Annotated in this window: 47 protein-coding genes (1 of these 47 only partly in view); 23 read left to right on the plus strand and 24 right to left on the minus strand. The window is 43.2% G+C overall.

Features of this window, described 5'->3' with window-relative positions:
- Positions 1–131: 131 nt before the first annotated feature.
- On the plus strand, positions 132–1,760 hold the full coding sequence (locus ACVBDY_RS02555) for an acyl-CoA carboxylase subunit beta (RefSeq protein ID WP_447173899.1): 1,629 nt from the start codon (positions 132–134) through the stop codon (positions 1,758–1,760).
- Between the two features lie 82 nt (positions 1,761–1,842).
- Complete coding sequence (locus tag ACVBDY_RS02560) at positions 1,843–3,471, plus strand: M1 family metallopeptidase (protein WP_447173900.1); 1,629 nt, start codon at positions 1,843–1,845, stop codon at positions 3,469–3,471.
- Between the two features lie 1,244 nt (positions 3,472–4,715).
- Here the strand turns inward: ACVBDY_RS02560 and ACVBDY_RS02565 are convergent.
- The 5 genes from ACVBDY_RS02565 to ACVBDY_RS02585 all read right to left on the minus strand — a co-directional run bounded on the left by ACVBDY_RS02565 (position 4,716) and on the right by ACVBDY_RS02585 (position 12,135).
- Positions 4,716–4,964: a class I lanthipeptide gene (locus ACVBDY_RS02565; protein WP_447173901.1), complete on the minus strand. Its 249-nt coding sequence runs from the start codon at positions 4,962–4,964 to the stop codon at positions 4,716–4,718.
- 139 nt (positions 4,965–5,103) lie between these two features.
- Complete coding sequence (locus ACVBDY_RS02570) at positions 5,104–6,600, minus strand: RagB/SusD family nutrient uptake outer membrane protein (RefSeq protein WP_447173902.1); 1,497 nt, start codon at positions 6,598–6,600, stop codon at positions 5,104–5,106.
- Positions 6,601–6,610: 10 nt separating this feature from the next.
- On the minus strand, positions 6,611–10,237 hold the full coding sequence (locus tag ACVBDY_RS02575) for a SusC/RagA family TonB-linked outer membrane protein (RefSeq protein WP_447173903.1): 3,627 nt from the start codon (positions 10,235–10,237) through the stop codon (positions 6,611–6,613).
- A 100-nt stretch (positions 10,238–10,337) separates the two neighbouring features.
- On the minus strand, positions 10,338–11,306 hold the full coding sequence (locus ACVBDY_RS02580) for a FecR family protein (protein WP_447173904.1): 969 nt from the start codon (positions 11,304–11,306) through the stop codon (positions 10,338–10,340).
- 247 nt (positions 11,307–11,553) lie between these two features.
- Positions 11,554–12,135: an RNA polymerase sigma factor gene (locus tag ACVBDY_RS02585; RefSeq protein WP_447173905.1), complete on the minus strand. Its 582-nt coding sequence runs from the start codon at positions 12,133–12,135 to the stop codon at positions 11,554–11,556.
- A gap of 482 nt (positions 12,136–12,617) precedes the next feature.
- On the opposite strand from ACVBDY_RS02585, the gene ACVBDY_RS02590 reads away from it, so the two are divergent.
- The 8 genes from ACVBDY_RS02590 to ACVBDY_RS02625 all read left to right on the plus strand — a co-directional run bounded on the left by ACVBDY_RS02590 (position 12,618) and on the right by ACVBDY_RS02625 (position 24,865).
- Entirely contained in the window at positions 12,618–13,301 is a 684-nt protein-coding gene (locus tag ACVBDY_RS02590; RefSeq protein WP_447173906.1) for a response regulator transcription factor, read from the plus strand.
- Positions 13,298–14,617 (plus strand): sensor histidine kinase, encoded by a 1,320-nt coding sequence (locus tag ACVBDY_RS02595; RefSeq protein ID WP_447173907.1) that lies wholly within the window; start codon positions 13,298–13,300, stop codon positions 14,615–14,617. Before ACVBDY_RS02590 ends, ACVBDY_RS02595 begins: the two co-directional genes overlap by 4 nt.
- 108 nt (positions 14,618–14,725) lie before the next feature.
- A complete protein-coding gene (locus ACVBDY_RS02600; protein WP_447173908.1) occupies positions 14,726–16,135 on the plus strand; it encodes a TolC family protein in 1,410 nt (469 codons plus the stop codon).
- A gap of 21 nt (positions 16,136–16,156) precedes the next feature.
- Complete coding sequence (locus tag ACVBDY_RS02605) at positions 16,157–19,429, plus strand: efflux RND transporter permease subunit (protein WP_447173909.1); 3,273 nt, start codon at positions 16,157–16,159, stop codon at positions 19,427–19,429.
- Positions 19,430–19,439: 10 nt separating this feature from the next.
- Positions 19,440–20,603, plus strand: a complete 1,164-nt coding sequence (locus ACVBDY_RS02610) for an efflux RND transporter periplasmic adaptor subunit (RefSeq protein WP_447173910.1) — start codon at positions 19,440–19,442, stop codon at positions 20,601–20,603.
- A gap of 120 nt (positions 20,604–20,723) precedes the next feature.
- Complete coding sequence (gene rplS / locus ACVBDY_RS02615; RefSeq protein WP_447173911.1) at positions 20,724–21,074, plus strand: 50S ribosomal protein L19; 351 nt, start codon at positions 20,724–20,726, stop codon at positions 21,072–21,074.
- Positions 21,075–22,001: 927 nt separating this feature from the next.
- Entirely contained in the window at positions 22,002–24,236 is a 2,235-nt protein-coding gene (locus tag ACVBDY_RS02620; RefSeq protein WP_447173912.1) for an NADP-dependent isocitrate dehydrogenase, read from the plus strand.
- A gap of 224 nt (positions 24,237–24,460) precedes the next feature.
- Entirely contained in the window at positions 24,461–24,865 is a 405-nt protein-coding gene (locus tag ACVBDY_RS02625; protein ID WP_447173913.1) for a DoxX family protein, read from the plus strand.
- Positions 24,866–25,141: 276 nt separating this feature from the next.
- Here the strand turns inward: ACVBDY_RS02625 and holA are convergent, their stop codons facing one another.
- Positions 25,142–26,146 (minus strand): DNA polymerase III subunit delta, encoded by a 1,005-nt coding sequence (gene holA / locus ACVBDY_RS02630; RefSeq protein WP_447173914.1) that lies wholly within the window; start codon positions 26,144–26,146, stop codon positions 25,142–25,144.
- Between the two features lie 82 nt (positions 26,147–26,228).
- Here holA and ACVBDY_RS02635 point away from each other — a divergent pair, with 82 nt between their 5' ends.
- From ACVBDY_RS02635 to ACVBDY_RS02655, 5 genes are all read left to right on the plus strand, one after another.
- A complete protein-coding gene (locus ACVBDY_RS02635; protein ID WP_447174368.1) occupies positions 26,229–26,675 on the plus strand; it encodes a type I restriction enzyme HsdR N-terminal domain-containing protein in 447 nt (148 codons plus the stop codon).
- A gap of 79 nt (positions 26,676–26,754) precedes the next feature.
- Positions 26,755–27,756, plus strand: a complete 1,002-nt coding sequence (locus tag ACVBDY_RS02640; RefSeq protein WP_447173915.1) for a glycosyltransferase family 2 protein — start codon at positions 26,755–26,757, stop codon at positions 27,754–27,756.
- A gap of 121 nt (positions 27,757–27,877) precedes the next feature.
- Entirely contained in the window at positions 27,878–28,717 is an 840-nt protein-coding gene (locus ACVBDY_RS02645; protein ID WP_447173916.1) for an OmpA family protein, read from the plus strand.
- Between the two features lie 104 nt (positions 28,718–28,821).
- A complete protein-coding gene (locus ACVBDY_RS02650) occupies positions 28,822–29,271 on the plus strand; it encodes a DUF6146 family protein (protein ID WP_447173917.1) in 450 nt (149 codons plus the stop codon).
- A 50-nt stretch (positions 29,272–29,321) separates the two neighbouring features.
- A complete protein-coding gene (locus ACVBDY_RS02655; protein ID WP_447173918.1) occupies positions 29,322–29,630 on the plus strand; it encodes a DUF6787 family protein in 309 nt (102 codons plus the stop codon).
- Here the strand turns inward: ACVBDY_RS02655 and ACVBDY_RS02660 are convergent.
- From ACVBDY_RS02660 to ACVBDY_RS02675, 4 genes are read right to left on the minus strand one after another with little or no spacing between them, the layout of a single operon-like run.
- A complete protein-coding gene (locus ACVBDY_RS02660) occupies positions 29,627–30,049 on the minus strand; it encodes a Fur family transcriptional regulator (protein ID WP_447173919.1) in 423 nt (140 codons plus the stop codon). The genes ACVBDY_RS02655 and ACVBDY_RS02660 overlap by 4 nt on opposite strands.
- A 43-nt stretch (positions 30,050–30,092) precedes the next feature.
- Positions 30,093–30,533, minus strand: a complete 441-nt coding sequence (locus ACVBDY_RS02665; protein ID WP_447173920.1) for a hypothetical protein — start codon at positions 30,531–30,533, stop codon at positions 30,093–30,095.
- Entirely contained in the window at positions 30,526–31,782 is a 1,257-nt protein-coding gene (locus ACVBDY_RS02670) for an ABC transporter permease (RefSeq protein WP_447173921.1), read from the minus strand. Before ACVBDY_RS02670 ends, ACVBDY_RS02665 begins: the two co-directional genes overlap by 8 nt.
- Positions 31,779–32,405, minus strand: coding sequence for an ABC transporter ATP-binding protein (locus ACVBDY_RS02675; RefSeq protein WP_447173922.1), 627 nt, complete (start codon positions 32,403–32,405; stop codon positions 31,779–31,781). The genes ACVBDY_RS02670 and ACVBDY_RS02675 overlap by 4 nt, the downstream gene beginning before the upstream one ends.
- Positions 32,406–32,505: 100 nt before the next feature.
- Between ACVBDY_RS02675 and ACVBDY_RS02680 the strand changes: the two genes are divergently transcribed.
- Entirely contained in the window at positions 32,506–32,901 is a 396-nt protein-coding gene (locus ACVBDY_RS02680) for a MerC domain-containing protein (protein ID WP_447173923.1), read from the plus strand.
- A 99-nt stretch (positions 32,902–33,000) separates the two neighbouring features.
- Here ACVBDY_RS02680 and ACVBDY_RS02685 read toward each other — a convergent pair whose 3' ends face one another.
- From ACVBDY_RS02685 to msrA, 5 genes are all read right to left on the minus strand, one after another.
- The gene (locus tag ACVBDY_RS02685; protein WP_447173924.1) at positions 33,001–33,336 is read right to left on the minus strand and encodes a hypothetical protein; all 336 of its coding nucleotides are present in this window, start codon (positions 33,334–33,336) and stop codon (positions 33,001–33,003) included.
- 74 nt (positions 33,337–33,410) lie between these two features.
- The gene (gene folE / locus ACVBDY_RS02690) at positions 33,411–34,007 is read right to left on the minus strand and encodes a GTP cyclohydrolase I FolE (RefSeq protein WP_447173925.1); all 597 of its coding nucleotides are present in this window, start codon (positions 34,005–34,007) and stop codon (positions 33,411–33,413) included.
- 11 nt (positions 34,008–34,018) lie between these two features.
- Positions 34,019–34,288 carry a DUF4269 domain-containing protein gene (locus tag ACVBDY_RS02695; protein WP_447173926.1) on the minus strand — a complete coding sequence of 90 codons (270 nt, stop codon included), beginning with the start codon at positions 34,286–34,288 and terminating at the stop codon, positions 34,019–34,021.
- Positions 34,285–34,569: a DUF4269 domain-containing protein gene (locus tag ACVBDY_RS02700; protein WP_447173927.1), complete on the minus strand. Its 285-nt coding sequence runs from the start codon at positions 34,567–34,569 to the stop codon at positions 34,285–34,287. The genes ACVBDY_RS02695 and ACVBDY_RS02700 overlap by 4 nt, the downstream gene beginning before the upstream one ends.
- A 6-nt stretch (positions 34,570–34,575) precedes the next feature.
- The gene (gene msrA, locus ACVBDY_RS02705; protein WP_447173928.1) at positions 34,576–35,124 is read right to left on the minus strand and encodes a peptide-methionine (S)-S-oxide reductase MsrA; all 549 of its coding nucleotides are present in this window, start codon (positions 35,122–35,124) and stop codon (positions 34,576–34,578) included.
- A 156-nt stretch (positions 35,125–35,280) separates the two neighbouring features.
- On the opposite strand from msrA, the gene ACVBDY_RS02710 reads away from it, so the two are divergent.
- Together ACVBDY_RS02710 and ACVBDY_RS02715 are read left to right on the plus strand one after the other, a co-directional pair.
- A complete protein-coding gene (locus ACVBDY_RS02710) occupies positions 35,281–35,940 on the plus strand; it encodes an ABC transporter ATP-binding protein (protein WP_447173929.1) in 660 nt (219 codons plus the stop codon).
- A gap of 181 nt (positions 35,941–36,121) precedes the next feature.
- Positions 36,122–37,321, plus strand: a complete 1,200-nt coding sequence (locus tag ACVBDY_RS02715; protein WP_447173930.1) for a hypothetical protein — start codon at positions 36,122–36,124, stop codon at positions 37,319–37,321.
- 65 nt (positions 37,322–37,386) lie between these two features.
- Here the strand turns inward: ACVBDY_RS02715 and ACVBDY_RS02720 are convergent, their stop codons facing one another.
- From ACVBDY_RS02720 to ACVBDY_RS02735, 4 genes are all read right to left on the minus strand, one after another.
- On the minus strand, positions 37,387–38,838 hold the full coding sequence (locus ACVBDY_RS02720) for an oligosaccharide flippase family protein (protein ID WP_447173931.1): 1,452 nt from the start codon (positions 38,836–38,838) through the stop codon (positions 37,387–37,389).
- A 103-nt stretch (positions 38,839–38,941) separates the two neighbouring features.
- On the minus strand, positions 38,942–40,258 hold the full coding sequence (locus ACVBDY_RS02725) for a glycosyltransferase family 4 protein (protein ID WP_447174369.1): 1,317 nt from the start codon (positions 40,256–40,258) through the stop codon (positions 38,942–38,944).
- A 99-nt stretch (positions 40,259–40,357) separates the two neighbouring features.
- Positions 40,358–42,778 (minus strand): YfhO family protein, encoded by a 2,421-nt coding sequence (locus ACVBDY_RS02730; protein WP_447173932.1) that lies wholly within the window; start codon positions 42,776–42,778, stop codon positions 40,358–40,360.
- 37 nt (positions 42,779–42,815) lie between these two features.
- A complete protein-coding gene (locus ACVBDY_RS02735) occupies positions 42,816–43,097 on the minus strand; it encodes a DUF4834 family protein (protein WP_447173933.1) in 282 nt (93 codons plus the stop codon).
- Positions 43,098–43,504: 407 nt separating this feature from the next.
- Between ACVBDY_RS02735 and ACVBDY_RS02740 the strand changes: the two genes are divergently transcribed.
- The 5 genes from ACVBDY_RS02740 (at position 43,505) to ACVBDY_RS02760 (ending at position 50,190) form a co-directional block, all read left to right on the plus strand.
- Entirely contained in the window at positions 43,505–44,551 is a 1,047-nt protein-coding gene (locus ACVBDY_RS02740) for a transporter (protein ID WP_447173934.1), read from the plus strand.
- Positions 44,548–45,678: a GNAT family N-acetyltransferase gene (locus ACVBDY_RS02745; RefSeq protein ID WP_447173935.1), complete on the plus strand. Its 1,131-nt coding sequence runs from the start codon at positions 44,548–44,550 to the stop codon at positions 45,676–45,678. The genes ACVBDY_RS02740 and ACVBDY_RS02745 overlap by 4 nt, the downstream gene beginning before the upstream one ends.
- Positions 45,679–45,819: 141 nt before the next feature.
- Positions 45,820–46,407, plus strand: a complete 588-nt coding sequence (locus ACVBDY_RS02750) for a DUF4833 domain-containing protein (RefSeq protein WP_447173936.1) — start codon at positions 45,820–45,822, stop codon at positions 46,405–46,407.
- A gap of 199 nt (positions 46,408–46,606) precedes the next feature.
- Entirely contained in the window at positions 46,607–48,472 is a 1,866-nt protein-coding gene (locus tag ACVBDY_RS02755) for a BamA/TamA family outer membrane protein (RefSeq protein ID WP_447173937.1), read from the plus strand.
- 92 nt (positions 48,473–48,564) lie between these two features.
- The gene (locus ACVBDY_RS02760) at positions 48,565–50,190 is read left to right on the plus strand and encodes a dihydroxyacetone kinase subunit DhaK (RefSeq protein ID WP_447173938.1); all 1,626 of its coding nucleotides are present in this window, start codon (positions 48,565–48,567) and stop codon (positions 50,188–50,190) included.
- Between the two features lie 412 nt (positions 50,191–50,602).
- Here ACVBDY_RS02760 and ACVBDY_RS02765 read toward each other — a convergent pair whose 3' ends face one another.
- From ACVBDY_RS02765 to ACVBDY_RS02785, 5 genes are all read right to left on the minus strand, one after another.
- Positions 50,603–51,637 (minus strand): LLM class flavin-dependent oxidoreductase, encoded by a 1,035-nt coding sequence (locus ACVBDY_RS02765; RefSeq protein WP_447173939.1) that lies wholly within the window; start codon positions 51,635–51,637, stop codon positions 50,603–50,605.
- 49 nt (positions 51,638–51,686) lie between these two features.
- A complete protein-coding gene (locus ACVBDY_RS02770) occupies positions 51,687–52,781 on the minus strand; it encodes an L-dopachrome tautomerase-related protein (protein ID WP_447173940.1) in 1,095 nt (364 codons plus the stop codon).
- A gap of 28 nt (positions 52,782–52,809) precedes the next feature.
- The gene (locus tag ACVBDY_RS02775; RefSeq protein ID WP_447173941.1) at positions 52,810–53,931 is read right to left on the minus strand and encodes an aldo/keto reductase; all 1,122 of its coding nucleotides are present in this window, start codon (positions 53,929–53,931) and stop codon (positions 52,810–52,812) included.
- Between the two features lie 1,182 nt (positions 53,932–55,113).
- Positions 55,114–56,535, minus strand: coding sequence for a TolC family protein (locus ACVBDY_RS02780; RefSeq protein ID WP_447173942.1), 1,422 nt, complete (start codon positions 56,533–56,535; stop codon positions 55,114–55,116).
- A 6-nt stretch (positions 56,536–56,541) separates the two neighbouring features.
- On the minus strand, positions 56,542–57,671 hold the 3' portion of the coding sequence (locus ACVBDY_RS02785) for an HlyD family secretion protein (RefSeq protein ID WP_447173943.1). It continues 229 nt past the right edge of the window; the window shows 1,130 of its 1,359 coding nt (coding positions 230–1,359); its start codon lies beyond the right edge, outside the window — the gene reads right to left on this strand; it ends in the stop codon at positions 56,542–56,544.

A 57,671-nucleotide genomic window follows, 5' to 3' on the forward strand; every position in this document is an offset into this window, starting at 1 on the left:
AAAATCCACTATAAAAAATTCCAAAAACAAATTTTAAACAGTTTCGAAGATATGTTGGTCATGTTCCGGATGGACTTCTCTTCGGACTTCGGTCTTCTTTTCGTATTTTAGCAGCATTCTAAGTAAAAAATATGGATATCAACTTCAACAAAAACGAAGATCACAATAAACTGCTCCTGTCCGATATGAGGAACAGGCTGGCAATCATAAAAAAAGGCGGCGGGGAAAAAAGGGTGGAAAAGCTGCATGAAGAAGGAAAAATGACTGCCCGGGAACGTATTGATCATTTACTGGACAAGGGAAGCAACAGCATTGAAATAGGCGCTTTTGCGGGGGACGGAATGTATGAAGAACACGGCGGCTGTCCGTCCGGAGGCGTGGTCGTAAAAATAGGTTATGTAAAAGGAAGGCCATGTATTGTCGTTGCTAATGACGCCACCGTAAAAGCAGGTGCATGGTTTCCCATTACCGGAAAAAAGAATCTTCGCGCACAGGAAATTGCCATGGAAAACAGGCTCCCTATTATATATCTCGTAGACAGTGCCGGAGTTTACCTCCCCATGCAGGATGAGATATTTCCGGACAAAGAACATTTCGGCCGTATTTTCCGGAACAACGCCATAATGAGCAGTATGGGTATTACACAGATAGCCGCGGTTATGGGAAGTTGTGTGGCTGGCGGTGCTTACCTGCCCATAATGAGCGATGAAGCCCTTATTGTAGATAAAACCGGGAGCATCTTTCTGGCCGGAAGTTATCTCGTAAAAGCCGCCATTGGGGAATCTATCGATAACGAAACACTGGGAGGGGCAACAACGCATTGTGAAATCAGCGGGGTTACCGATTATAAGGCCAAAGATGATAAAGATGCCCTGGATACTATAAAGAATATCATGGATAAGATCGGTGATTTCGATAAGGCCGGGTTCAACCGTATAAAACCGGCCAAACCTGTCGAGAACCCGGAGGACATATATGGTATCCTTCCCAGATCACGGGGAGATCAGTACAATATGATGGAGATCATAAAACGCCTGGTTGACAACTCGGAGTTCGAAGAATACAAAGCAGGGTATGGAAAAACGCTCATTACGGGTTATGCCCGTATAGATGGCTGGGCTGTGGGTATCATAGCCAACCAGCGTAAAGTAGTCAAGACCAAAAAAGGGGAAATGCAGTTCGGAGGGGTCATTTATTCCGATAGTGCGGATAAAGCCGCACGGTTCATCGCGAACTGTAATCAAAAGAAAATACCTCTTGTTTTTTTGCAGGATGTCACCGGCTTTATGGTTGGCAGCAAAAGCGAACACGGCGGGATTATCAAGGATGGTGCTAAAATGGTAAATGCAGTAAGTAATAGTGTTGTTCCCAAATTTACCGTTATCATAGGCAATTCCTACGGGGCAGGAAACTATGCCATGTGCGGAAAAGCATATGATCCCAGACTCATCTTTGCCTGGCCGAGTGCGGAACTCGCGGTTATGGGAGGGGCTCAGGCCGCTAAAGTACTGTTACAGATAGAAACCGCTTCCCTCAAGAAAAAAGGAGAAAACATAACCAAGGCAAAAGAAGAGGAACTGTTCAATAAGATCAAATCGAGATATGATACACAGACTTCTCCGTATTATGCAGCAGCAAGATTGTGGACAGATGCTGTTATCGATCCTGCGGATACCAGAAAATGGATCAGTATGGGGATCGAAGCAGCCAATCATGCTCCTATAGAAAAACCATATAATCCGGGTATAATACAAGTATAGAACTTCCTTTACCGGAAAATTTCTTTTGATAACAACCGGCAGGAAACGAAATTTGATATTTTTGCGCTAAAATCAGGAATCCATGAAAAAAATAATACTCTTAAGCCTGGTCCTTGTGTGTATTCAAAGTATGCAGGCCCAATTGATGCAGGACAAAGAAAATTATACAAAAGGAGACACGCTGAGGGGCTCTCTCCGTACCGAGAGAAATTTTGACGTAAGGGAATATCACCTGAACATAAAAGTAGATCCTGCAAAAAAACATATCAGTGGGTATAACCGTATCGTTTTTGTCCCACAACAAAAACTGACTTCGATGCAGATAGACCTCTTTGAAAATATGGATGTGGATTCCATAGTATATCACAGCAAACAACTGTCCTACCGGAGAGAATACAATGCGGTTTTTATAGCTAACAAAGAAGGGTTTCGAAAAAATAAAAAAGACAGTTTAACCTTTTATTACTCCGGCAATCCCATTGCAGCCGTCAGGGCTCCGTGGGATGGTGGTTTTGACTGGAAGAAGGACAAAAACGGAAAACCGTGGATCGCTACGGCAGTTCAGGGTACGGGCGCCAGCGCATGGTGGCCTAACAAAGACCATCAGAGTGACGAACCGGAAAACGGGATGACTATAAAAGTTGCCGTACCGAACGGCCTGACGGATGTATCCAACGGACGTTTAACAGGTACAAAAGATCTCGGGAACGGTTATACCCGGTGGGACTGGAAAGTGACCAATCCGATAAATAACTATGATGTAGCGCTTAACATAGGAGATTATGTTCACTTCGGAGAGACCTATAAGGGGCTTGATATGGATTTCTATGTACTGAGCTATAACCTCGATAAGGCAAAAGAGCACTTCCGGGAAGTAAAGCCGATGATGGACTGTTTCCAGGAGAAATTCGGAGAATATCCCTTTAAAGAGGACAGCTATAAACTGGTAGAAACCCCGCACCTCGGAATGGAGCACCAAAGTGCCGTGGCTTATGGTAACAAATATATGAAAGGCTACCTGGGACGTGACCTCTCCGGTACGGGTATAGGTACGAAATGGGATTTTATCATCATTCACGAAACGGGACATGAATGGTTTGGCAACAGCATTACCTCCTCCGATATTGCCGATATGTGGATACACGAAGGTTTTACTACCTATAGTGAAGTAGTCTATACAGAATGCCGCTGGGGTTACGAAGCCGGACAGACCTATATAAACGGACTGAAACAGAATGTGAGGAATGACAAACCGATCATAGGCGATTACGGGGTTAATAAAGAGGGTTCGGGGGATATGTACCCGAAAGGGGCCTTAATGATCAATACCATCCGCCATATGATAAATGATGACGACAAATGGTGGAAACTGATAAAGGAATACAGCGAAACCTTTAGGCATATGATCGTAGATACGGAAATGGTACTCAACTTTTTCGAACAGGAAACCGGGCTGGATCTCGAACCGGTATTCGATCAGTACCTGAGACATACAGATATCCCCGTACTGGAGCTAAAAAGAGAAGGCAACGGCACCGCTTACCGCTGGATTGCCGATGCAGAGAACTTTAACATGCCGGTAGACGTTAGTGTAAACGGAGAAGAAATACGCTTAAGTCCCAGCAGGGAATGGCAAAAACTGGATACTCCGCCAAAAGGGATTTCTGTAGCTACAGATCGTTTTTTTGTGAATGTGAAGGTGGAGAAATAACTTCTTTTAATGTGAATAATGTTTAAGCGGCCAATAAAAGCCGGCCATTATGAATTTCATAAGGTTATTCAGTTAATTAGGTAACAGGCATAAACCCATAACTCATTAGTCTAATAGCCGGACTATAGTCTTTTTTACACTACTAAAGTATTGCAATACTCCCGGTCCCGATATCGGGAGCAGGCTTTTCAGCCCCTCAGCTGAGACCAATAAAAATCAAGGCTTATTCTCAATCCATCCCACAAATACCCCAGATTACCAAAAAGAGAACAATCAGCGATATCAACGGAACCCACAATAAGCGTAGCCCCTCAGCATGTATATCCGTGACAGGACCAAAAACAGCATTTAACCCGTTGCTCCCGCTTTAACGTCCGGAAAACGGCCATTAACGCAATCCCTTTGACGCCTGAAGGGGTTCGGTTAGCGGCTAACCGGGTTACGTTGACGGCTAAAGGGAATGGGTTAGCCGCTAAAGGGATTCGTTTGACCGCATACACAGTTATGTTGACTGCTAACCGGGTTATGTTTGCGGCTAAAGGGATTCGTTTGACCGCATACACAGTTAAGTTGACCGCTAACCGGGTTGCTTAAGCGGCTAACCGGGTTATGTTTGCGGTTAAAGGGAATGGGTTAGCCGCTAAAGGGATTCGTTTGACCGCATACACAGTTAAGTTGACCGCTAACCGGGTTGCTTAAGCGGCTAACCGGGTTATGTTTGCAGCTAAAGGGAATGGGTTAGCTGCTAAAGGGGTTCGTTTGACCGCATACACAGTTAAGTTGACCGCTAACCAGGTTGCTTAAGCGGCTAACCGGGTTATGTTTGCGGCTAAAGGGAATGGGTTAGCTGCTAAAGGGGTTCGTTTGACCGCATACATAGTTAAGTTGACCGCTAAAGGGAATGGGTTAGCCGCTAACCCAAACCGGTTCGGCGTAAACATAATCCCTTAAATGGCACTATTTAGGCTTACCCGGGAATAAATAATCCCGTAGTTTCCTCTTCCGTCGCGATGAATATCGGGAGCGCTTCCGGATTACCCGGGCAAGTGTTAGCCCGGACGAAGGAATCCTTCGGGAAAAATCCGAATAAGATTAAAGTCTTAAAAATACCTTTGCTTTCAAGAGTTCTAAATATTATTCACGTTCTTTTTACCTTTAAGAAACTGTCCAAAAGTACAAACCCAGGCATGTCGTGAAAAGACATGCCTGGGTTGTACTATTCATTTTTCTTTCTAATGTATTTCTTAACAATTCCAACAAGAGGGCAAACGCGTACCTGTATTATCCCCGCACCCCAATGTTCCGCAAACCGTCATAAAAGAACCTTCGCATCCACCGCCCTGGTCTGTTTCAGCCAGATCGCAATCACAGATGGTATGGTTTTGAGTAGTATCTCCATCGCCTCCTATAATACGGGATGCTTCTTTTCCGGACAATTTACTGATTGTTTGTTTGTTTAAGGATAGCCTGGTTTTTAGTTGTTTTTTCTTCATGGTATAAAGTTTTAAGGAATCTCCATAAGTAGAACTCGTTTAAACCTTTTCCCATCCCATGATTATCGGGAGGCCGCAAAATGAGTTCATATACAAAAGACCGTCTAAAAAAGACGGCCTCCTGAAAAATTTCAGTTAATTAAATAGGGTTTTGCTCTAATAATGGATTAGCATTAATAGCATCCAATGGAATTAGCCACTGCCAGCGATTATCACCTGCCGGAACCGTATATATATTATTAATAACACTTCCTACATGATTTGCACCGGTTCTGTCTAAAGGTAAGTTTAACCTTTTCAGGTCATAAAATCTAAAACCTTCTCCCCAAAGTTCTACTCTTCTTTGCAGATAAATCTCCTCCTTCAAATCCTGTCCACTATTCGTGGACAGAACATATTCCGGATCCCTGTTTGAAGCAAGTTCATAAAGTATATCCCGAGAAGCATTCTCATCAATGTAGCTAAGGGCCTCTGCTTCGATAAGGTACATTTCTGCTGCTCTCATATAAGGTACATCCATACGACTGTCCCCGGTTCCTGCTGCTAAAAATTTTTGGTTAGTATAAGGAAATTTAGCAAAATTGGATGCAATACTGTAACCCGGAGGTAAACTATCATGTTCCCCTGTAGGATCAAATAATTTCGAACGGATATCTGTAGACGAAATTTCATCATACAATAAACTGTTTATTGCTTTTGGATTCGTACGAATATTGGTAGAACTAAAGTTTCTCGAAACATAAGCACCGAAATTCCCAAAAGTATCCGATTGATCTTCCTGTACATAACTTCCCCACATCCATTCACCGTTAGTATAAGTATTGAATTGGCCATAATACTCATCATTAGACATCAGGCTATAACCTTCCCGCGCCAAAGCAGCATATTCAGCCGCTATGCTATAATTTTGTTGAACAAGTGCTACTCTGGCCTTCAAACCCAATACTACAGATTTATCAAAATGAGATTTGTTTCCCCTTTCATAGCCATCCAAAAGAACTATGGCTTCATCCAAGTCCTTATTTACCTGGGTATATACCTGTTCTACACTAGCGCGAGGTAAAGGTTCATTTTCAGGAATTAAACGAATAGGAACTCCCGGCTGGGTATTTTCCCCCGAGGCATCATATCTTTTACCATACAACTGAACCAACTGGAAGTGCGCCCATGCTCTATAGGTTAGCGCTTGCCCCTTCACCATGTTTTTTTCTTCGTCGGGTCCTTCTGCTGTTTCTGCACCAATTATTACTTCATTTGCATTTCTGATAATCCTATAATAAATTTTGTAAGGATATCTGTTATCTGTACTACTTGCATTAGTATGCATGTTCCACGCTGCCGCAGATACAAACCAACCGTTTCCTCTGGAGGTCATCACAAAATCGTCTCCTAATACGTCATTTTGAATCATCATCGCTCCTACTCCAATACGCCCTTGCGATTCATCATAACGTATATAGAGTGATCTATGGATTCCGTTTATTATTGCAAATAGATTTTTTGTGGTAGAAACGGCATCATCATTCGATATACTTTCTGTAGGAGATTCTTCCAAAAAATCACTGTTACATGACCATAAAATGATACCCATTAGCACAATGGTCAAAATAGCTTTTATTTTTCTAATACTTTTCATTCCTATCTTTTTAAAAGGTTATGTTGAGTCCCATAGATATAACTCTTGCCGGCGTAAATCTGTTGGAAGTGGTCCCGTTAAAATTTTCCCCTGCATCCAATCCCTTTCTTGCTGTTACTCTAAACAAATTTTCACCGCTAGCATATATTCTTGCTGATGAAATACCAAAGGCTTCCGTCAAGGTACTGTTCAAATTATAGCCAATATTCACTTGTCTAAGGGATAAATTATCAGATTTCACCAGCCACTTATCCGATGACGCACCAAAAGGTGTGGTTTGCGATGCATCCAATCTTGGTACATCCGTTACATCTCCCGGATTCTGCCACCTCTTTAAAATATCCGTACTCCAGGCGGTACCATATTCTCCTGAGTGCATTAAGCTTAAGTAGTTCGTATCGTAAATTTTTCCTCCTATTTGGTATGTAAATGTAAAACCAAGTGAGAATCCTTTATAATTAATGTTACTCCCAAAACCTCCGAAAACATCCGGGGTTGCAGTACCGGCAAATCCGTATTCTGCATTGTTATGGTTTGTAGTAACCATAGTTCCGTCTATTTCCCTTAAATCTCCACTTCCGGCTTCAATTGCTTCCGGACTTGCATAATATAATGCGGCTCCATCTGCCGGGTCTACACCGTACCATTTTCGCATCCAATAATTATAAAAATCTCCACCTACAACCAGTTTTTTGGATCCATTAATAATTTCGTCCTGTGACAATTCGGTAATTTTGTTTTTCAGTGTAGAAGCATTTATATTAAAATCCCATGAAAAATTTTCATTTTGAATTATTTCGAAATTCAAACCTATTTCGAAACCACTGTTGGTCCAACTACCTATATTATCAGGAAAATCATCAAGACCTGCGGACAAAGGTAAGGGCACTCTGAAAAGTAAATCTTTTGATTCTCTATTGTAGTATTCAATTGTTCCGGATATCCTGTTATTTAAAAAGCCAAATTCTAATGCTACATCCGATTGCACATTGGTTTCCCATTTCAGATTTTCATTTCCAAGAGTTTCCAAAAGAACACCTCCTTCACCGGCATTATTATAATTCAGTGCAAACAGTGGATAACTTGCATAATATCCATGAGCGTTATCATCTCCTAAAACCAAATTATCGTTACCAACTTCCCCGTATGACCCTCTTAACTTCAAAAGGTCAATCCAGTCCACATCCCTAAGAAAATTCTCCTGGTCAATACGCCATGCAGCACCGACAGAGAAAAAATCTCCCCATCTTTCACTTTTATGAAAGCGGGATGAACCATCCCTGCGATAAGACCCTGTTATAAAATATTTATTATCAAAATCATAGTTTAATCTGGCAAAGTATCCTTCCGTAGTAAGCTTTCGAAGATATGAAGTTAAATTTTGTGTAGTTATAAAATTAACAAGCTCTATGTTACCATCTACTACCTGAGATTGTCTCGCTCCATAAAAATTATCATATTCCGTTTCATAGCTTTCATGTCCCAATAAAACAGAAAAATTATGTTTTTCAACCTGTTTGGTATAATTTAATAGTTGGTTGAAATTTATAGTTGTTCTATTCGTAGACCTTCTATAAGTCCTTCCCTCCGGGGCACCATCACCTACAATAGGGTTTTGAAGCTGTTTTCTATCGTAATACCTTTTATCTATAGCTCCATTTACGGTAAAGGTAAAATCATTAAGAAAATAAAATTCGGCGTACGCTCTTGTAGATACCGTAAACACTTTATCCTGATCTATATTGAGAAGCGTTTCCTGGATTACATTTCGTCCACTACCTCCGCCTCCTACACGATTATCTCCAAGATCATAGGCTTTTTGACCATTTCTATCCAATATATATTCACCCGTTACAGGATCATGTTGATGTACAGAATAAATGGGACCTATATATCTTGTAGTTCGGAAAGGATTCACATAAGAACTACTCCCCGCATCTGCGGCCTGATTTGATTCCGTATCTGTTGCCGATAAATTCAAACCAGTTTTAACCCAGCTTGCAAGTTCTGTGTTCACATTCACCCTTGCCGTAATTCTACGGAAATCTGAGTTTAAAATATATCCATCCTCCTTCAGGTATCCTATAGACGCATAATAATCTGATTTTTCTGTTCCTCCACCATAAGATAAATCAATATTACTACGGGAACCGGATCTTATCAAAGGCTTTTGCCAATTCAAATCTTCGGGATATAATAAGCTGGCATTGGGGTTCAATTGTCCATTTGGCAAAACTATCTGATCATTAGAGACATTAAAAGGATTTTGCCCCAACTCGTCAAATATCTCGGCCGAAGCTCTTTCATTAGCTTCTTGGACAGGCGTAGTCCCGGATATAGACAAACTATTTCGTAAGGCTTCCCACATTAAAGGATAGTATTGTGAAGCGTTTAATCTATTGTATTCCGGAATAGATCTCGATGTAATACCCTGGCTTATATTTAAGGTAACACTACCTTTTCCTTTTTTACCACTTTTTGTTTTAATCATAACCACTCCATTGGCAGCTCTACTACCATACAAGGAAGTGGACGCAGCATCTTTTAAAACAGTCATGCTTGCTATATCCGACGAGTTTATACTGGATAAATCTCCGTTAAACTGAACACCATCCACAATATAGATAGGAGAATTGGGATCACTAAAAGATCCTCTTCGACTATCGCCGGCAGAACTTACATAAGATCCTGCCCCCCTTATTCTAATATTGGGCGGAGCACCAGGCTGACCGTTTGCAGCGGAAACATTTACTCCCGCAGCAGCACCTTCCAATGCTGCCAATGGATTAGTTATTGTTCTTTTTTCAAGATTATCAGCATTTATCTGGGTTGCAGAACCTGTAAAACTTTCTTTTTTAACTGTACCATAAGCCACTACAATAACCTCTTCCAAAGCCTGAGCATCTTCCTCCATTTGTAAGTCTACGAGCCCTGAAACCCCGACTCTAATCTCAGTTGTTTTTTGTCCCACATAAGAAAATATTAGCACCTGGCCTTCATTCGCAGGAATGGTATATTTTCCGTCAAAATCCGTTTGAGTTCCCGTTGTGGTCCCTTTAACAACTATATTAACTCCTGGTAAAGGAATACCATCCTGGTCGGTTACTGTACCGCTTACCATATCCTGGATTACACTATTTAAGCCTTTTGCGGTTTCTTCGAGCAGTAGATCAACCCTTTCTATTTCCTTTCGTGAATTTTTCTCCTCTATTTCTTTAATAAGCTCCTCAATCATCTCCACCACATAGGTATCTCCCTTAGGAAAAAGTACAATCTGGTCCTTTACCAACTTATAATCGATATTAACATTGTGAAGTAACTGTGTCAAAGCTTCCTCCAGTTTCATATCGCTTACATTAATACTTACCTTTTTGGAAACATCTACCAAACGGGCATTATAGAAGAAATGATAATCTGTCTTCTGTTCAATTGCCGCAAGAGCTTCGGACAGGTTTTGTTGTTCCATTCGCAAAGAAATATTCTGTGCGCGAAGGTTTGCCGCGAATAATTCTCCGATAGTCAGACATACCAATACAACATAGATCTTCATAATCCTGATCATTTGTTTTACCGGTACCTTTCCCGAACCGGGATAGGAATGCCTGTAAAACGATTTAAAACGATAATTTTTTTTCATACTTTTAAACGTTTTTTTGATTAAAACAAGACTGGTTTTAGTTTAATTAAACACTCAACAGGAAGAAGGTGTTACCGCACCTTCTTCTTTATTTTTCATCTCAATACAATATTATTTTTTCATTTTCCCTTTTATACTCAATAGGAGATGAGATTTTAAGTACCTTAAGTACTTCATCTATCGTCAGGTTATCAAAAGTTCCGGTATACAGATAATCGTAAAGCACTTCAGACTGAATATCAAATTTCACATCATACCTGCGTTCCAGATCTTCCAATACATCCTCCATGAGGGTTTCCCTAAAAATGAGCTTCCCCTCTTTCCAGGAAACCGCTTCTTCCGCCGAAACACGTTTTATCTCAATACGCTTGTCCTCTTTGTCCAGTGAAGCAGTCTGTAATGGTTTCAGTTTCACCGGAACCCCGTAAGCGCTTTCTATCTCCACTACCCCATCTACCAAAGTCGTCCTGGTATCTTCATCTTCAGAATAGGAACGGACGCTAAAAGATGTTCCCAATACTTTGACATTCATATCCCCGGCATGTACGACAAATGGCCTGGAAACATCTTTTTTCACTTCAAAATAGGCCTCTCCGGTGAGGAACACCTCTCTTAAACTATCCTGAAAAGTTCCGGAATACCGTAATTTGCTGTCTACATTGAGAACAACTTTAGTCCCGTCCGGAAGCATTATTTCCCTGCTAATTCCTTTAGGAGTCGATTCTTCAACTATTCTCATCTCAATATCACTAATAATCTCATCTTTGGCTATCTTCTGCGAATTCAAAAAATCATAAGCGAGCCATCCGATAACCAGGACTCCCGCTACAGGTATCCATTTTAACACTCCATTTTTTAGCTTTTGCCTTCTTTTCCGCTCTCTTATTTTAGTATATGTCCTATCCACATCAAGCAACGGATCATTAAACCCGGAAGCGGTATACTTTGCTTTAAGCATGTTATACTGTTCCTGATTTTCATCCGAAGTATTTATCCATTCTGCCACCAACCGTTTTTCCCTATTTCCCAGTTGGTTTTTTATATATTTCAGTAAAGTTTCATCTTCCATACCACAATAAAATGTTAAGCCTGTATTAATAAGACGTTAAAAAATATAAACACCCTGAGTTTTTCCGTGAAATTTTTTAATAAATAAGTTCCATCCTTATATTTTGGTGTCATCCTCAATAAAAACCGGTCTTTTTTAACAAAATAAAAAAAACATACTCAAAAGTCCCTTCCGCACAATCGGAATGGCCGGTCATTTTTGATAAAATTATTGAGTTCAACAGGATAAATTCTCCGGAGAACCGGAATTACCCGAAAAAAGGAAAGCAGGACATAAATTCTCTCAGATGAAAACGCATATGTTTCAGGGCTTTTGTCATATGGCTCTCTACCGTCTTTATCGATATATGAAGTTCTTCGGCGGTTTCCCGGTAATTAAGTCCGTCCACTTTGGTCTTGAGAAATACTTTTCTGCAGGTTTTCGGTAATAATTCAACGGCTTCTTCAATGCGCTTTTCCAGTTCTTCTTCCAGTAAAAAAGAAGCTTCCCTGTCTTCCAGCGCTTTGAAATTTATGGTGTCTTCCAACAGCATAGCCTCATCTTCCATGGAAACTATTTTTCGGGGTTTACGGAGTATGTCCAGGCACCTGTTTTTAGTCATTTTAAATAAATACCCACCGACATTACCCTTAACCCGGATTTCATTTCTTTTATCCCAAACAGATATAAAAATGCCTTGCACGATCTCTTCTGCAGAAAAATCGTCACGGAGATAAGACCTGGCTATAATAAACAGGTTATTGGCATAAAGACGGTAAAGCGTTTCAAAAGCCTTTTCGTCTCCCTGTTTTATTAATGCTACTAAATTATTTGAGTTAGCTTTGTTCAATGGATAACCCTGGTTTTACACATGTGTTTCCCGGTTCTAAAACTACAAAAAACAATATTCTTTTTTAATGTTTAATTCATCATTTTTCACAAAAAAACATGTCCCTTGCTTTTATTTTTGTGAAAACAATCCGCTACTTTTTTCAAAAAACAGCAATCGGAGATACTAATTACTAAAACATTCCTATAAATACATACTTTTCTCCTTCAATAATTTTTTTTGACTTAACTTTATTCTACTGAAATTGCCGCGACAATCCTTCTGATTGTATATACAAACTTTGTTTTTCTGTAGCTATTTAGTGCCAATTTTTTTATTAATTAGATTGATGTTTCATGAAACCAACATGACTAAAAGAATCTTTAGACTCACAGGACTATGATTATTTTGGTCATCAAACCTGCCTGCCTGTCGGCAGGGGTTACATTCCTGTGCTGAGCCGGTCGAAGCATGACCGTTGAAAAACAATAAAAAATAAACAGATGAAAGTACTCATCGTAGAAGACAGCAAAGAACTTTCGGAAAGTGTTCATGATTTCCTGGTTGGTGAAAGATTTGTCTGCGAACATGCCGACAGCATTGACAGCGCCCGTGAAAAGCTGCTGTTTTACAGTTATGACTGTATACTACTGGATATTATGTTGCCGGACGGAAGTGGCCTGGAACTGCTCCGCTTTATGCAGCATGAAAAAATAATGAGCGGTGTTCTCATCGTTTCCGCCAAGGACGCGCTGGATGACAAAATAGCGGGACTGGAAAGCGGAGGGGACGATTATATTACCAAACCCTTTCACCTTCCGGAACTACACGCGCGTCTTCGCGCTGTGTACCGTAGAAAAAAAACAGAAGGGACCAGCCTTTTGACCTGTAATGAAATAAGTCTGAACACAAACACCATGGAGATCTTTATCCGGGATAACAAACTGGATATAACTCCCAAGGAATTTGACTTACTGCATTATTTTATTGTCAATAAGAACAGGGTACTATCCAGGCAATCCATCGCCACCCATCTATGGGGAGACCATACGGATAATTTACCCAATTTTGATTTTATCTATCAACACATCAAGAACCTCCGGAAAAAGATCCATGCCCTGGGTGGGTCGGATTACATAGAAACCATTTACGGTCTGGGATACAAGTTCAATACTACCAACTCATGAAGCTTCTCAACAAAATAACTTTATGGTTCATCGGCGTAGTATTCCTGGTGACGCCTATAAGTATGTACATAGCGCTCCGGAATATCAAAAAAGCCATGGACCAGGCCGAAATAAACAGGATGATCCAGGCCAATGATCGCGCTGCATCACAAATGCAAACCGGTGGTACGACAAGTCATTTTACCCAGGGAAGACCTATTCAGATAGCCCCTTTTGAAGGTCCCCTTCCGGAAGACAAAGTATGCATAGAGGAAACTTTTAAGCACAATGAAGAAAACGGTAATAAAGAATGTCTGATCCGGGTTACCTCCTATTACGAAATCGCAGGGCATAATTACCAGGTATCCTCCTTTGATTATGTGACCAAATCAGGAGAAATACTGGCCGGGATGCTCCATTCTATTTTCTGGAAAATGCTCCTCATTATCATATCTCTTCTCTTGTGCGCCCGGATACTCTCAAGATACATTTTTACACCGCTTCGCCATACCATGAAAGCGATTAAAAATTTCAATCTAAAAGGAAAAACGACTTTAGAACTCCCGGAAACAAATACCACAGAATTCAAAGAACTTAACCTGTTCCTGAAAAAAATGACCGATAAGGCTATTGAAGACTACGCTTCGGTAAAAGAATTCAGTGAAAATGCCTCGCACGAACTGCAAACACCATTGGCCATATTACGCAGTAAAATGGAACTGCTTACGGAAACACGGATTGATGAATCACAGGCCAGGCTTATAGAAGAAATGTATAAAGCCATTGATAAACTCTCGCGTATCAATCGTTCGCTCCTCTTCCTCACCAAACTCGAAAACCATGAATTCGAAACTTCTCAACTGCTCGATTTCCGTAATTCTGCCAGAGAAGTCCTGGGAATGTACGAAGAACGCACCTCGTTAAAGAGATTAAAGGTGAAAACCGATATCAATGAAAAGGTATTACTGAAGATACACCCCGTACTGGCCGAAATTTTACTATCCAATCTTTTCAGCAATGCCATAAGACATAATTATGAAGAAGGTAACATAGAAATGTTTCTCACTCCCGATCGCCTTATAATGCGGAATACGGGAAGGCCTCCGAAAATCCCTACGGAAGAATTGTTTATGCGGTTTAAGAAAGGTGATCAGTGTAACTCGGGAATTGGTCTTGGGTTGTCTATCGTAAAACAAATATGCCAGCTGCACAATTTCACGATAGCCTATCGTTATGATAAAGGTTGGCACGCGTTAGTCATTTATTTTAACAACGGAACGGACAACAGGACTACAGATATTAAAGTGCAAAAAATCAAAGACCCGGTCCTTGCCTGATTTCATAAATAATTCCTAAAAATTCCCTTTACCGTCCGATACTTCAAATTTGCTTCAAAATGATGCTTTTCATTTACTGTACCAAACTAATATTAATCATTTGCTGTGATGCAGAAGTTTCATCTCCCGGACAAAAGAAAGTCTGTCCTGCTATTAACATTTTGTATACTTACCGGAGCCTATGGACAGGAAGTCCTTCCTTTAAAAGAAGCCGTATCCCTGGCCATTGGTAACTACGGAAGCATTAAGGCTAAGAATGCCTACTATCGGGCATCCGGAGCTTTGGAAAAAGAAGCCCGGAGAACATATTTACCGGATATAACCGTAGGTGCACGTAATGATTATGGTACCATAAACGGGCTTTACGGTCCTTCTTTTGGTTTCGGCGGTTCCGGACTGGCTTCTTCCGGTCCGGTATTTGAAGAGGAAAATTGGGATGCCGCTTTCGGATCGCTGTACTTTGCCAGTTTTAACTGGGAAGTATTTGCCTTTGGAAAAGCCAAACAGCGAACGCGTACTGCCAAAGCTGCAACCGATCGCGATTCCAAAGACTGGCAACAAGAGATCTTTCAGCATAAAGTAAAAGTAGCCGCTACCTACCTCCAGGTCGTGGCCGCTCATCAACTGGTACTATCGTACCGGAAAAACCTGGAACGTGCGGAAACATTCCGCAATATCGTAGTTGCCAGGACCAGAAGCGGACTCATTGCAGGTGTAGACTCACTACAGGCCAATGCCGAATATTCCAATGCCAGGATAACCCTCACCAAAGCCATTGACAACGAGCAGGAACAAAGCAATAACCTGGCGCAATTAATGGGGATGCCACCGGGTGAATTTGTCCCGGATACCCTGTTTATCTCCAGAATTCCCATGACACCGGACCAGAAATCCCGGGTAACGCAAACAGATACACATCCTGTATTGCAATGGTATGAAAGCCGGGTGAACTATAGTGATACCCAGGCTAAATTCCTGAAAGCTTCCTTTTTACCTTCCGTAAATCTCGTTGGGGTGATCCAGACCCGTGGTTCCGGTTTTTTCCACGACTATGCAACAAACAATGAAGCGTTTACCACAAATTACTGGGACGGTATTGAACCCAAAAGGGCCAATTACCTGCTGGGGATCGGCATTAACTGGAATATAACCGAGCCATTCCGCGGATCGCAACGGGTAAAGGCACAGAAGTATATAAGCCAGGGATTACGTGACGAATACGAACTGGCAAAACAACAGATAGAGGCACAATTAAAATATTCCGAACAGAAGATCCAAAATGCCCTGGACAATTACGAGGAAGCCCCGGTACAGGTAAACGCAGCCCGCGAAGCCTATCACCGCCAAACCGTATTGTACGAAAACGGCCTTACGGATCTGAACACAGTAACCCAGGCCCTGTATGCACTTGTCCGTGCCGAAACAGACAGGGATATCGCCTACAACAACGTATGGCAGGCCTTCCTGCTAAAAGCGGCTGCAACCGGCGATTTCGGCCTGTTCGAAGATCAGTTATAAACCATCTATATCTAAAAATATATGAACTTAATACGCTTTGCCTTACGAAAACCGATAACCATCCTCGTACTGGTTGTCACCCTTTTCTTCTTCGGGATAAAAGCTGTCAACGATATTAAAATAGACATTTTCCCGCAACTGGATATGCCGGTGATCTATGTTTCCCATCCTTTCGGAGGATATACACCGGAACAAATGGAATCCTTTTTCGCGAAGAGTTACATCAACATTTTTCTCTTTGTCAACGGAGTAAAAAGTATTGAAACCAAAAACATCCAGGGCCTTACCCTGATGAAGATCAATTTTTACCCGGGCACGGATATGGCCCAGGCGGCAGCAGAAGTAAGTGCTTTCTCCAACCGTATACAGGCCGCGTTCCCGCCAGGGTCCAATCCGCCTTTTATCATAAGGTTCGATGCCTCCACCCTGCCTATAGGACAACTGGTGCTCAGCAGTGAACAACGCAGTAACAATGAACTGCTGGACCTGGCCAACATTTATGTAAGGTCTACCTTCACCTCCGTTCCCGGACTGGTGTCTTCGCCTCCGTTCGGCGGAAATGTGCGTACGGTAGTCATCAAAGCGGATCCTGAATTACTCCGGCAACATCAAATGACACCCGACCAGCTTGTGGAGGCTTTACGACTCAATAACCAGACGGCCCCCTCGGGAAATGTTCGTATAGGGGATAAAAACTATATCACCCCGGCCAACACTACCATACGCTCTATTAAAGATTTTGAAAACATCCCTCTTTTCAAAGGAGGAGTAGACAACATATACCTGAGAGATGTGGCTACGGTTGAAGACGGTGCAGATGTCACTTCAGGATATGCACTGGTAAACGGGCGTCGTTCCGTATACCTCAGTATAGCCAAAAGCGCAGATGCTTCCACCTGGGAAGTTACTCAGAACCTGAAAAACGCCATCCCGAGGATACAGGAACAACTCCCGGAAGACGTGCACCTCAGTTACGAGTTCGACCAGTCCGCCTATGTAATGAATTCCGTAGAAAGCCTGCTCCATGAAGGGATCATAGGGGCCGTGCTCACCGGTCTTATGGTATTGTTATTCCTCGGGGACATAAGAGGGGCCCTCATTGTTATCCTTACGATCCCGGCATCCATTATTTCGGCCATACTTTTCCTTAACCTCTTCGGTCAGACCATAAACATCATGACCCTGAGCGGACTGGCCCTGGCCATTGGTATACTTGTGGACGAAAGTACGGTTACCATAGAAAATATTCATCAACACCTGGATATGGGCAAACCCAAAGCCCTGGCTATATGGGATGCCTGTAAGGAAATTGCCTTCCCTAAACTTCTCATCCTGCTCTGTATCCTCGCGGTATTTGCCCCGGCATTCACCATGGGCGGTATTCCCGGTTCACTGTTCCTTCCCCTGGCCCTGTCCATAGGGTTCAGTATGGTGGTTTCGTACTTCCTGGCGCAGACCTTTGTGCCTATAATGGCCAACTGGCTGATGAAAACGAAGCACCATTATCACAAAAGCGGTGAACCCTTGTCAGACAGTGAAGAATATCAACGATCCGGACTGGATACCGAAAGTGAGTCCAATACCTGGAACCAGAAAGCGGAACTGGTGGAAAGGGAAGACAGTAACAGGGACGGCAAGATCAGCCGTTTCGAACGCCTTCGTATGCGATACCTGCGTTTTATTGACCGGATGCTTCCTTATCGCAAAATCATCGTTACCGGGTATATACTAATGATCGGATTTATCGCTGCTATCCTCGTAAACAGTATCGGACGGGATGTATTGCCCAAAGTAAACGGCGGGCAGTTCCAGGTAAGGCTCCGCATGCCGGACGGAACGCGTATAGAACGCAACGAACGGGAAACCATAAAACTGATACGCGGTGTAGAAGACCTTGTAGGCAAAGAAAATGTTTCCATCACTTCTGCTTACGTAGGTCTACACCCCCAACTGTTTTCCATCAGCCCCATATTTCTCTGGGTAGCAGGCCCGCATGAATCCGTATTACAGGTAGCCCTGAAAGAAGGGGGGCATCATGATCTTGATGTATTGAAAGACGAAATCCGGGAAATGGCCCAAAAAACCGTCCCGGAAATGAAATTGTCCTTTGAACCTATAGAGCTTACGGACAAAATTTTAAGCCAGGGTTCTCCTACCCCTATTGAAGTCCGTTTTTCCGGTAGAGATAAAAGGCTCAATGAGCGATACGCCAAAAAAATGGTTAGCATATTGAAGCAAATAGACTATCTCAGGGATGTACAGATCGGGCAATCTATAGATTATCCCGCCATCAATATCAACATAGACAGGGTACGTGCTGCACAACTCGGTGTAGATGTAAGCGACATTTCCCGTTCTCTCATAGCCTCCACCTCTTCCTCCCGCTTTACGGAAAAAAACGTGTGGATTGATGAAAAGGCAGGATACAGCTATAGCGTACAGGTCCAGGTTCCGGAAAATAAAATGACGGATCAGCAACAGATCCTTGAGATCCCGCTCCTGGAAAATTCCTCCAGGCCGGTACTCGGGGATATTGCTACTTTATCCGAAGGGCGCAGTTATGGAGAAACCGACAATCTCGGGGCTATGCCAACGCTTACGGTTACCGCAAATACTGATCACAAAGACCTGGCAAGTGCTGCCGGAGATGTAAAAAAGGCCATCGCTTCCCTAGGAGAACTCCCGAGAGGACTGAATGTTGACCTCATAGGAATGAGTGACACTATGGATGAGACCATGAGCAGTCTTGAAAACGGGCTCATCGTTGCCATTGTAGTTATATTCCTCATGCTGGCAGCCAATTTCCAGTCGTTCAAAGTATCTGCTATTGTATTGGCCACCGTACCGGCGGTACTCCTGGGATCACTGGTATTGCTGATGCTCTGTGGTTCTACCCTCAACCTGCAATCTTACATGGGGATCATCATGTCCGTAGGCGTATCCATCTCCAACGCTGTTCTGTTAATAACCAATGCGGAACAAATACGCATGGAGTCCGGAGATGCCCTTACTGCGGCAAAACAAGCTGCCGCATTGCGTTTGCGCCCCATTGTAATGACCGCACTCGCCATGGTAGTGGGTATGATACCTATGGCCATAGGTATAGGAGAAGCGGGAGACCAGTCCTCTCCTTTGGGAAGGGCGGTTATCGGGGGGCTTGTGGCCTCGACCTTCGCCGCGCTACTCATTCTTCCCCTGGCCTTCGCATGGGGACAAGGAAAGGCATCCACACAAAGTGTATCCCTGGACCCTGAGGACGAAGACAGCATTCACTATACAAAACTTCCGCAATAAAAACACAAACATGCAATATCCATATCAAAAAATATCACATTCTACTTTTATCCGTTATGTCATGAAACGTACCAACTACTCCTTATTCTCATTTCTCTGTATTGCCCTGGCACTACAGGCCTGCGGGCATGGAAATGCCGGTGAAAACCGCAGTCAAACCGTAACGGACGCGGGCGGACCGGAAGCCTTCACGGTCAAAAAAGACAGTTTATCCTCCAGTATCCGCATTCCCGGGGAGTTAACCGCATACCAGGAAGTAGACCTGTATGCCAAAGTCAACAGTTTTATAAAAACCCTTCAGGCAGATATAGGAAGCCAGGTAAAAAGCGGCCAGCTGTTAGCCGTACTGGAGGCTCCCGAGATCAATTCCCAACTGGCAGCAGCCGAATCACGCCTGAAATCACAGGAAGCCCTGTATATTTCCAGTAAAGCCACCTACAATCGTCTCCTGGAAACGAGCAAAACTCCCGGAACTGTTTCCCGGAACGATCTCGATATAGCATTTGCCAAACAGGAATCAGATCTCGCACAGCTCGAAGCGGCAAAGGCCAATTACCATGAAATCGTCGCTAACCGGAACTATCTTGAGATCAAAGCTCCATTTGACGGCGTTATCACAGCGAGGAACGTAAGCCCCGGTGCCTATGTGGGCCCTTCGGGCAGAGGGTCCGAGTTACCTATTTTTACATTGAGAGAACAGAAGAACCTTCGCCTGGTCGTCAACGTACCGGAAGGATACATCAGTTATCTTTCCCTTCAAAATACCATTGCATTTGCCGTAAAAGCACTTCCTAACCGTCATTTCGAAGCAAAAGTATCGCGTTTGGCCGGGGCGTTGGATAACAGGTTACGGTCCCAGCGCACGGAAATGGATGTCCGGAATACGGACGGAACCCTGCTTCCCGGGATGGTTGCAGAAGTTTCCATCCCCATAAAATCCAGGCCCGGTTCTTTCGTAATCCCTTCTTCTGCCGTGCTGAATTCCACGGAAGGCATGTATATTATTAAAATATCCGGAGGAAAAACCATATGGGTCCCGATTGCCGTAGGCGGAAACGGGGCCGGAAAAACGGAGATATTCGGCGATATCCGTGAAAAAGATACTTTGATACTCAAAGCCAGTGAAGAGTTTAGAAACCAGGGAAGTGTGGAAGGCTCTCCCGTACTGAAATAAACAACCGGGGCATTGCATCGATTAAAATAATTATTTATATTTGCACCCGATTTCAGATCAACCTCTGGCGAAAGACGTGCATGTTGCTTTGAAAAAACACTATTTATAAAAGATATAACCATGGAAAGTCTGGTAAAATTTGTCCAGGACGAATTCGTTACAAGAAAGGATTTCCCGGAATTCTCTGCCGGAGACACAATTACTGTGTATTACGAAATTAAGGAAGGTGAAAAAACACGTACACAGTTCTTCAAAGGAGTGGTAATTCAAAGAAGAGGCACCGGTGCTTCAGAAACTTTTACTATCCGGAAAATATCCGGTACCGTAGGTGTAGAACGTATTTTCCCTGTTAACATGCCTGCACTTCAAAAAGTTGAAATCAACAAAAAAGGTAAAGTACGAAGAGCACGTATATTCTACTTCAGAGGCCTTCGCGGTAAAAAAGCAAGGATCAAAGAAGTCCGGGGTTAATTTTAGCCTTTGCCAAAAAGTATTCAAAGCCATCCTGCCAGGATGGCTTTTTTATTAACCATTGTTAATAACTTCGGTTCATAAATTGTTGATCTTTAAACTACTGTTTTTTTTCTTTCTCATATTTTTTTCGTATTTTTATAATACAAGACACATAAAAAATGTTCTTGTAATATAATGCTTTTTCAAATAAAGTCTCGAAAATCACTATTGTAATACACAATACAAGAGTTTGACAGAAAGTTAAAAACCCAGTTTTTAAGCCGAAGAGATTTACGAAAGCTTCGTGAACCACAGTAGGAAGTTTGAAAAAGTATAGGGAAACACAAAGACAGTACGGCTGCAAAAGTGCTTCCCGCAGGAAATGATTGAACGGACTGGCAACCGGAGTTTGCAAACTCGGCAATAACACCGAGGGATAAAAGATTCGATCAATGATTTCCAAAAAGCCATATCAACGAATAATACGATGATATGGCTTTTGTTTTCCGACAATCCGAACAGCGGGAAAAATATGGGATCATTCCTAAAAGTTGCGGACGAGGCAAAAATTACGGATAGTCCGAATAAAAAACTCAGATCAAGAATAAGTTGCGGAGCCATTGAGAACAAACAACAGTTTCCGTCAGTCCCCTCCGTAAATCAGTAGCTAACCAACTCCCAAACTAAAGAACTATCAACTAAAGAATATTACAGGTTGTAAGTTTCGGAGAGATGAAACCGGTAATATGCAATGCACAACAAAAAAAACGGAACAACTTTCGGTCTTCCCTCCCAACCGTCAGTAATTATAACAATTTCCACTTATTTCCTGCCAATTTTTAGGAATCTCTAATTCCCTCATTCCCACATTTAATTGTATATTTGCTCTCGCTTAAAATACATCAAACCCATTAATTTTATTTCAAAAAATTACCTTTCATAATCATGTCACAAACACCCAAGATAATTTACACAAAAACAGACGAGGCTCCTGCTCTCGCTACGCGTTCTTTATTATCCATCATACAGTCATTTACCGCCTCTTCCGGGATCGGTATCGAAGTAAAGGATATTTCTCTTGCGGGACGAATCCTTGCCAGTTTCCCGGATTACCTGACCGAATCCCAGCGCGTGAATGATGCCCTTGCTGAACTCGGAGAACTCGCAAAGACTCCGGATGCCAATATTATAAAATTGCCTAACATTAGTGCTTCCGTGCCACAGCTCGAAGCCGCCATTAAAGAATTACAGCGCAAGGGATACGCCATTCCCGACTATCCGGATGCCCCGTCTACGGACAAAGACAAGGAAGTAAAGTCCCGTTATGACAAAATCAAGGGAAGTGCCGTTAATCCAGTATTACGGGAAGGAAACTCCGACAGAAGGGCTCCGAAAGCCGTAAAAAATTATGTCCGCAAACATCCGCACAGTATGGGGGCATGGAGTGCGGATTCCAAGTCTCACGTATCTACCATGGATGCCGGGGATTTTATGCATAACGAAAAATCTTATACCCTTACGCAGAAGGATATTTTAAAAATAAGCCTGAAACAGGCTGATGGTTCCATGACCGTACTTAAAGAAAGTCTTCCCGTGCTCGAAGGAGAGATTGTGGATGGTACCGCCCTGAGTAAAAAAGCGTTGATTGCATTTATACAGGAACAGGTGAAAGATGCCAAAGAACAAGGCGTCTTGTTTTCCCTGCACATGAAAGCCACCATGATGAAGGTTTCCGATCCTATCATCTTCGGTCATGCCGTAAAGGTATTCTTTGCCCCGGTATTCGAAAAATACGGTGACATACTCGAAAAAGCGGGCGCCGATGCCAACAATGGCCTGGGAGATATCCTTGCCGTGGTGCAATCGCTTCCGGAAGATCAGAAAAATGCTGTTGAAGCAGAAATCAAAACCTGTATAGCAAACGGACCGGACCTGGCCATGGTAAACTCCGACAGGGGCATTACCAATCTTCACGTGCCGAGTGACGTTATCATTGACGCATCCATGCCTGCTATGATCCGGAATTCCGGTCGTATGTGGAATGCAGAAGGTAAAGCACAGGATACTAAAGCCGTGATACCGGACAGCAGTTATTCCGCCGTATACGAAGCTACTATCGATTTCTGCAAAAAACACGGGGCATTCGATCCTACCATTATGGGTACCGTACCTAATGTAGGGCTTATGGCACAAAAAGCGGAAGAATACGGCTCACATGATAAAACTTTTGAAATCCCCGCCGACGGTACTGTTCAGGTAACGGACAGCGAAGGAAATATTCTTATGGAGCACGTTGTGGAAAAAGGTGACATCTGGAGAATGTGTCAGACCAAAGATGCTCCCGTACAGGATTGGGTGAAACTGGCTGTTAACCGTGCCAGAGCTACACAGACTCCCGCCATCTTCTGGCTGGATGAAAACCGTGCCCACGATGCGGAACTGATCAAAAAAGTAAACCAATACCTGCCGGAATATGATACGAAAGGACTGGATCTCCGTATCCTCGCTCCAGCAGAAGCAACACACTTTACCCTGGATCGTCTCAAGGCCGGGGAAGATACTATTTCAGTAACCGGGAATGTGCTTCGCGATTACCTGACCGACCTCTTCCCTATCCTCGAAGTCGGCACCAGTGCAAAAATGCTTTCTATTGTACCGCTTATGAACGGTGGCGGGTTGTTTGAAACAGGTGCCGGAGGTTCTGCTCCGAAACACGTAGAACAATTCCTTGAAGAAAATCACCTGAGATGGGATTCTCTCGGTGAATTTCTTGCATTGGCCGTTTCGCTGGAACATCTTGGCAATAAATACAATAATGAAAAAGCCCTGGTACTGGCTGATGCTCTCGATGCAGCTACGGAAAAATACCTGGAAAACGATCGCTCTCCTTCCCGTAAGGTAAATGAGCCGGATAACCGTACGAGCCACTTCTATCTTGCGCTCTACTGGGCCCAGGCTTTGGCAAAACAAACCAAAGACAAGGATTTACAGGCCGAATTTACTCCTCTGGCATCCGAACTGGAGACTAAGGAACAGGAGATTGTGGAAGAAATGAATAATATTCAGGGAAAACCGGTTGATATAGGAGGTTATTATATTCCTGATGAAACTCTTGCTACAGATGCCATGCGTCCTAATAAAGTATTCAACAATGCGTTGAGTAAATTACAGGAAGTATAGTCAAAAACTATAAAAATTTCCAAGACAGGCTACTCAAAAGGTAGCCTGTTTTTTTTATCCCTTATCCATCTTACCACTCCTCCTCCAAGTCCCGGAAACAAAGGTTCTCCATCATATGTCACCCATATTTAAGGTCCTTCAGTTATCTATTTCACCGGACATACCCGCAGCACATAGAATATAATTTCCTATTTTAGTACAATCAAACCATAATATATTTTAACATGAAAAAAGACAACTCCTCCGGCCTGGGACTGGCCCTGCTCAGAATCTGTGCTTCCGCACTGATAATGACACATGGTTTCGGAAAATTACAAATGTTACTGAACGGTGGTGAAATCGAATTTCCGGACCCTGTGGGCGTAGGTGCAAAAATATCTCTTATTCTGGCTGTGATCGGTGAATTTATAGCTCCTATATTCGTTATTATAGGTTTCAAAACCAGATGGGCAACCATACCCACAATCATAACCATGATCGTTGCCGCGTTCGTCGTTCACGGCAGTGACCCACTGGCAAAAAGAGAAATGGCATTGCTTTATCTTGTTATTTTTGTAGTTATCAGCCTTACCGGACCGGGAAAATTCAGTATAGACGGAACCCTTGGCAAGAAATCTCCGTACGCTTAAAATATAAGACTAAATCACTCCGGACTACAAGTCCGGAGGTTTAGAAAGGCAATGAAATCTCTCTTTAGTTATTGGTTATTAGGTTACTGAGTTATTTAAGCAACACACAATAAATCAGATACTTAATGACTTAATAACCATAGGGCAACACAAAAAATTTATTGAAACTAGCGTCACTGTAATAATCCCCGTCCCGATATTATCGGAAATAAGGTTTTAGAGCCTTAACAGAGGACAATCTCAATACTGTGATCTTAAAAAGACGCCGGAAGAAAGTTAACTCATAATTTTCACCAGCAGTTCTTTAAGCAGGTCAGCCTGTGGTATGTTGGTAGCTCCGACTCCTTTTCCTTTTACATCCATTTCCCGGAGCACAGCAACCACCGCACTCACTTTTTTCATCGGATAATTGTGTGCTGCCACCTGGTATTCCTTCACGAAAAACGGATTAATGCGCAGTGCTCCCGCCACACTTTTCGGAGAGTGGTCATTCAGTCCGTGGTATTGCAATAACTGCGAGAAAAAATTAAACAGGAGCGCCACGGTGACCACCAGCGGATTGTCTTTAGGATTCTGCCCGAAATAATTAATGATCCTCGTAGCTTTCACCATATCCTTCTCCCCTATGGCTTTGCGAAGTTCAAAGTTGTTATAATCTTTACTTATACCGATATTTTCCTCGATATGCCGGGGTGTTATTTCCGTTCCCTGAGGAAGTATAAGCTGTAGTTTTTCCAGTTCATTGTTTATCTTTCCGAGATCAGTCCCCAAAAACTCCACCAACATCAATGCCGCCTTAGGGGCTATCGTATATTTTTTTCCGGCCAGTACTCTTCGTATCCAATCACCTACCTGGTTTTCATAAAGCTTTTTGCTTTCAAAAAGAACCCCGTCCTTTTTAACCACCTTGTACAGTTTTTTCCGTTTATCAAGGGTTTTGTACTTATAACAAATAACCAACACCGTTGAAGGCTGCGGGTTCTCCGCATAAGGCACCAGGTTCTCTATGGTCCTGGAAAGTTCCTGTGCTTCCTTTACAATAACCACCTGCCGCTCTGCCATCATAGGGTAACGCTTGGCACTCTCCATAATATCCCCGACGGAAACATCTTTCCCGTAAAGGATGACCTGATTGAACCCTTTTTCTTCTTCGGAGAGTATATTGCCTTCGATAAACTCCGCAATTCTGTCAATGTAATACGGCTCCTCGCCCATCAATACGTATACAGGCTTTATATCTCCTTTCTTAATATCGGCTACTATCCGTTTTACTTCATCCATGAATTATATCCTTCAAAAATTTGTAGTTCTCTCCATCCGCTCCCTTCAGACATCCATTCATCCTTTTCCTTATATTTGCGCCATGCTGGCCTTAAATTTCCCTACATATGACTTTCGCATCAAAAATAGAGAAAATAAAACCTATATTTTTGATCCCATCCGCAAAAAATTCATTGTTCTGCAATCGGAAGAATGGGTACGTCAACACGTTGTGCAGTTCCTTATCCGGGAAAAGAACTATCCCGTATCACTTATCAATGTAGAGAAAGAACTGAAAATAAACCATTTAAAAAAACGCTACGACGTAGTGGTCTACACACCGCAAGGCAATATTACGCTGATCGTGGAATGTAAAGCACCTTCAGTTCGGATCACACAGCATACCTTTGATCAAATAGCGAGGTATAACCTTGCCCTGAAAGCGGATTTCCTGATGGTCACCAATGGCCTGCAGCATTACTTTTGCAGGTTGGACTACACACAAGAAAAATACATATTTTTGGAGGATATTCCCCCATATAGTCGTTAATTTGTGCCTTTTTAACTTATAATACTACGGGGTTGGCCGTAGCCGGTCACGTCCATGACGACGGACCAATTTGTAACCTATGGAGATAGCTGTTGTAATACTTAACTGGAACGGAAAACAACTACTGGAACAATTTGTCCCCTCGGTACTGGAATATTCTCAGGGGGCGGATATTTATGTGGCAGACAATGCTTCTACGGATGACTCCGTGCAATTCCTTCGGGAATCCTTTCCACAGGTACGGATTATTCAAAACCGGGAAAACGGGGGATTTGCCAAAGGATACAATGAAGCGCTGACACAGGTGAATGCCGATCTTTTTTGTCTCCTCAATTCGGATATAGAAGTCACTCCGGGCTGGCTGGACCCTTTCCGGGATATCTTCCGGAACAAACCGGAAGTAGCCATAGCCCAGCCTAAAATACTGGATTATAAAAACAAAGAGTACTTTGAATACGCCGGGGCTGCCGGAGGTTATATTGATATGCTGGGTTATCCTTTTTGCCGCGGGCGTGTATTTCAACACCTGGAAAAAGACGAAGGACAATACGACGATACCCGGGAAATATTTTGGGCTACCGGCGCCTGTATGTTCATACGCAAAGAAGTTTTTAAAAACCTGGAGGGTTTTGATGAAGATTATTTTGCTCACCAGGAAGAAATTGACCTGTGCTGGAGAGCAAAAAACGCCGGACACCGGACTCTTTACGTGGGACAAAGCCATGTATATCACGTAGGTGGCGCCACGCTGGACAATATGAATCCCAAAAAAACATTTCTGAATTTCAGGAATTCCCTTTTTTCCCTGACCAAAAACACCCCTTCGGGGTATGTTTTTCCACTTATTTTTATGCGTCTCTTACTGGATGGTATCGCCGGAATACGATTTGTATTCCAGTTGAGATTCCGGCACTGTTTTGCCATAGTCCGGTCTCACTTCAGCTATTACTATCATTTAAAAAATACCATAAAAAAACGGGGTAAGAGTAATAAGACAGGGCATTACTACGTTATTAAGTCTGTAGTTTGGGCATATTATATCACCAATGTAAGAGTATACCCCAGATTAGTTAAAGATTAACAAAAACACCTTGTTTAATTAGAAGATTTTAATACTTTTGGGAACTCATTTTTAAAACCAAATAAACACAATCGTGAAAACAGGCCGGCATAAAAACAATGCAGGCATAAATTTTAGACAGATGAAAAAAATAGTTTTGTTAGGGGCAGGTATTGCCATTTTCTTCTCTTCTTGTGTATCACAAAAGAAATACGCAGAACTGGAAGCGAAGCAAAAAGAAACGCAGGATCTATTGAACTCTGCGACTGTTAAGCTTAATTCTTGTTTGGAAAGCAGATCCAGACTGGAAGCAGATAACCAAAGCCTGAGATCAGAAAAGAATGCGCTTATAGATAACATGGGGAACCTTACTACGTTATCCAAAAAAGGTGCTGAAAACCTGGAGAAATCCCTGGAGAGTTTAAGGGAAAAAGATCTTCGTATCCAACGTTTACAGGACGCGATGACCAAGAAAGATTCTGTTACCCTTGCCCTGGTTACCAGCCTGAAAGGTGTTTTAGGTAACCTGAACGACGAAGACATTCAAATCAGTGTAGAAAAAGGTGTGGTATTCGTTTCTATTTCCGACAAACTGTTGTTCCGAAGCGGAAGCTATACGGTTACTGACAGAGCTAAGGAAGTCCTTGGAAAAGTTGCTAAGGTGGTAAACAACAAACCTGATTTCGAATTTATGGTTGAAGGTCACACGGACAACGTGCCGATCAAGAGACCCGGAATCGAAGACAACTGGGATTTGAGTGTACACAGAGCTACTGCAGTAGTGCGTATACTACAAAATGACTTTAATGTAGCACCGGCCAGGATGACTGCTGCTGGTAGAAGCTACTACATTCCTTTAGACAGCAACGAAACTGCTTCCGGCCGTGCCAGAAACAGAAGAACAAGAATCGTTGTTCTGCCTAAACTGGATCAGTTCTACGGTATGATCGAGGACACTATGAAAGACATGTCCGGTAAATAAACCGACCTTTTTAAGGAATACGAAAACCGCTCTCCGCAACGAGAGCGGTTTTTTTTATAGCGCCATAATAGCTTTTCTGACGGATTTTTTGTATTTTTAATAGTATGAAGGGACTGCTCAGATACACGTTGGTTACCTTTGCCGTGATATCCGGGCTTATTGCCTGTACTACCGGGAAGGTAGCTTATACTCAGGACGAACCGGAAATCTTTAATGCAGAAAGCGGGGACACCGTGGCCATATCCAACGACAGCCTGGAGTATGAAATTATTATTATAGAGCCCGGTTTTAACACCTGGTTACAAAGTGTTGCCCGCCCTGAAGGATATTACTCCCAGAACTTCCTGGAGAACCGTAACCACATTTACGTTATCAACTGGAACCAGAGAGTCATGCAACCTTTCCGTTTTAATCCGGACCTATACACCCTGCAGATAGATTACGATCCTAACATTGATTATGGCTATGAAGTAAACTACAAACTCTACAATTATTTTATTTATTTCCAGCGGAAATACAATCAGCGACTGGCAGGTTTTATTCCGCGTATCTGACAAAAGATTACATATCTTCATTATCTTTGTACGGTCTAAATTAGTACGGTATGGAGAAATTAAAAAAGCGTTGGGGAATTGAGTCCAATTTCCAGCTTTTGGTCATATTTGTAGTCTTTGCCCTTACCGGGTCGTCTGCCGCCAAACTCGCAGGTCCCGTCCTTACCTTTTTCGAAATGCACGAAGAAAACATGCACCCCGTTCTCTACTGGACACTCAGAATATTACTTATATTCCCTGTCTACCAGGTACTTTTGGTCACTTTCGGGTGGTTGTTCGGGCAGTTCCGCTTCTTCTGGGATTTTGAAAAGAAAATGCTCCGGAGAATAGGACTTGGTTTTATATTGCCAAAATCTTAAGAACAATATTTACACGTACCGTTTATAAGTAGTGAAGAGGTTTTTACTATAAAACCCTCGGGGGCGTGTACTCGTGGTATTTTTGTATCCGGAAGGCAATAGGTCTGCTCACAGTTATCGCACTTGAAATGCACATGTGCATCCGAACTTTCCTCTTTTGTCACAGCATATTTTATTCCTCCGCTACCATCGTTCACCGCATGGATAATCCCTTTTTCCTCGAAACTGTTGAGGGTACGGTATACGGTTGATTTATCGAAGTTATCGCCTAATTCCTCGCTTATATCGTTATAGGATATCGTATGACTGCTCCCCAGCAACAACGATAATATTTCTATCCGTGCCGAAGTACGTTTCAAACGATGTGATCTCAGCATCTCTTCTACATTCTTATCCATAGGTATCGTTTCTGCATTCATAGATTAAAACAATTAAATCGTTTACTTACCGGCAAATTCCCCTTTACAGTGCAAAACCATTTGCTTCCCTGAGTATGTAGTTGCAGTGATTTATATCTTCCGCATTCAGTTCCAATGTGCCTGTTATAGTCACTACTTCATCTGTCTTAAAAGAGGGTTTCTTTTCAAACCTGATCTCGAGTACGGATTCCGGTCCGCCACCTCCGCAGAAAAAACAGGAAGCCATGGGGTTCTGGGAAAGCATATATACACCTTCTTCCGGGGAAAGGCTTAAAAAATACCCGGTTATGGATATCTCCTTTCCTTCCAGACCTTTTACTGTTTTTCCGAAATCCGGAACCAGAAAATAGTCATCCGTAGTATCGAAATATTTGGAAGTAAAAGTAACATCCGCCAGATCCTGCCAGGTCACTTTCTCCTGCGCCTTTCCGGAGAAAACCGCGAAGAAGCAAAAAATACCCGTCCAAAAAACACGCTTAATCATCCTTGGCTAAAATTTTAGATACATTGAGATAAAATACGGGAACTGCCGCCAGTATTGTAGCAAATATCGTCAATAATATCGTAAAGATAAACAAAAAAACTTCCTCTTTCATGATCCCTGCACTGCCCAGGGCATATCGGTAACTCTCTTCGATATAACCGCCCAGAACCAGGAGTCCGAGCCTGCTCAGCAATATTCCGGCTACAAAACCTGCCAGGCCTATGAGCAATCCTTCTACCATAACAGAAAGCAGTAATTGCCAACGCGATGCCCCATAGGTACGCAAAAGCGCCATTTCGTATTTACGCTCCCGTACGGCTTTGTAGAGGTTAACAAAAATACTTATCCCGGACACCAGCATGATCACTGCGGCTATAAGGGTTATAGCTTTACTGCCCGCGCTCAGGAGGTTGGACAACCTTTCTATTTCATAATTGGGAAGGGCCGCCTGCATATTGGTTTTGTTATTGATCATTCTCGGCAGGCTTACCATACCCATCGGATTTTTAAACTTTACCAGTAATGATGTGATCTCCTTATCCTCTTCCGGGACATCATGTGCTTCATGTTCATGGTCGTGCCCATCATCATGAGCGTGTTCGTCGTGATTGTGATGATCTTCTTCCTTCCCGTGGTCATGCACGAGCCATACGCTTTCCAGGCTACAGATAATCAACTGATCGGCTACCGTATTGGTCGGATTTAATACGCCAACGACCGTAAAAGGGTAATGGTCGTGTGATTCCACACTGTTCTCCATTAACCCATGAGAGCCGGAGAACGTACTGCCGGGTGATAATTGCAGTTTATCCGCAACGGTGGCACCGATAACCACTTCAAAGGGCTTTTCCCATAACCTTCCCGTCGCGGTCTCCGCCCCGTAGAGTTCCAGGAAATCCTTATTGCTACCGAGTATACGGTATCCTTTGTAATTATCACCGTAAGAAACCGGAATACCCTGTTTGATCAATGGGTTACGGGATATTCTTTCGGCTTCTTTAAGTTTTATATTTCCCGTGGGGACATCGATATGCAGAACGGAAGACAATACCAGTTGTAAAGGACTTCCCTTGGCCCCGACAACCATATCTATGCCTCTTATGTTCTTCTCCAGTTTATTATCCAGTTGCCTGGTGATCTGGAACATCAGGGAGATTAATCCTATACTGAGCACGAGCAGCAAAATACTCAGCAACGTACTCAAAGGATTGGCCTGGGCATTCTTAACACCTAATTTATATATATTCATAACCGGATACTATTGGAAAATTGTGAAGCTATTCTCTGATCGTGTGTAATGACTACGAGGCTGGCATTGGTCTGTAATGCCTGTTCTTTGAGCAGTTTCGTTACCGCAGCACAGTTTTTATCATCAAGACTGGAAGTCGGTTCATCGGCCAGGATAACATCCGGGTTATTTACCAGGGCAGCGGCTATGGACACCCTTTGTTTTTGTCCTTCACTAAGATTCACTCCTCTGGAACGGGCTTTTCGGGCAATATTAAGCCTTTCCAGTATATTGTATACCCGCTCTTTGTCCTGCCCCGCCCCGGAAAGATTTTGTATGAGCAACAGGTTTTCTTCTACGGTAAGTGAGTGGATGAACTGTGCTTTCTGGAATACTATACCAATATGCCTGCCACGAAATTTATCCAGTTTGCGATGTGATAATTTTGCAATATCCGTACCTTCAATACGCACCTCCCCTTCTACCGGTTTAAGCAATCCTGCCAGGAGGTGTAGAAAAGTAGTCTTCCCTACCCCGGAATCGCCTAATATAAGCAGATGTCCCTTTTTCTCTATTTCGATGTCCGGAAACCGGAAATATTGCTCCTTATCATAACTGAAACGAAGATCTTTTGTAACAATCATTATGGCTTATTTTTAAATAACAAAGATAGAAAACACTTTTATTAATGCAATTTAGTAGCATTTATATTTTTTATTATATATTTGCCACAAAGTAGCATTTATGAATTCGAACAAGGTAGGTTATCATTACTGGTATGATTATCTCGGGTTTTCCGCATCGCTTTTATGTGCCATTCACTGTGCCGTGGTGCCTATTATTATTACATTTTCAACACTTGGCGGACTGACATTCCTGGCCCACCCGGTTATCGAATGGATATTTATCGGCACGGGGCTTGTCCTGGCGGTTTTGTCTTTATGGCCTTCGTATACCCGGTTTCATCATAAAAAACGACCGCTTATACTCGCCGTGACCGGATTTGTACTTATAGCTTTGAGCCGTTTTGAAATACACGAGTTGTGGGAAGCCATCCTCACACCTCTCGGAGCCCTGGGAATTGCCCTGGCCCATTATTATAACTGGAAATACCTTAAAAATTTCAGACATAAACACTAAGCCCGCCTTACTTTTCTCATAACTATATAAGAAGGCCCTGTCTCCGTACAGGAAACCGGAACGGGGCCTTGGGCTTAGTTGTTTATTTATCCTGTTATCTCAGTCCTTTTCTTCTGTTGTTATGTCAGCTATTTCCTTGTCGGTCCCCATATCTATCGCCTTCTCTTTTTTAAACACATACACATAGAGCCAGGTCAACGTAAAAGTAGGCACAACATCTAGTCCGGGGGAAAGTTCGTCTATCAATGATATGATAGCTGCCACCTTACCTGTCTGCCCTTTATACATTCTGGATATAAGCCACGCAGAGGCCGGGGCCCAGAGTACATCAGTAAACTCCCCGAAACCGGGGATCATATACGACAAATAGCCCACCGCATCGAAAACAAGGCCTAAGATTAGTTTCTTATATTTTCCGTCATTACTTTTAATCATATAAACCAGGTATTTAAATCCTTTCCGTTAAACTATTTTTGAGACCCATCAATCATTCGGGTTCCATTCCGGCATCAGGACAGATCGCTCCCTATAAGACGCAAAAATTCCGTACGGGTCTCTACGGTTTCAAAGACACCTCTGAACCCGGAGGTCGTGGTCACAGAGTTCTGTTTTTGTATGCCCCGCATCATCATGCACATATGCGACGCTTCGATAACCACGGCCACGCCCTGGGGCTTGAGTGTGTTGTTAATACATTCCAGTATGTCGTGGGTAAGTCTTTCCTGCACCTGTAGCCGTCTTGCAAAGACATCTACCACCCGTGGAATCTTACTAAGTCCTACAATATGTCCGTTAGGTATATAAGCCACATGGGCTTTCCCGAAAAAGGGCAGCATATGGTGCTCGCATAACGAATACAACTCAATGTCCTTCACAATCACCATATCGTTATATCCCTCTTTAAACATGGCGCTCCTCAATATTTTTGCCGCATCCTGGTGATATCCCTGGGTGAGGAATTGCATTGCCTTTGCAGCTCTTTCCGGGGTCTTCTGAAGCCCCTCCCTATCCGAATCTTCCCCCAGTTTTGCTATAATAGTATTGTAGCTGTTCTTTATTTCGTCAGTTACTTTCAGGTTATACTCTTCAAATCTCCTATAGCCCATTTTCGGTTATTTTAGTTTTTTGTGTTCGTTTTCAATATTTTTCTGCCATAGGCCAGCAATGCTTCGTACGGATCCGGCATTTTTAAAAGAACGCCAAAAGCCGGCTCTGTCTTGTATCCTTCACTTTTCAATTTTATTATATCACAGCGAAACTCTTCTCCTTTCGTCTGGAGTAATGCATCCTCAGCTATCATATGTATATAGGCCTCCTGTTCTGTTACCGGGGTATTTTGTCCGAAGATCTCTATCGGAAAACCATCGGCTACAAAGTTTGCGATCACTGTGTGTCCTTCCCTCCTTTTTTTATATTCCGTATGCCAAACTCCGGATACTTTCCGAAGCAACTTTTAACCCTACCCATAAAATCTGCTCTGTGTTCCCAGAAGCACAGTATATCCAGGTCACTTCCTTCCACTGTTATATCTATAGGTACCGTTCCCGCAAGCAATGGTGTATAAGGTTCCAGTAATTCCGGGATGCTGTGTTTGGTAAGTACCTTATATGCTCTTTGCTGCACTTCACTTCCCGTCTTCAGATAGGTAATATCGGTAAAGTCCGTCATTCCAGTTTATTCCGTTTCCAGTTTATCCTGATAAAGATGCTTTAATTTTTGAAGTTTAGGCGTGATGATCACCTGGCAATATGGTTGAGAACTGTTGCGATCGTAATAGTCCCGATGCTCCGTTTCCGCCAGGTAAAAAGGCCCTGCTTCCGTTACTTCGGTTACTACGGGGCTATCATAAACCCCTTCTTTTTCCAGTAACTTTATATATTGTTCAGCCTTTTCTCTTTGTTCTTCATCCATATAAAAAACCCCCGAACGATATTGCGTCCCCATATCATTGCCCTGACGGTTCAATGTAGTGGGATCATGTGTAGCAAAAAACACTTCCAAAAGCTCATTATAGTTTATCGTATTCACGTCATAAGTGACCCGTATACCTTCCGCATGTCCCGTTCTGCCGGTACAGACTTCCCTGTAAGCGGGGTTCTTTATATTTCCTCCCGTGTATCCGGATTCCACATTTTCCACGCCTTTCAGACGCTTAAATACAGCTTCCGTACACCAAAAACATCCTCCGGCGAATATTGCTACCGACAATTTTTTATTTTCCATATCGTTTTTTCACGAACTCCACTTAATAAAATTAAAGGTAAGAATAAAAATTCATTTGCAAATTTCCTCACAACTCCCATATAAAAGTTATTTTTGGACTTTGCTGAAACCAAACGTCCTTTATAAAAAGCAGCATATTACGGAAAAAGACCATTTATGATCAAAGCGGAAAATATTCATAAAAATTTCGGGGACCTGGAAGTTCTTAAAGGAGTGAATCTTCACATAAACAAGGGCGAAGTGGTTTCTATTGTCGGGGCTTCCGGCGCGGGGAAGACCACGCTGCTTCAAATACTGGGAACCCTGGAACGAATGACTAAAAACGGCGACAGCCGCCTGTTTATCAATGATGTGAACGTGGAACAGCTAAACGCGCGAAAACTGGCGCGCTTCCGGAACAAACACATCGGCTTTATTTTCCAGTTTCACCAGTTGCTTCCCGAGTTTACCGCGGTTGAAAACGTCTGCATTCCCGCCTATATCGCCGGAAGGCAAAAAAAAGAAGCCGAAGAACGTGCCAGGGAATTACTGGACTTTCTTAACCTATCACACCGCTATGACCACAAACCGAAAGAGCTTTCCGGCGGTGAGCAACAACGTGTGGCCGTAGCCCGTGCCCTGATCAACAACCCGGACATTATCTTTGCAGATGAACCCAGCGGAAACCTGGATTCCGAATCCGCAGAAAATCTGCACCGCCTCTTTTTCAGGTTACGGGACGAATTCCAGCAAACTTTTGTTATTGTTACCCATAACGAAGAACTGGCGGATATGGCAGACCGAAAACTGGTCATGGTTGACGGAAATATTGTTTAATTCGTCCCCACTAAAATTCCTTCGGGCTTTCCATTAAAAAAAACAGAACTACAAACAACTGTTTTACAGAAATATACCTTTTATCAAAACGATTTGAGTCATTATCAGAATATCTTTGGCACGTTCATTGATAATCTTTTCATGTAGCCGACCTATATTTTTAACATTAAAATCGGATATTATGAAAAGGTTCTTGATACTATTTACGGCAACATTGTTCAGTTTCACTTCGGGTACGGCTGCTACGGCAGGTACCCAGGCAGTGAACAACTCTCGTTATAATGATGCTTTCATCTTTGTAGAGGACGGGATTACTTTTTCTGTTTTCCCGAATGGTGAGTTTGACTTTTATATTGACAATAACCCCCAGGTTAGCGCCAATGTCAATGTTGGTAATGTAAACATCAGTTTTAACTCGGGTTACAACTACGACGCCTATGTACAATATGACGATTATGGAGCTGTGATCCAGGTTATGAATTCCCCTGTATTTTATGATTATTACGGCAGGGTATCCAGGATAGGTTCTGTAAACGTTTATTATAATGCCAACAGGGTAATCCGTGTTGGCGGACTTCATGTATACTACGATCCGTATGGGGGGTTCAGCCATTTCACAGGATATATCAATGTATATAACCGCGGTTATGTCTACAGACCGTACCACCGTTATTTTGCCAGGCCGTTACCGCGTTACTGTGTAGTATATGACAGGCCTTACCGAAGATATTATAACCCGGTGCGATACAGTTATTACAAACCTTACAGAAACAACCACCGCAGGGCGTATGCTACCGTAGGCAGAACATATCACTATAAAGAAAATAACAGGAGACGATCTGTATATGCCAACGACCGAAGGGTAAAACGGAACGATTATAGTTCGTACCGAAGAGAAATCGCCCAGAGGGATAATAACAGCACGCGAAGGTCATCTTACAACCGGAATGAAAGCCCAGCAAGGGCCTCTATGTCAGGCAGGAACTCTACGAGGAATTCAGCCGCAGTAAAAAATTCGGATTCGCGTCGTAACAAAAGTGTTAGACAACAGACTAACACCAATAGAAACCGAAGCGAGGCCATTCGGAACAGGAATTCTTCCGCTAACCAGAGGAACTCCTACAGCCGGAACTCCGTACAAAAGAAGAGCCAGGTACAAAACAGGCCGAATGTAAGGAAAAGTGCTCCTCAAAGAGTGAATAACAATTCACGGAACGTACAAAGGAAGCAGAGCACTGCTCCCCGGGCACAAACACGGAATACGCGCCAGGTAAGGAAGGCCGCCCCACAAAGACAGGTGAGATCTTCATCTGCCAAACAGGTAAGAAGTAAAGGAAACACTTCCAGACGGACTTCTTCTTCAGGAAGAGGCCGGGGATAAAAATAAAGTTAGTTAGTTTTTAGGTTTAAAGATCGGGTCCGCAGGCTAGTTACCTGCGGGCTTTTTTATTTAAAAAACTTTTTGATCACCTTTACTATATCTTCGGATAATTCCAGTTTATATACAAGAAAGAGATATACCGCTCCAATGAGAACAGATTTCAACCCGATATTGACCAGCGGATAAAACCCGAAGTCCCAGAAACCAAATACGAGAATTACAGAAACAATGACAAGGGTGGTCTGCAGGGTTTTTGACGAAAAAGGATGTAGCTTCATTTTGGCGTACACAAAACCTATTTTGGTACCATTATAGGCCAAAACCGCCAGAAATGTGGCAAATGCCGCCCCGTTAATCCCCCATAAGGGTATAAAGATCATATTTAATATTACCGTCAGAACAGCAAGAAATATCCCGAAAAAGAGAATGGTCCTGTAGTAATCGGAATTGAACAAAATGGAATTATTGTTTCCCATAAGATTCTCGGAAAGTTTGGCCAGGGCAATAAAAAACACCACCATGATCCCTTCGCTGTAATTCCCGGGAATGATTTTGTACAACTCGTCAATATTAAGTGTTATCCACAAAAACAACAATCCCCCCACCACGTAAAGGCTCAGAGAACTCCTCCGGTAAAGGCCCTGCAGTTCTTCTTTCCGGCGTTCGTTCATCAGTTTGGCGGTAATGGGATAGGTTATCTGGTGCATGGCCCTGGACGGTACCACAATGACCATTGCTATAAAAACAGCCACATTGTAAAAGGCCACATTGTTTATGATCTTGTACTGCCCGATCATAAACGTATCTATATCGAGTAAAACAACAGCAATAGATCCGGCTACCACAATGAGACCGGAGTACTTCCATACCGAAACGGCATTAGAAGGAAAGGTAAAAGAAAAACGGGGAGGGTGTATTTTCCAGGTATGCACTACCATAACCATAGTACGCAGGACGTACATTCCGGTAAGCCAAAAGACAAAATCTTCGACCTGTATCCGGCCTGAATAAACCGCAAAAAGCAATATCATAACTACGGCACGGGGGAAAACTTCCTTCATAAAATTACCGAAAGTGGAGCGCATATGTACTTTACCCCAGGCAAAGAAGACTTCAAAGTAGGCCATCGCAAAAGCCACGCCGTATATAGCCCATGTATAATCTTCCACCACCGGGTTTTTCTGCGAAAGGAATGCGGCAATGTGGCGGTAGCCCAACACCCCGAGCAATCCTGCCGGTATAATAACGGAAAGCGGAAGAATAAACATCATAAAAACAAACTTCCGCCGTTCTTCCTCTTCTTTATAGGATGAGAAAAACTTAACCAGGGTATTATGTACCCCAAAAGCAAAAAGCGGCATCAATATGTTTGCCGTAGAAAGCAGGTACCCCACCAGGCCATAGTATTCTTCGGTAAGGAAATTGGTATACAGGAACAGTGTGTTCACTGCCCCCAGGCCAAACCCAAGGTATGTATTGACCGTATTTTTAAACGTCTGCCGGAATACTATTCCCATAAATAATGACTGTGAGTACTTTTTATCAGGGTTTTATGTCCCCGATCCGCAATTGCAGAAGAGGACTCCGAAATTTAAGCAAAGTTCCGCAAAAGTCGGGAATTTACGGTCTTCCCTCTTCATTTTCCTTTTTATTGTCATTTTCCAGGATAAGGTTTGCCAGTTTGTTGGCCAGGGCCTTCCTGCTGTATTTTTGCACTCCGGATGGCGAAACCTTTAACTTGTTCCACAGAAACCTCTCATAGCTTTGGAAAAGCTTATCCTTTACAGCATCCTTTTCCCTGTAGGTGAACGTGGTCCCCGCTCCGGTTTCCGCAATAATCCGGGCTACATCCCACCCTTCCGGCCCTATGGCGATTATAGGCCTTCTGGCTACCATGTATTCAAAGAGTTTCCCGGGAATAATGCCCCTGGTTTCTTCCTTGTCCATTTCAATAAGCAGTAATATCCGGGCTGATCTTTGCAGTTTAAGGGCTTCCTCGTGCGATACATATCCATGAAGGGTGAGGTATTGATCCAGTCCGTATTCTTTCAGGGTATTCAAGACCTCACTACTGACAGTACCGGTGAATTTCAGCGCCAGGTTATCCGCAAAATCCTTGTGTTCTGCCGTAAGCTCAGACAGGGCTTCCCATAATATCAAAGGGTTCCTCTCCGTAAGCAGGGACCCTATGTGGGCTATGGTAAATGTTTTATCCTCCTCTACTTTTTCCGTGAAGGTAAGATCATAACCATTGGTAATGACCTCTACCGGGGTTCCGGTCTTTTCCCTGAACTCATCCGCAGTGGTATAACTGGTTACAAGCAGGTGGTCCGCCTTATGCAGTACTTCTTGTTCCAGTTTCTTGTGCTTTCGCCGGGAAGATCCTGACAGTTTCAGTTTTTCGTGATAGCTGATACTGGTCCACGGATCACGAAAATCAGCTATCCACCTGGCTCCTGTTTTCTTCTTCAGTGCCACACCAATAAGATGCACACTATGCGGTGGACCGGTAGTAATAACGGTATCTATATTTTCTTTGCGAAGGTATTTGGAAAGATAACGGACAGAAGGTTTCACCCAGAATTTCCGTGCATCGGGGATAAAGATGTTCCCTCTTACCCACAAAAGCATTCTTTCTACCGGCGACTGCTTTTTCTCCGTAATAAGCCCGGAACTTATTTCCTTTGTCTTCTTCCCGGAAAAAACTGAAGCCATAGCATACGGTTCGAATATGGGGCGCTTAAGTACGGTAAGGTCCGGTGGGATCTCCTGTTCAAAACTTTTGTCTATTATGGGATAATGTGGATTTTCGGGGGCGTATACTATGGGCTCCACATCAAATTCTCTGAGATATTTGACAAACTTAAGCCACCGCTGTACTCCGGGGCCGCCGGCAGGAGGCCAGTAATACGTTATGATAAGTACTTTTTTCTTCAGGGTTTTTCAGATTTGAGATTTTAGATTCCGGATATGAGATAAGTCCTATAAAATAATAAAGCGTTTTCATTACCTTTACCATCTGTCACCGGCCTTCCTTTACTTCCTCTTCTTTATTCCATAAAAAACACCTCCCAGTAATAACAATCCGAGGAGAATATTTCCCGCGAGGGCTATCGTACTCCCTTTTTTCACCACTTCAGGTTCAAAACGGAATTCTATGATGTGTTTTCCAGCCGGGATCCTCATGGCACGGAGCGCATAATCAGCACGGAAAAAAGACGCTTCTTTACCGTCTATGGTCGCTTTCCAGCCGTGGGAATAGTACATTTCGGAAAAAATGGCCAGGCCGTCATCCGGGTTTTCGGAGATATATTTGAGATAATTCGGCCGGTATTCCGTTAATTGCACGGATGCCGAAGGATCTACTTCAAAAGAACTTTCCCCGGATAACACATTTTCAAAAGTATTTCGGTTAAAAACCGCTTCTTCGCGAATCCGAAGACTGTCCAGGGCATTCATCTCTTCGTCTGCATTGTTTACCGGGATCAGTTTTTTTACAAACCAGGCATTCCCTGCTGCCCCGGGATTCCGGGCCGGGTACAGTTTTCCTTCCTCATTTTGTTGTATAATGTACTTTACATTGAGCATGTTCAGTACAGCCATATTATTTTTGGCCACCTGGTATTCAAATAAATCCATCAGTCTGCCCGGTTTGGCTGCATGATACCCGCCTACGGAATGATGAAAATATGAAGTTCTGGCCCCATTGAGGCCTACCGAGGGCTCATAAACCCGGTACCAGGAAGTGTCTTTAAGTATTTCCTTGTCTACCGGAGTTGCCTGGAACGGAATATCCATTACCTTAGCCTGTACGAAATCGTCCTTATCCACATAGCGTTTGGCCACACCACTCAGATCAAAAAGTATCAATGCCGTAAAACCGCCTACAACATACATGTATTTGAACTTCCCCTTCAGGTAAAGCCATAAAACTCCCGCAGCGAGCACTACAAAAATAAAGGTGCGCCAAAGGTCAGCAGTATACATAGCCTTACGGTCTGCCTTTATTTTATCCAAAATCTCATTGCCATAATACTGTCGTAATGTTGCATCAGCAGCCCCGCTGAAATCGAATAATCCACGGCCAAGGAACAACAGAACTACCAGTCCAAAGGTTATAATCGCCGTCCATTTCAGGGCTTGTGTCTTTTCTTCTGCAGATTGCGAACTGTCCAGGAAACGGGCAAGTCCGAGGATAGCCAGGACGGGCACGCACAATTCCAGTATCACCTGTATGGAAGATACCGCCCGGAACTTGCTGTACATCGGGAAATAATCGATCATCAGATTGGTCAGCAGGCTGAAGTTTTTCCCCCAGGACAGTAAAAGCGATAGCAGTATCCCTGCAAGGAGCCACCATTTGGTCTTTCCTTTAACCAGGAATAATGCCAATACAAAAAGGAACAGGATTACCGCCCCTACATATGCCGGTCCTGCTACGCCCGGTTGCTTTCCCCAGTAGGCAGGAAGGTTTTCCGCAAAGTCCAGGGCCTGTACCCTGGGCACTCCCTGTTGTAACAAAAAGTTATAGGTTTCGGAATCCTCTCCCAGTTTCTCGTGATTAGATCCTCCGAAAAGTCTGGGTACAAATAGATCCAGCGTTTCCACAATGCCATAACTATACTGTGTAATATATTCTTTATCTAATCCATTTATATTCTTTTTCGGTGACCCGTCCGGGTTTAGAGTCAGTTCGCTTTTACCCCTGGTACTCCATTGCGCATATTCCTGTGTAGCCAGTAAATTTGTGGCGTTGGTCAATACTCCGATAAATACGGCAATCACAAGAATGCCACAGGTTTTCAGGAACTGAGGTATCTCTTTTTTCTTAAAAGCCTCAATAGCATATACGACTCCCAGTGCCAGGACCAGCAACATGAGGTAATAGGTCATCTGAATGTGATTGGCACTTATTTCCAGTGCCATCCCAAAGGCGGTTAACAGGAACCCGGAAATATATTTCTGCCGGAACGCGAGCAATATACCGGCAAGTACCACAGGGAAATAACCTATGGCATGGGCTTTGGCATTGTGCCCCACCCCGATAATAATAATGAGATAGGTAGATAAACCAAAAGCCAACGCTCCCAGAAAAGCCAGTTTATAATCGACCTTCATTACCAGGAGCAGAATATAAAACCCTATAAAATACAGGAAAAGATAATCTGCCGGTCTCGGCAGAAAGCGAATAACCCGGTCTAGTTTTTTGATGTAATCGTGTGGATAATTAGCTCCCAGCTGATAGGTAGGCATACCCCCGAAAGCACTGTTCGTCCAGTAAGGCTCTTCCCCGGTTTTCTGTATGAAGTCCCGTTGCTCTTTGGCCATACCGTTAAATTGCACGATATCGCTCTGAAAAATCTTTTTCCCTTGTAATGCGGGTATAAAATACCCTATAGAAACTGCAATAAATACCAGGACAATGATAACATGAGGCAAGATCTTTTTTATCTGCATGAAAGAAGGTTTGGTTTTCAGTGAACGATGAGTTCAGTTAGTCAATTTCCTCAAAATCGATATACTCTCCTACTTTTTTGCCGGATTTTGAAGTTCTTTGTTTTCTGATAGTTTCCGGGGTATTTTCTATGACCACTTCTCCCTCCTTCGGCATTTCCCTGTTCCCTTCGCCCTGTGTGCGGTTCCGGTGCTGTTCCCTGTATTTTTCCTGAGCTTTTTTAGAGGCATACCGCAATAATATAGGGCCGAATATCCTAGCCAGGAAACGGAAGAGGTAATAAAAAATAATAATAAATGCTATGGTTCTTAGTAACTGCATTCAAAAACAATATTTATTTTAACGTCAAAAATACGATTCTCTTATTTTAAAACAGGCCGCAATTTCATAAAAAAATAATAAAATCTATATATTTGGGCAAATATCGGGTTCTGTCATACGTTATAATTTTGGAGTTCCGGTATGCAGTTACGGGTTTTTCTTAAAGGCAGATTATTATAGATTTCTTATAGCAGAGCCACGAATGCACGAATAATTTATAGAAAATCAATCTCATTGTCCGTGAATCAGTGGTTATAATGTATAGAAACTATAGTAACTGCAACAAATCCGGAGAATGTCGGAAGCAGGGTTTTAACCTTTAACCTGATAAAAAGATCCCAGGCTGCAAAAAACCGGTTTTTTATACCGGTGCCGGAAAGTATCCGATTACAAATACCAGATTTGCAATGATGAAGTATCACTATCTTAAACTACTTATCCTGACATTGATCGCAGGAAACCCGTTGTATGCCCAGTACACGGACATCATCAATTCCAACCGCCCCGGAAGGTCTGTCAGCGCCTATGCTCCGGGGAAAAATGTCTACCAGGGAGAAATGGGATTCTTTTACGAAAGACGAGAACACGACGGCCTGCGTACTGAAAACGAACAATACGGAACAGATTTTGCCCTGAGGGTCGGAGTGCTGGAAGAAAAGCTGGAAATAACCTGGCAGGGAATTTATATGTGGGACAATATTACCTACAACACATCCGCCACCCCGTATACCGCAAGACAGAGCAATTTTTACCAGAATACCATCGGCGCCAAATACCTGATCTTCGAACCCAAGTTAAGAGAACCCAACCTCTATAGCTGGCGGGACGATCACACCACGTTCCACTTATCGGACCTTATACCGGCCGTTTCGGCCTATATAGGCACCAACCTGCTTTTCGGTGACAATCCGTTTTATCCGGATGAGCCGTCCTTGTCTATGAAAGCCATGCTCATCACCCAAAGCCATTTTGCCGGAAGCTGGGTATTCACCACCAATTTCATATTCGACCGGCTGGGAGGTGACGACCCTATGTTTAGCTATATCTTAACCTTAACCCACTCCCTTTCTGATCCGCGATACTCTGTTTTTGTCGAGCACCAGGGTTACAAGAGTGACACTTACGGCGACGGTATTTTCCGGTTTGGGGCAGCCCGGCTTATAAACAGCCAATTACAGGTCGATGCTTCCGCAGGTTTAAACATAAAAAACACTCCTTCCCGGTTGTTTGCAGGCCTGGGTGTGTCGTATCGTCTGGACTATCATGAAGACGAATATATACCCGTACCTTTGGAAGAAGATGACAAGGACAAGGATGATGAAGAAGAAAATCCGGAACTTCTGGACCACAAGGCCGGAAAAAAAATAAAGTACAAAAAGACAAAGAAGCAAAAGCAAAAAAATAAAAAGAACAAGGGTAAAAGAAAAGAAAATCCTTTTGATATAGACCTATGATTATTGTAAAAGAAGTGAAACAACCGAGAGAGCTGAAAGCTTTCGTCAAATTCCCTTTTAAACTCTACAAGAGTTCTCCTTATTGGGTCCCCCCCATTATCAAAGAAGAAATGGCTACTTTTGATAAAACCAAAAACCCTTCTCTGGAAAATGCGGATGCCTGGTTATTCCTGGCATATAAAAACGGAGAAATAGTGGGACGTATCGCAGCAATCGTCAATTACATAGAAGTAGAAGAACAACAAAAGAAAAAAATCCGCTTCGGATGGTTTGATGTTATAGATGACCTGGAAGTCACAAAGGCCTTGCTGGAGAAAGTGGCGGAAATAGGTAAAGAAAAAGGACTGGAATACCTGGAGGGACCTGTAGGCTTTTCTCATATGGACAAAGCCGGAATGCTGGTAAAAGGTTTTAACAAGCTTAGTAATATGTCTACCATATACAACTATACTTATTACCCCGAACACTTTAAAGCACTAGGATTCAACGAAGGCGCGGTATGGGTGGAATACCTCATTGGAATACCGGATACAGTACCGGAAAAAATAGGAAAATTTTCGGATATCATCCTCAAAAGATACAACCTTAAATTATTGAAGTTCAAATCTTCCTCGGAACTGGTAGAATATGCCGATGACATGTTCGCCCTTATGAACCGTTCATTCAAGGACCTGCAATCGTTTATTCCCATACAAAAACCCCAGATAGAACAGTACAAACAGAAATACCTGAAATTCATACATCCCGATTTTGTCCAATTCATTGTGGATAAACACGGTAAGATGGTAGCTTTTTCCATTACCATGCCTTCTTTTTCCAGGGCTTTACAAAAGGCAAAAGGCAAATTGTTCCCCTTTGGTTTCATCCACATTCTTCGAGCTCAGAAAAAGAGCAATTCCGCTACATTATACCTCATTGGTGTGGACCCGGAGTATCAGAATAAAGGAGTTACGGCCATTATTTTTAACGAAACAAATAAAACTTTCCGGAAGCGGGGTATGCGTTATGTGGAATCTAACCCGGAACTGGAAGAAAACATCGCAGTCCAGCTGTTGTGGAAACGCTACGAAGAGCATGAAAAGCACAAACGAAGGGTTACCTGGATTAAACCACTGGATATGATATAGCTTTCGGGTACAGGACTGCAAAACTTATGATGTAAGGCCTTTTCAGCTATTGCCGGAGTGCTGCATTTTTTCCGCCATAAGAAGAAAAACAAAGTAGAACAAATGTTAAACGGAAGTTCTTAACCCTAAGAAAGTGTATTTATGTTTTATCAAACAATCCTCCCGGTAACACTATCCTTACCTCCATGTTTCTCCCGGACCGTAAAATTATTCGGCTTTTTCAGTTTCTTTTTCATTTTCACTATTTCTTCCGCTCAAAACGGTTACCCCATACCGGAAACAACACCTACCAGGCTCTTTTATATTCAGCACAGCAACAACTATAATACTTATGTTTACGATGCCCGGATGAGTGGTAAGTCCATAGACCGGAAAAAACCCGTGGAGGCATATCGCATTGTATACACCGAAGGTGGTGTCAGAAAGCCGCTAAACCTGGCACAAAAAAAACTGGCATACGGCATGGCAACCGATTACCTGGCCCCTAACCTCTACGAAATGCACCTGGTGGTGTCTAAAAAGTTAAAATTTTACCTCACCCTGGATTCCGAAGGAAAACCGGTGGTTACTGTAACCGTTAACAATCGTAAAATGTACCTGGACCGAATGTTTTTACAGATAAAGAATAAAACTGCAGGGGTACATGTCAAAGCCGATTGGGTATTGTTTGCAGGCAAAGATTTTGAGACTTCAGAAAAGATTGCGGAAAAGGTTATCGTGAAAGATTAAAACACAGAAACCTCAAACTGATTAAAATTCATCTATCCGTTCTTAAAAATAGCTTTTTAAAGTCCGTAATCTCCCGGAATTTCATAATTTGTTATAACTTTCCGGTATTGGGTACGGGTGTTTAGGTTTTATCTCTGTAAATGTGATATGATGTCCGGAAATAATTGCTATAGCTGTTTTGACAAACTTCAGATAATCCATGCGGAGAATTCTTCGGTTCATATTATTACTGGCATTTATTTCCACAGCCATCCCGCTATCTGCACAGGTACCTCCCGTAAAACAGGATTCCATCGGTCAGAAAGGAAAGCGCCTGTACCGGAATATTGAGGACTACTCTCAAAAAAGAGGATTCACCCGTTTCCTGCACCGCCTCGTATTCCGGCCTGTAGGCCAGCAAGAAAAATCAAAAGACCGGAAAAAAATTCTCGGGGAAGCTCCGGAGATGACCGTTCACTATTCCCGTTATGCAGGAAAGGTGATCCGGAACATCGCTATCACTACCCTTGACCCCTTCGGTTATTCCATAGCGGATACCACCCGCCAACCGGAAAAATGGATAGAGCGGTTCGGAAACAGTATTCACCTGAAGACCAAAGACGTTACCATACAAAACCTGCTGCTCTTTAAAAAAGGCCAGGAACTCGATTCGCTGCTCATAGAAGAATCGGAACGTTTGATAAGGCGTCAGCGCTTTGTACGGCGGGTAATTATCATACCGGTAGACGTACCCGGCAATCCGGATGCGGTAGACCTGCAAATCCGTGTTCTGGATTCCTGGAGTCTCACCCCCAGCGGTTCTGCCTCCTCATCCAGAACGTCTTTTGAACTGACCGAAAGGAATTTTTTCGGCCTGGGACATGAATTCCGAAATGAGTTCGAGAAAAAACTCAATACCGGGGAAACCTCCTATCTCGGCAGGTATACCGTACCGAACATCATGAACACCTATGTACAGGCTCAATTGAACTATGAAATACAAAAAGGAGAAAACGTACGTAAAAGTTTCGGGCTGAACAGGAATTTTTTCTCAGCTTATACCAAATGGGCGGGAGGTATCTACATAGAAGAAAACCTGGTACGTGATTCCCTGCCCGATGCACAAGGTATTTATGCCATGCAAAACATGAAATCGGAAACCCAGGATGTATGGGGCGGATACTCCTTCCGTGTTTTTAAAGGAAACACGGAAGAGGATCGCACGACCAGGCTCATTACCACCCTGCGCTATCTCAATCGCTATTACAAAGAGGTACCGTCGGTTTTATATGACTCCATAGGATTCTTCTCGGATGAAAAATTATTCCTTGCCAGTGTGGGAATCTCCTCAAGGAAATTCGAGCAGGACAGGTTTTTGTTTAATTACGATATCGTAGAAGACGTTCCTATAGGCCGGACGTACGGAATTACTTTCGGTACCAGGAATAAAAACAACGGCAACCAGCTTTATCTCGGCGGGAAATATGCTTTCGGGAATTATTACAAATGGGGATACTTTAATATCAATGCTGAAATCGGTTCGTTCTATTACCGCAACAGACGGCTGCAAAGCGTACTGCGACTGGACGGACTATACTTCAGTAATATCAAGCCTTTGGGGAGTTGGTACCTGAGACATTTTGTGCAGCCCGTTCTCGTTCTCGGGGACAGGAGAATGGGAATTATTACGGACCGTGTGGATATCAATGAAGAAAATGGGATTTCCGGGTTTGACAGCGAGATTCTTTTCGGCACCAAAAAATTCACTTTCACCTACCAGTTGCAGGCATATGCGCCATGGAACGTAGCCGGTTTCCGCCTCAATCCGTTTTTTAATGTGAGTATGGGATTTATAGGCGACGAGAAAAACAGCCTGTTTGACAATAACGTTTACTCCAAGATCGGTATCGGGCTACTCATTAATAATGATTACCTGGTATTTAATAACTTCCGGTTTTCCCTCGCATATTACCCTTCCATTCCCGGACAAGGGTATAATGTTATCAAAACCAACTCCATCAGTAACGACGACTTTATGCTTCCGGACTTCCAGATCGGGAAGCCCGTGGTTGTTCCTTATCAGTAGGAATTATCCGGTTATTATTATCCCTTCACCCGAAAAAAGACCGGTGAGCGTCTCTATCCTTTTTATTATCTTTAAGAAAAACTAAGACCCTTATGAAATTTTTCATCAATAATCCCCATAAAGTCGTTGACGAGGGGATAGAAGGTCTGCTTACGGACCCAGGCCTAACCAAATTGGATACATTTCCGGAAGTAAAGGTGGTGCTTCGCAAAAACACAGATAAAAATAAGGTCTCCGTAATTTCCGGAGGCGGATCGGGACACGAGCCTGCCCATGCCGGTTTTGTCGGAGAAGGAATGCTGACCGCTGCAGTATGTGGTGATATTTTTGCTTCTCCGCCGGTAGATGCAGTGCTTTCGGCAATAGTAGCCACAACCGGTGAAAAGGGCTGTCTGCTTATCATTAAGAACTACACCGGTGACCGGCTTAATTTTGGTCTGGCCGCAGAACAAGCACGTGCATTGGGACTTAAAGTGGAAACAGTAATCGTTGGTGACGACATCGCTCTCGGACAAGACGTGGAGCAACGAGGATTGGCTGGTACGCTTTTCGTTCATAAAACTGCCGGTGCCCTGGCCGAAGCAGGAAAATCGCTGGAAGAAGTAACCCGAATGGCAGGAAAAGTAGCCACACAAACCTTTTCCATCGGTTTATCTCTGGAAGAAGGACAGAAATTCCAGAACCCGGAAAAATCGCGTTTACAGATGACCGAAGCGGAACTCGGCCTGGGCATACACGGAGAACCGGGAGTGGAAACTATTAAAATGGAAGATGCCGATACTTTAATGAAAAAGGCAATCGATCGTTTGACAGCATACCTTCCGGGACAGAAAAAAAAATACGTATTAATGCTCAATAACCTGGGAAGTATAACACCTGTTGAAATGAACATTTTACTCTATGCTTTCCGGAAATCGGAACTGGCAAAACAGGTTAAATATCTCGTTGGCCCCGCCCCTTTCATGACCTCTCTGAACATGAACGGTTTTTCTCTCTCGGTTATGGAACTCGACACCGAAATTTCACAGGCTTTAAGAGCAAAAGCAGGTCCTGTTTCCTGGTTTATGCGTGAATTCGGGGAAACCTCTTCCGTACCCGGTCCGGAACTTCCGAAAACCCTGCCCTTCTCTCCTTCCGAAGACGAAAAGGCGAAAAAAGTAATACAAACCATTACCGAAGAATTGATAGTACTGGAAAAAGATCTCAACGCCCTGGATGAAAAAGTGGGCGACGGCGATGCGGGTTCCACTTTTGCCAGCGGGGCCCGAAAGCTTCTGGAACTACAGGATCAACTGCCCTTTGCCGATAAAGGAAAACTGATGACTACCCTGGGAAGGATACTGGCACGTGAAACCGGGGGATCGAGCGGGGTGCTCCTTTCTATCCTGTTTACCCGTGCCGGAAACGCATATAAAGAAGAAAAACACACGGGAAAGGCCTTGAACAGCGGGTTGCAAAAAATGAAAGAATTCGGCGGAGCCCAGGAAGGACAACGAACCATGATTGATGCCCTGCAACCCGCTTTTACCGTTCTGGCAGAAAACGGCAATCTGGATACTGCTGCTCGTAAAGCGAGGGAAGGTGCCGACAAGACCAGGGAAATCACCAACACCGATTTTGGCAGGTCTTCTTACCTGTCTGAAAAGTCGCTGAAAGGTATACCCGACCCGGGAGCGGAAGCAGTTGCCAGGATAATGGAAAAACTGGCAGGAATATAAACAGGTAAGAAATAAACCGTTATCATCTGAAATCCAAAGGCGTTCAGGTTGTTTTGCCACGGATACACAAATAATTTTATGAACTCAAGGTAAACCCATTATATACAAGAGGAGCGGTAACAGTGTTGCGGTTCGGAGTTAAGGAGTTTTGAATTCGGCAAGGATTATTTCTTTGTTACAAGTTCCAGGTTGCAAGTTGTTTTCCGATCGCCAATATTTATATTTTACCCCTAACCTGCCCCTTTCCTGTGTTTATAGAAGGACTCTGGGAGCTATAAATTAACTTGTAACCTGGAATTTTAAACTTGGAACCATTAAACGTTGCAATTATAGTTTTTTAATGCGTTTGCCCTGTTTATGAACTCATTTAAATTTTTTCAGTAGATGTTTTTACAGTTTATTCATTCCCCTCTCATGTGTTTTCAAGGGCTTTTCGTACCTGTGGCACTACTTTGGTGGCGTATAATTCTATGGTTTTCATCAGGTCTTTGTGCTCTGGTCCTCCCACGTCCACATGTGCGACAAAGCGTGTCAATCCGAACATTTCCACAGTATGAAGTATCTTGTCGGCAACCTGGTCGGGTTCACCCATAAACAAGGCTCCTTCCGGAGCTATTCCTCCCCGGAACTGCATGCGGGTATACGGAGACCAACCCCGGGTTTTCCCTATTCTGTCCATCTGGGCGGCATAATACGGAAAATAGTTCCGGGTAAGGTCTTCTTCCGATTCGCTTACAAAACTATGCGAATGAACGGCCACTTGCATTTTATTTACATCATGCCCGTGTTCTTTATACTGTTCCCGGTAAAAATCGATCAGCGGGAGAAACTGCTTAGGCATTCCTCCGATGATTGCAAAGATAACGGGTAATCCCAGCCGCGCAGCCCGGTAAACGGATTCCGGCGTACCTCCCACGGCTATCCATACCGGAAGCTTCTGTTCGGGACGTGGATACACTGTTTGGTTATGCAAAGAGGCACGGAATTTACCTTCCCAATTGATAATTTCCTCATTGTTCAACTGTAATAACAACTGAAGCTTTTCCTCAAATAATTCATTATAATTCTGCAGATCATAGCCAAATAAAGGGAACGACTCCGTAAAACTGCCACGACCAGCTACAATCTCGGCCCTGCCTCCCGACAAAAGATCTATAGTCGTAAAATCCTGGTAAACCTTTACCGGATCGGCCGAACTCAATACGGTAACTCCACTGGCCAGTTTTATGTTCCCGGTCACTGTAGAAAGGGCAGACAATACGATTTCCGGGGAGGAAACCGCGTAATCCGGACGGTGGTGCTCTCCAAGCACAAAACAATCCAGTCCCAGTTCGTCTGCCAGTTTTACCTGTTCTATCATCTCTGCCAGGCGTTCCCCCGGTGGTTGAAACCGACCGTTTTTTTCATCGTAGGTCAGATCACCGAACATACCGATACCTAATTCCATATATTCATTTAAACGGATTAATATACAAATCTACTGTTCTCAGTAATTCTTAAGGCAATTTTACGCTATACATGGTGTACGGATAAACCGTTCTGTCCTTTCCGCTGTTCCACTGCGGCAGACGCTGCAACTGGGCACAGGTAAAGTACAGGTAACCATCGGAACCTGTTCCCAGGGAATCCGGCCACAACAAGCGGGAATCTTTTACCAGGGTATGTATCTTTCCGTCGGGACTCATATAAGTTATACTATAATCCTCGGAAGTAGTGAAGAATATATTTCCTTTGTCATCGGCCACCAGTCCGTGTGTAACTCCTACTTCGCCCATATCCTCAATTTTGCTTTCCAGTTCACTTTCGGAAAGTTCCGGATCCGCAAGGTAACGGGTCTCTACTCTATACAGATTTTTCTTGTTGATAGGTTTAAAGTAGAAATACCTGAAATCTTTGGTCAATGCTATCCCGTTCACGTGTGAAGAAAAAGGTTTGCCATCCGCATCCTTCATTTCCCGGCCCTGGTAGGTAAGTACTATATCTTCTGCCAAAGTGTATGAAGTTTTTTTGAGTACACTCCTGCTCTTCCCGGTTTCCAGGTCCAGTACTACTATAGCCGCCTGTCCGGGATCGGACAGGTAAGCCATGTTTTTTTCAGTATCCACCCGCACATCGTTCAGTCCGGAAGCGGTTTTGTCCAGGTCTTCGAAAAGATATACCTTTTCGACTTTATCGGTTCCGGTATTGATTTTTACCAGTTTGAATTTCCCTTCTGAACCTTCTCCCGAATCCCCGAAAATAGAGCCTTTGGAAGCCGGTTTGGAATCCAGCACCCACAAATTGTCTTCCGCATCTACATATAAATCCTGTACCCGAAGAAAGTGATCATCCTCGTCCGAACGGGTATTCCATTCTTCATCGGGATAAGCTGCTACGCTTCCGTTTTTTTTCTCGGTAAGCGTATACTTACCGTTGCCGTCGTAATTCGGAAAAGCTACAAAAATGCGGTTATCGGAAGTTACACTGAGACCTATGGCCATACTTTTGTCAAAAGAAGCTACGGGTTGCAATGCTTCACTGTGAAATTCCTCCTGGGCCGTTGCATTCGCAAGCATAGCTGTGATGATTACAGGAGCACATATTTTTTTCATAAACGTTCTTTTACCTGGTTATCCCGGATCAAACCGGGGTATTTGCTTCTATGAGTTTGGCTGCTTTTAACTCAGCCCAGAGATCGGAAGGAATTTCAACGGAAAAAGACCGGGCATTGGCCGCAGCCTGCTCGGCGGTACTGGCTCCCGGTATTACCGCCCCTACCGTAGGGTGGGATGCACAGAACCTTAGGGCAACAGTTCTGAGATCCACGTCGTAATTTTTCACAATGGCATTGATCTTATTTCTTTTAGCTACCATGTCCCCGGGCATTTCCCCACCGTAATTAAAGCGTTCCCTGTTAGCCAGAAAGCCTGCATTCAGCGGGCCGCCAATAACGGCTTTAACATTTTTCTTATCCATTGCCGGGAATACCTTTTCCAGGGCATTCTTATGTTCCACCAGGAAATACTGAATAGCGACCAGCATCACATCCGGGTCCGCCACTTCCAGGCATTTCAAAATAGGCTCGGGAGTATTGACCCCCATACCCCAGGCTTTGATAATGCCTTCTTCCCGCATTCTGGTCAGTTCGGGAAAGGCTCCCTTTTCAGCTATTTTAAATTGTTCTGTCCAGGTTTTCCCAAGATCGCCGTTGTCCGGTGAAAGATCGTGCACAAAAACAACATCTATGGAAGAAAGCCCCATACGTTGCAGGCTATCTTCTACGGACCTGCGTACCCCGGCAGCAGAATAATCGTATTTGTGTTTGAAATTGAGCCTTCCTTTCCAGAGCAGGTCCGGATTCGGTGTAAAACCCGCGTCAGGTTCCAGGATACGCCCTATCTTAGTAGAAAGAACAAACTCATCCCTCTTCTTTTCAAAGAGAAAATGCCCCATTCTCCTCTCGCTCAACCCAAGCCCGTACCAGGGTGATGTGTCAAAGTAACGCACTCCGTTATCCCACGCCGCCTGCATGGTCGCTATGATCTGATCGTTGGTATTCTCGTTGAATCCGTTTCCGGCGGCTACACCACCCAATCCTGACTTCGTAGGGAACTTATATCGCATTTTTTCCGTTTTTTTATGTTTATAAACTGCTTGTATCCTGTTATCCGGTACGCCGGCCAGGCCGACTGACCAATGCGTTGTGGCCAAAGCCGCCGAAGCTAATGTTGTTTTTGTTATAAATTCTCTTCGTGTAGCCATAATTATCATCTTAGGAACAATACAGGTTTTTTTCCGGGAAGCAGATCCCAAAGACCTGTAAATCTGTAAATCCATCAAAACATATTGTGGTGCTTTTAAGAAGCAAGCTTCTTCCGGGAATGCAAAAAGCGGCTGGCAGGTAATTCCCTATTTATCTTCTCCCTCTAAAATACGAAGCTTTCTATATATATACCAGAAAATCTCTTTCTTTTTCCTATCGGGATACCTGGCCCGGTGATTAAAGGTATTTCCATCCTTCTACAAACGTCAATTACCCCGGTGATATTATCAAGACAAAACATTCCGGATTTTACGAAGCAGGTAAAAAGTTTACACATGTATTCACATATTCATTTCCAAACCCGCAACTTTTAATTTGTAAACCACAAACCTGGATCTGGTTCTCCCCCTCCTTCCGCTACACATCACTATAACATTACAACCGTACTATAACATTACAACCGTCAAAACCAAATAATCTCAAAATGCGACATAGCTAATAATGTTAACCATAAAAATTTAATTACCAAACTATTATAAGCCATTACATAAACAAAAACTTGACTATAAAATTTTGATACATATCACAGGAATATTTTTTCTTATAGCTTATTATCCTCCGTTTTTTCCTTATCATTATATTAAAAAATCGGATATTCCCATCTGCAAATTGCCATTTTTGTTCAGGATAACCGTTGCTATCCTTTTTTCAAATAACCAAAAGACCAAGTGTGATGGTATGATTTAAAACTGCAAGAGGATTTGCCAAGCGGTTGAATGCGCGTAAGAGACCGGAGAGGGAAGATACTTCCTGAAAACATGTAAAGAGAAGATTGCTCTATAGCTCCCGGTTAACACCAACCCATGATAAGCCCCATAAGCTATCCGGTCAAGCGGATTCCCCCCTGTTTAATAAAACGAAGACTCGTTTTTTCGAAAAAACGGTCAAAACAAGTATGGGTAGTTGAAATTCCAGAACACCTTTTTAGTTAAACAAAAACTTTAATTAATGCAATTATAACATTTAATATCATTATTTTATATACATGAAAGTAAAAGCAGAGCGCTGTTGATTACAAATTCACACTATCCTGCCCCGTCTGGCGGGGAAAACCATTCTCCAGTTATTTGGTTATTCGGATTCAGACAATAACTTTTTAGTGTTATGGAAGGGAAGACCTCTTAATTTTCCCTGGGAACCGCAAGTGTTTTATAAAGTCCTAAAGCCGAAAGAAAGTAGGTATTTTTAAGATCTATATCCGATACCCTGGCTTTGACGAGATTGTTTTCGCGGGTGTTGATATAAAAGATCGAACTCTCTCCCATTTCAAAAAGTTTTATTTCCCCGCCAAGCATTTGCCGGTAATCGTTTATCAGATCTTCATTAATCACAATTTGTTCCCGGTATGAATTCAATTCGTTAAACTGCGCCTTAATCTTATTTTTAAGTGCTTCTTTTTCAAACTGCAGCCCAAATTCGGAATTTTTCAGTTTTATATCTGCCAATCGTACTTCTGCCCGCTCTTTTCTCAGGAAAAGAGGAAAAGAAAAAGAAGCCCCTATTTTGTAATCCTCCATACGAAAACCGTCTATATATGATGGCTCCGAGATATAATTATAATTGAGGTTCAGTTTGGGCAGCATGTTGTTGGCCTTTAACTTACGGTCCACTTCCTGTATATTGATTTTTGTATTCAAGGCGTTGATCTTCGGATGGTTCTCTATATCGAATTCTTCGGTAAGCGGATCGAGCGCCAGTATATCGAGTATGTGGTCTTCCAGGTTGTCCTGCGGCACCATCTGTTCTGATAGTTCCAGAGGGATATTATCTTCGGTCCACAGGTAATTGGACAGGCTCAGGCGACTTTTGGTAAGTTTCAGTCTGGCCTGTTCCCATTCCAGTTTCCTTGTTTTCAATATAATTCCCGATTCCACACTATCTATAGGCGGAAGTTCGCCCAACTCGATAGATTTTACGACCCACTCCTGCCTTTCCACGGCATTCCGGTAAAAATCTTCGTATAGCTTTACCTTTTCATAATCTCGCTTCCAGTTCATATAAGCCACAGAAGCTTCTGAAATAGCTTCTACAGTGGCGAGTATCCGTTCGTAGTTGCCAAGTTGCACGTACAGTTTACCTTTTTTCAGTTCTGCCATACGATCGTTTATCCATAGCCCCTGCCCTACAGGTACCGAAATTCCCAGGGAGGTAAGCCCGTCCTGAGGAACATAATTTTCCGGATTCATGTACACTCCCTCGTTTTTATCGAAAGCCGCCTTGATTTCTATACCATACCAGGTGGGTATTTTAAAACTTCCGTTAAAGAGGGAGTAATAGGTTTTGTCATCGTAATTCTTTTTGGAAAAATCAGCTTCTAATTTAGGATCGAACGCTCCCCTGGCCTTCAGAAGTTTCGCCTGTGATTCGGAGAGTACCAGATTGGCCTGTCGTACTATGGGATGATATTTTTTAACATAGGCCAGGAATTCATCATAGGTAAATTCATCGGACACTTCCTGGGCCCGGGCCGTACCCATAACCATAAGCAATACGAAAAGTCCGGAAAAAACCCGAAATGTCCCGCTAACTATATGAATATGCATATGCGATTATTTCTTTTTCTCATTAGTACTCCCTTCCGATCCCGGTGTGTTATAAAAATTGGGTGGGAACCCGTTTAAGGTACGCCATATTTCAAACCAGATAGGCACATCATCCAGTAGTGCAAGTGTTTGTGACCCCGCTCCTACACTAAGTTCTTTCGGCCAGCTTTTTTCTTCCGGGTCCGGGGCAATGAGCACACGGTATTTACCGTTGGCACTGATAAAGTTTTCCTTTGCCACTACAACTCCCCCGAAAGTACCGTAAGAAACTCCCGGCCAGCCGCTGAATACGATCGTGGGCCAGCCGTCAAACCAAATACGAACCTTTCCCCCTTTGTGTACCAAAGGATAATCCAGGGGTTCTATATAGGTCTCCACGGCAATATCAAAGCGTGCCGGCATAATACTTACCACAGAAGTCCCTTCCTTTATGGTTTCCCCGATACCGGACTGTAATGCACGGTTTACGTATCCATCCTGCGGAGCAGTTATATAATACATGCCGTTACGGATCAGATAACCGGCAAACTGTGACCGGAGTTTGCTCACCTGGGACTGGGTATCAAAGCGCGTACTGAGCACAGTTTGTATATCACTCTGGGTTTTTGCAAGCTTTTCGGCATAGGCCGCATTAAGCCGAGTGAGTTCCATTTCCGCATTGATCAATTCGTTCTGGCTGGTTAGATATTTGTTTTCCTGGGTGATTATTTTAGCCTGCATTTCCTGGAGCTTCACCTTTTTTTCTTCCACATAGGTCATTGGTTTTAATCCTTCTTTATTAAGGTTAAATGCCCGGTCATACTGGGTTTCGGCAATACTCAACCGGGTTTTTACCGCTTCCAGGTCTATGCTGTCGCTGATAACCTTAAGCTTACTCTGTTTCAGTTGGTTCCGTGCTTGTTTGAGTTTCAGCTCCTGTTCTCTTTCTATGGCTTTTATTTGTTTGGTTAAAGCACCGATCTTTTCGGTATAAGATTCCACTGCACCTTCTTTGGCATTTACCTGATCTTCCGTATTGGCAATAAGATTGGGGTCAAAATAAGACTCCTTTGTTTCGGATAAAAATATAATGGTATCTCCCTTATGCACATAATCTCCTTCCTGTACATACCATTTTTCTATTCGTCCGCCTATGA

Source organism: Sinomicrobium halophytocola, assembly GCF_052983395.1.

What these genes read in the sequence shown, in the direction of transcription:
- ACVBDY_RS02555 (WP_447173899.1), top strand. Translation starts at nt 132, where the DNA reads ATGGATATCAACTTCAACAAAAACGAAGATCACAATAAACTGCTCCTG.
- ACVBDY_RS02560 (WP_447173900.1), top strand. Translation starts at nt 1,843, where the DNA reads ATGAAAAAAATAATACTCTTAAGCCTGGTCCTTGTGTGTATTCAAAGT.
- ACVBDY_RS02565 (WP_447173901.1), bottom strand. Translation starts at nt 4,964, where the DNA reads ATGAAGAAAAAACAACTAAAAACCAGGCTATCCTTAAACAAACAAACA.
- ACVBDY_RS02570 (WP_447173902.1), bottom strand. Translation starts at nt 6,600, where the DNA reads ATGAAAAGTATTAGAAAAATAAAAGCTATTTTGACCATTGTGCTAATG.
- ACVBDY_RS02575 (WP_447173903.1), bottom strand. Translation starts at nt 10,237, where the DNA reads ATGAAAAAAAATTATCGTTTTAAATCGTTTTACAGGCATTCCTATCCC.
- ACVBDY_RS02580 (WP_447173904.1), bottom strand. Translation starts at nt 11,306, where the DNA reads ATGGAAGATGAAACTTTACTGAAATATATAAAAAACCAACTGGGAAAT.
- ACVBDY_RS02590 (WP_447173906.1), top strand. Translation starts at nt 12,618, where the DNA reads ATGAAAGTACTCATCGTAGAAGACAGCAAAGAACTTTCGGAAAGTGTT.
- ACVBDY_RS02595 (WP_447173907.1), top strand. Translation starts at nt 13,298, where the DNA reads ATGAAGCTTCTCAACAAAATAACTTTATGGTTCATCGGCGTAGTATTC.
- ACVBDY_RS02600 (WP_447173908.1), top strand. Translation starts at nt 14,726, where the DNA reads ATGCAGAAGTTTCATCTCCCGGACAAAAGAAAGTCTGTCCTGCTATTA.
- ACVBDY_RS02605 (WP_447173909.1), top strand. Translation starts at nt 16,157, where the DNA reads ATGAACTTAATACGCTTTGCCTTACGAAAACCGATAACCATCCTCGTA.
- ACVBDY_RS02610 (WP_447173910.1), top strand. Translation starts at nt 19,440, where the DNA reads ATGCAATATCCATATCAAAAAATATCACATTCTACTTTTATCCGTTAT.
- rplS (WP_447173911.1), top strand. Translation starts at nt 20,724, where the DNA reads ATGGAAAGTCTGGTAAAATTTGTCCAGGACGAATTCGTTACAAGAAAG.
- ACVBDY_RS02620 (WP_447173912.1), top strand. Translation starts at nt 22,002, where the DNA reads ATGTCACAAACACCCAAGATAATTTACACAAAAACAGACGAGGCTCCT.
- ACVBDY_RS02625 (WP_447173913.1), top strand. Translation starts at nt 24,461, where the DNA reads ATGAAAAAAGACAACTCCTCCGGCCTGGGACTGGCCCTGCTCAGAATC.
- holA (WP_447173914.1), bottom strand. Translation starts at nt 26,146, where the DNA reads ATGGATGAAGTAAAACGGATAGTAGCCGATATTAAGAAAGGAGATATA.
- ACVBDY_RS02635 (WP_447174368.1), top strand. Translation starts at nt 26,229, where the DNA reads ATGCTGGCCTTAAATTTCCCTACATATGACTTTCGCATCAAAAATAGA.
- ACVBDY_RS02640 (WP_447173915.1), top strand. Translation starts at nt 26,755, where the DNA reads ATGGAGATAGCTGTTGTAATACTTAACTGGAACGGAAAACAACTACTG.
- ACVBDY_RS02645 (WP_447173916.1), top strand. Translation starts at nt 27,878, where the DNA reads ATGAAAAAAATAGTTTTGTTAGGGGCAGGTATTGCCATTTTCTTCTCT.
- ACVBDY_RS02650 (WP_447173917.1), top strand. Translation starts at nt 28,822, where the DNA reads ATGAAGGGACTGCTCAGATACACGTTGGTTACCTTTGCCGTGATATCC.
- ACVBDY_RS02655 (WP_447173918.1), top strand. Translation starts at nt 29,322, where the DNA reads ATGGAGAAATTAAAAAAGCGTTGGGGAATTGAGTCCAATTTCCAGCTT.
- ACVBDY_RS02660 (WP_447173919.1), bottom strand. Translation starts at nt 30,049, where the DNA reads ATGAATGCAGAAACGATACCTATGGATAAGAATGTAGAAGAGATGCTG.
- ACVBDY_RS02665 (WP_447173920.1), bottom strand. Translation starts at nt 30,533, where the DNA reads ATGATTAAGCGTGTTTTTTGGACGGGTATTTTTTGCTTCTTCGCGGTT.
- ACVBDY_RS02670 (WP_447173921.1), bottom strand. Translation starts at nt 31,782, where the DNA reads ATGAATATATATAAATTAGGTGTTAAGAATGCCCAGGCCAATCCTTTG.
- ACVBDY_RS02675 (WP_447173922.1), bottom strand. Translation starts at nt 32,405, where the DNA reads ATGATTGTTACAAAAGATCTTCGTTTCAGTTATGATAAGGAGCAATAT.
- ACVBDY_RS02680 (WP_447173923.1), top strand. Translation starts at nt 32,506, where the DNA reads ATGAATTCGAACAAGGTAGGTTATCATTACTGGTATGATTATCTCGGG.
- ACVBDY_RS02685 (WP_447173924.1), bottom strand. Translation starts at nt 33,336, where the DNA reads ATGATTAAAAGTAATGACGGAAAATATAAGAAACTAATCTTAGGCCTT.
- folE (WP_447173925.1), bottom strand. Translation starts at nt 34,007, where the DNA reads ATGGGCTATAGGAGATTTGAAGAGTATAACCTGAAAGTAACTGACGAA.
- ACVBDY_RS02700 (WP_447173927.1), bottom strand. Translation starts at nt 34,569, where the DNA reads ATGACGGACTTTACCGATATTACCTATCTGAAGACGGGAAGTGAAGTG.
- msrA (WP_447173928.1), bottom strand. Translation starts at nt 35,124, where the DNA reads ATGGAAAATAAAAAATTGTCGGTAGCAATATTCGCCGGAGGATGTTTT.
- ACVBDY_RS02710 (WP_447173929.1), top strand. Translation starts at nt 35,281, where the DNA reads ATGATCAAAGCGGAAAATATTCATAAAAATTTCGGGGACCTGGAAGTT.
- ACVBDY_RS02715 (WP_447173930.1), top strand. Translation starts at nt 36,122, where the DNA reads ATGAAAAGGTTCTTGATACTATTTACGGCAACATTGTTCAGTTTCACT.
- ACVBDY_RS02720 (WP_447173931.1), bottom strand. Translation starts at nt 38,838, where the DNA reads ATGGGAATAGTATTCCGGCAGACGTTTAAAAATACGGTCAATACATAC.
- ACVBDY_RS02730 (WP_447173932.1), bottom strand. Translation starts at nt 42,778, where the DNA reads ATGCAGATAAAAAAGATCTTGCCTCATGTTATCATTGTCCTGGTATTT.
- ACVBDY_RS02735 (WP_447173933.1), bottom strand. Translation starts at nt 43,097, where the DNA reads ATGCAGTTACTAAGAACCATAGCATTTATTATTATTTTTTATTACCTC.
- ACVBDY_RS02740 (WP_447173934.1), top strand. Translation starts at nt 43,505, where the DNA reads ATGATGAAGTATCACTATCTTAAACTACTTATCCTGACATTGATCGCA.
- ACVBDY_RS02745 (WP_447173935.1), top strand. Translation starts at nt 44,548, where the DNA reads ATGATTATTGTAAAAGAAGTGAAACAACCGAGAGAGCTGAAAGCTTTC.
- ACVBDY_RS02750 (WP_447173936.1), top strand. Translation starts at nt 45,820, where the DNA reads ATGTTTTATCAAACAATCCTCCCGGTAACACTATCCTTACCTCCATGT.
- ACVBDY_RS02755 (WP_447173937.1), top strand. Translation starts at nt 46,607, where the DNA reads ATGCGGAGAATTCTTCGGTTCATATTATTACTGGCATTTATTTCCACA.
- ACVBDY_RS02760 (WP_447173938.1), top strand. Translation starts at nt 48,565, where the DNA reads ATGAAATTTTTCATCAATAATCCCCATAAAGTCGTTGACGAGGGGATA.
- ACVBDY_RS02765 (WP_447173939.1), bottom strand. Translation starts at nt 51,637, where the DNA reads ATGGAATTAGGTATCGGTATGTTCGGTGATCTGACCTACGATGAAAAA.
- ACVBDY_RS02770 (WP_447173940.1), bottom strand. Translation starts at nt 52,781, where the DNA reads ATGAAAAAAATATGTGCTCCTGTAATCATCACAGCTATGCTTGCGAAT.
- ACVBDY_RS02775 (WP_447173941.1), bottom strand. Translation starts at nt 53,931, where the DNA reads ATGGCTACACGAAGAGAATTTATAACAAAAACAACATTAGCTTCGGCG.
- ACVBDY_RS02780 (WP_447173942.1), bottom strand. Translation starts at nt 56,535, where the DNA reads ATGCATATTCATATAGTTAGCGGGACATTTCGGGTTTTTTCCGGACTT.